Consider the following 44,268-nt stretch of genomic DNA (forward strand, 5'->3'; position numbering starts at 1 on the left):
CGATTTGGGGGCTTTCGCGTCTGTTCGCGGGGTAGGGACGGTGCGCTTAGTCGATGGCGTCGCCGGGCGGTGGAGCACTGGACCTTTCCTCCAGATGCCCTTCGGCGACCGCGTGCCGAATGCTCTTGGCCAGGTTCGGACAGCCGCGATTACGGCTGCTGTCATGGCCGGCATCGCGTTCGGCCGCGAAATACGCGCACTGGTTCAGCGAAGCCGAATTCCACTGCACCGAGGTATACCCGGGACCGAGCTTTTTCACCTCGACCGTGGCCCGACAGTGCCGGCACTCCACCGGCACCAAGCCCGAGTGCAGGTAGCGCTCCGAATCTCGTTCGGTCGCAGCACGTATCGCCTCGTAGCGTGCGGGGTCGACCGGGAACAGCGGTTGCCGCGCGTAGCGGGTGTCGGGTCCGGAATCGGCGGTCGGCTCATCGCCGTGCTCGTCGTGGTCGTCGTGCGGGCCGTACAGCACCAGCATGGACCGAGCCAGAGCTTCAACCTCGGGGACGTCCGGCACCTCCTGGGCCATGGCGGTGTTACTCGGCCTTCACCGATTCGGCGTCGGCGTCGGCCTGCTCGCGCAGGTTCGCTTCGACCTCGGCGTTCCACTTCTCGTTGGCCACCGTCGCGTCGATCTCGATCTCGAAGCGATCGGTCATCTCCGGGGTGACGTCGGCGACGTCGACGTAGAACTGCGAGTACCAGCGGCGCAGCTGGTAGACCGCACCGTCCTCCTCGACCAGCAGCGGGTTCTCGATCCGGCTCTTGTGGGTCCAGATCTCGACGTCCTGCAGGAAGCCCTTGCTGACACCGTCGGTCATCACGTCGGCGAGCTTCTCGGTGGTCGCCTCGTCCAGGCCCTTGGGCTTCTGCACGATGACGCCCCACATCAACCGGAACTGGTCCTGGCTGATCGGGTAGTGGCAGTTGATCAGGATCGACTCGGACTTGAAGCCGCTGTAGCTGTTGTGCAGCCAGTTGATCATGAACGACGGTCCGAAGTAGGAGGCCTCCGAGTCCAGTTCTGCGCCGCCGTAGCTGGTGCCCAGACCCGGGACGTCGGGTCGCCCGATGTTGTGCAGGTACTGGGAGGCGATGTGGCCCTCGAAGACGTTTTTGAACGAGGTGGGCAGGCCGTAGTGGATGTAGAAGAAGTGCGCGAAGTCGGTGACGTTGTCGATGATGTCGCGGCAGTTGGAGTCGATCACCATCGAATTCCAGCGCCAGTCGGTCCACTCCCCGCTGGACCACTCGGGGATCTCCGGGATGCGCACCTCATCCGGCGGCGGGTTGCCCTCGGGGTCGTGCCACATGAACAGCAGCCCGCCGCGCACATCGGTCGGGAAGGAGCGGGTGCGGGCCACCCGTGGCGTCCGCTTGGAGTAGGGGACCAGTTTGCAGCGGCCGTCGCCGCCCCAGCGCCAGTCGTGGAACGGGCAGGCGACCTCGTCGCCCTTGATGGTGCCGCGGCTCAGGTCGCCGCCCATGTGCCGGCAGTAGGCATCGAGTACGTGCAGGTCACCGTGCGAGTCACCGAACACCACCAGCTTGGCGCCGAACGCGTGGATCGCATGCGGCTTGCCGTCCTGGAACTCCTTCACCGGCCCCAGGCAGTGCCAGCCCCGGGCGTAGCGGTCCGGCAGTGTCCCCGTGTCGATCTCGCGGACGCCGACGTCGGCGTTGTCAGTGCTCACCTGTTGCCTCCAACCCGTTGCTTCTAACTAGAACACGTTACAGTTTTTCCACCCGGTTGCGCAATAAAGCCTGCTGGTTCGGGGTCTTTCGGCCCTGGGGTATATCTGGACAATGCAGCTCTTCTCCTTCAACGGACGTTCCCCGCGGATCGACCCCACCGCTTTCGTCGCCCCGACCGCCACGCTGATCGGCGACGTCACCATTGAGGCCGGCGCCTCGGTGTGGTTCGGTGCCGTGCTGCGCGGCGACGATGCCCCCATCGTGGTGCGCGAAGGCGCCAACGTGCAGGACGGTTCGGTGCTGCACGTGCCGCCGGGGGTACCGGTGGACATCGGACCCGGCGCGACGGTGGCGCACATGTGCCTGATCCACGGCGCGCACGTGGGTGCCGAGGCGCTGATCGGCAACCACGCCACCGTGCTCGACGGTGCGGTCATCGGCAGCCGCAGCCTGATCGCGGCCGGTGCCACCGTGCTCGCCGGTACCACGATCCCCGACGGGGTTTTGGTCGCCGGTGCGCCCGCCGTCGTCAAAGGTCCAGTTGCCGGAACCGGCGCCGAGATGTGGATCAACGTGAACCCGAAGTACTACCAGGACCTCGCGCAGCGCTACCGCGACGGGCTTGAGCCGGTCACGCAGGAGTGACCGGCTCCAGCGCCTAGATTTTGCGTGCGGACTTGGCGGCGCGGTCCAACTCCCAGTAGGCGCGCAGCGCGACGAGCTCACCCTTTTCGTTGGCCCGGTAGGTGAACACACCCTCGGTGACGATCTGGTGGCCGCCCATGGTGATCGTGATGTTTCCGGTGTTGGCTTCCTCATCGCCGCACTGGAAGGTGTCGGAGAAGTTGAACTCGATCTTGTCGGTGCTGGCGATCGCCTTGTCCCAGAACGCCGAGATCTCGTCCCGGCCCCGGTGGCCCTTGCCCTCAGGGTCGAAGTGCGACGGCCCGATCGGGTCTTGCACGATCGCGTCGTCGGCGAAGTTGGCCAGCCACGCTTCCTTATCGCGGGCGATTACCGCGTCACGGGAGCGCTTACCTGCTACGTGGGCGGGGTGATCTGCGTTCATGCGGGTAGTCCTCTCACTTGGCGGGCTCGATGCGACGGTCCAGCTTCGGCTCTCCTTCGTCGAGCCTCGCTAACCGTCGGGCTTGTCGGCGCTGACGACCCACATCGAGTAGTACTGCGAACCGCCGCCGTAGGCGTGCCCCAAGGCCTTTCGGGCGTTCGGGACCTGGTGGTCACCGGCCTTGCCCATCACCTGGATCGCCGACTCGGCGAAGCGGATCATTCCCGACGCGCCGATCGGGTTGGAGGACAGCACCCCGCCGGAGGCGTTCACCGGCAGCCTCCCGCCGATCGCGGTCTCGCCGGCCTGGGTGAGCTTCCAGCCCTCGCCGGGTGCCGCAAATCCCAGGTTCTCCAGCCACATCGGCTCGAACCAGGAGAACGGAACGTAGATCTCCGCGGCGTCGATCTCGTCGATCGGGCTGGTGATCCCGGCTTCCTTCCACAACGCGGCCGCAGCGTCGCGGCCCGCCTGCGGATTGACCTGATCGCGGCCGGAGTAGGCCAGCGGTTCGGTGCGCAGCGCGGTGGCGTGAATCCAGGCCACCGGCTGGCCCGCGTCGACTCGGGCTTGTGCGGCGGACTCGTCGCCGATCACGATCGCGCAGGCACCGTCCGACGACGGGCAGGTCTCGTCGAAACGGATGGGGTCCCACAGCATCTGGGACGCCATCACCTTCTCCACGGTGATGTCGGGCTGGTGCAGGTGAGCGAGCGGATTACGGGCGCCGTTGAGCCGGTCCTTGACCGCGACTATGGCACCGATGTCGGTCGGCGCGCCGGAACGGCGGATGTAGGCGCGCACATGCGGGGCGAAGTAACCGCCGGCGCCTGCGCCGACCGGCTTGGTGAACGGCACCGGGATGCTCAGCGCCCACATGGCGTTGGACTCCGACTGCTTCTCCCAAGCCATCGCCAGCACTCGCCGGTATTTGCCGGACTTGACCAGGCTGGCCGCCACGATCGCGGTCGACCCGCCCACCGAACCGGCGGTGTGCACCCGGATCAGCGGCTTGCCGGTGGCGCCCACGGCGTCGGCCATGAACAGCTCGGGCATCATGACGCCTTCGAAGAAGTCCGGCGCCTTGCCGACCACTACCGCGTCGATGTCCTCGAACGTCGAGCCCGAGTCGGCCAGGGCGCGGTCGATGGCTTCGCGCACCAGGCCGTTCATCGACACGTCCTGGCGCTTGGCGACGTACTTGGTCTGCCCGGTGCCCAGCACCGCAGCGAGTGCGCTACCCATTGGCCCCACTCCTCCTCATCGCTCCGCAAGCTCCGCTCTGCATCGTCGTGGCGCGCATCAGTTGCGTCCTTCCATCACCGCGACCAGATTCTGTTGCAGCGCAGGCCCGCTGGTGGCGTGGGCCAGTACCCGGCCGGCCGAACCGTTGAGGATGTGCTGCGCGGCAAAGCCGATGCGCTCCAAACCGGCGACGAACATCGGATTGGCCGCCAGGGCGCCGCCGGACGGGTTCACCTTCGTCCTCGACGGCAGCCGCATCGCCTCGGTCAGGATCAAGTGCTGGTGGGTGAAAGGGGCGTGGATCTCGGCGACGTCCACTGAGGGCATGTCGTCGCCGCTGGCCGCGCGCGCCGAGACGGTGGTCGACGGGGAACGGGTCAGATCCCGGCTGCCCAGCACCGGCGACTCGATGCGGTGCTCGAAACCGGTGATCCAGGCCGGGTTTTCGCACAGCTCGCGGGCCTTGTCGCCGGAGGCCAGCACGATCGCGGCGGCACCGTCGGTGATCGGCGCGATGTCGTGCCGGCGCAGGGGTTCGGCGAAGAACGGACGGTCCAACAGTTCGTCGAGGCTGGTGGATGACTCCACCGAGTCCACCCGGTCGGCGACGGCGAAGGAATCCAGCGCCACCCGGGCCATCTGCTCGGCGGTCCACTGGCCACCGTCGAGGCCGAGGCGGGCTTGCAGCCCGGCGATGGAGACCGAGTCTGGCCACAGCGGAGCGACGGTGTAGGGGTCGGTCTGCAAGGCGAGGATCCGGCGCAGCTGCCCGGCCGAGGACTTGCCGAACCCGTAGGCCAGCGCGGTGTCGACCTCGCCGGTCAACACCTTGATGTAGGCCTCATACAGTGCCCAGGCGCCGTCCATCTCTACATGCGACTCGTTGATCGGCGGAACCGCGCCGATCGAGTCGATCGCCGAGATGAACGAGAAAGCCCGTCCAGCAAGGTAATCCGATGAACCGGAACACCAGAAGCCGATGTCGGTCTGGGTGATGCCCAGCTCGGCGTACAGCTGAGCGAAGCACGGCATCAACATCTCGACGCCGTTGGTCGTGCCGTCGGTGCGGCGAACGTGCGGGGCGTGGGCGAACCCCACCACCGCGACATCGCGTTGCGTCATGCTGCCCCTCACAGGTGGTGCTTGTAGGTGTCGTAGTCGGCGTCCGGTTCGCCGGTCGGCCGGAAGTATTCGATGTTGTCGATGCCCAGACCCCACTCCTCGCGGGGCTTCCACACCGCCTCGACCCGCATCCCCATCCGCACCTCGTGGGCGTCGATCTCGGAAACCAAGTGCAGGAACGCGATGTCGGCACCGTCGAGCAGCACATAGGCCGCCACATACGGGGGCTTGATGCGCTGCCCGGCGAACGGGATGTTGATGATGGCGAACGTCGTCACCGTGCCCTTATCGGGCAGCTCGACGAAGTTGTCCAACGGCAGGCCGGTGGCCGGATCTGCTTCTTTGGGCGGGAAATACAGCTTGCCCTCGGTGCCGGTGCGCGCCCCGAGCAGCTTGCCTTCCTGCAGGGCGCGCAGGTACGCGCTCTCCGGTAGCGAGGCGGTGTGCTGGATCTCCAGGCTGGACGGGATCACCACCATGGTCACCGGGTCCCGGTCGTCGGTGGTCGGGGTTACCGGCTCGGCGTCCTCACCGATCTCGAAGTAGGCGATGTCGGTGATCGCTCCGGTGGTCTCGTCGGCCCAGTGCACGCGCACCCGGGTGCCGGTGCTGATCGCTTTGGGACTGTCCGCCGTTACCGCGTGCAGCAACGGCACGTCGGCGCCGTCGAGCTTGATCAGCGCCCAGGCGAACGGAGTGTCCAGCGGCTGTCCCTCAAGCGGCGTCGGCTGCCAGGTCCACGACACCACGGTGCCGACACTGGCCACCGGTACGATCTCTGTGAGCTGTTCGTAGCTGACCGGGTCGTACTCGGCAGGCGGCACGTACACCCGCCCGTCGGAACCTCGGACGCCGACGATGCGGCGCTCACGCAGAGCGGTGAAGAATGCGCCGAGGGTGGGGCCGACTGAACGTGTGTAGTCGAAGGACAACTTCAGCGGCGCGGAAAGGGGCGGCTCGTGCTCATCGATCTGCGCGCGGTGGCTTTGGCTGGCAGTCACGGCATCGAGTAGAACAGGTTCTAACAATGGTGGCAAGCATGCGAGCAAGGAGCCAAGGATGAAGCTGGGACTGCAGCTGGGCTATTGGGGCGCACAGCCGCCGACCAACCACGCCGAACTCGTCGGCGCCGCCGAGGACGCCGGCTTCGACGCCGTCTTCACCGCCGAAGCCTGGGGCTCGGACGCCTACACGCCGTTGGCGTGGTGGGGTTCGTCGACGTCCCGCGTGCGGCTGGGCACCTCGGTGGTGCAACTGTCGGCGCGCACCCCGACCGCGTGTGCGATGGCCGCGTTGACGCTGGATCACCTCTCCGGCGGCCGGCACATCCTCGGGCTCGGCGTCTCCGGCCCGCAGGTGGTGGAGGGCTGGTACGGCCAGCGCTTCGGGAAACCGCTGGCCCGCACCCGCGAATACATCGACATCCTGCGCCAGGTGTGGACCCGCGAGGCCCCGGTGACCAGCGCCGGCCCGCATTACCCGCTGCCGCTTTCCGGGGAGGGCACCACCGGGCTGGGCAAGGCGTTGAAGCCGATCACCCACCCGCGACGCGCCGACATCCCGGTGATGCTGGGTGCCGAAGGCCCGAAGAACATCGCACTGGCCGCCGAGATCGCCGACGGCTGGCTGCCGATCTTCTACGCCCCGCGGCTGGCCGGCATGTACAACGAGTGGCTCGACGAGGGCTTCGCCCGTCCCGGCGCGCGGCGTACCCGCGAGGACTTCGAGATCTGCGCGACCGCCCAGGTGGTCATCACCGAGGACCGCGCCGCGGCGTTCGCCGGGATCAAGCCGTACCTGGCGCTCTACATGGGCGGGATGGGGTCGGAGGACACCAACTTCCACGCCGAGGTCTACCGCCGGATGGGCTACTCCGAGGTCGTCGACGACGTGACCAAGCTGTTCCGCAGCGACCGTAAAGACGAGGCGGCCAAGGTCATTCCCGACGAACTGGTCGACGACGCCGTGATCGTCGGCGACATCGACTACGTGCGTAAGCAGATCAAGGTGTGGGAGGCCGCGGGCGTGACGATGATGGTGGTCACCGCGCGGGACACCGCACAGGTTCAGCAGCTGGCGTCGCTGATCTGAGGTCGGCGCGGCTCAGCCGAGCAGCCGTTAGTTGGCCGCTGAAACGGTGTGCTGTCACAACCGACGGCGCTGGATCGTCTACCGCAGTGAGGGGTTGACTACCCGACTTGACCGCGGGAGGACGCAACATGGACGACGAACTGCCGTTTATCGACACGCACACGGTGGAGGTCGATGCCCCACGAAGGCCGGTATGGGCCGCGCTGCAGCGGTACACGACGTCCCTGCTCCGCAGCACCGAACGCAATCCGCTGCTGGTACTGCTCGGCCCGCAACCCCGCGCCGGCTTTGCGGTCGCCGAGAGCACCGAGCAACGGCGAATCGTTCTGGTTGGGCGGCATCGGTTCTCGCGCTACCGGCTGGTCTTCGAACTCACCGACGCTCCCGGCGGCGGCACTCTGCTGCACGCCCACAGCTACGCGACCTTCCCCGGACTACATGGTCGTGCGTACCGTGCGCTGGTCATCGGCACCCGGTTGCACGTCGTGGCCACCAACTTGATGCTGCGCGCGATCCGGGCCGGAACATCTGCTTAGCGGCACCTCACCTTGCACCTCGCCTTGCGAGCGGACTAGAACACGTTCTAGATTGGCCGGATGAGCGAAGCCGGCCTGTGGAACATCGCCCGTGACACCCCCGACGCCGCTGCCGTGGTCGACGTCCTGGGCGGTGAGCTGACCTACGGTGAGCTGGCCGCCCGCGCCGACCGCTACGGCCGCGGCCTGCAGGCGCTGGGCCTGGAGCCCGGCGACGTGCTCGTGATGGTGCTGCCCAACATCGTCGACACGCTGGCGGTGTACTTCGCCGCGATGCAGACCGGGCTGTACATCGTCGCCATCAACTGGCACCTGACCGGCCCGGAGATCGGCTACATCCTCTCCGACAGCGGCGCCAAAGCCCTTGTCGCCCACGAACGATTCGCCGAAGCGTCGAAGATCGCCGCCGACGAGGCCGGCCTGGCCGCCGACCGGCGCTTCGCCGTCGGTGACATCGACGGCTTCACCGAGCTGTCGGCGCTGGGCGCGGGCGAAGAGGGCCGGCCCGACGTGCGCACCATGGGTGCGGCGATGCTCTACACCTCGGGCACGACCGGTAAGCCCAAGGGCGTCAAGCGTCCGCTGACCGGGGCCGACCCCGACGCGGTGCCGGTGGCCTCCGCGGGCTTCTTCGCGCTGTATGACCTGGCGCCGTTCGACAACCACGTGCACATCTGCGGCTCCCCGCTGTATCACACTGCGGTGCTGAATTTTTCGGCTATCTCCATTCAGCTGGGCCACAAGGTGGTGCTGATGGACAAGTGGGACCCCGAGGAGATGCTTTCGCTGATCGCCCAGCACCGGGTGACCCACAGTCACATGGTGCCCACCCAGTTCCGTCGGCTGCTGGCGTTGCCGGCCGAGGTGCGGGGCCGCTACGACGTGTCGTCGCTGCGCAATGTCATCCACGGCGCGGCGCCGTGCCCGCCCGAGGTCAAGCGGCAGATGCTGGACTGGTGGGGCCCGGTGATCACCGAGTACTACGCCGCCACCGAGGGCGGCGGCACCAAGATCAGCGGCGAGGAGTGGCTGGCCCACCCCGGCTCGGTCGGCAAGGCCTGGCCGTATTCGGTGGTCAAGGTGCTCGACGACGACGGCAACGAGCTGCCGGCCGGTGAGGTCGGCACCGTTTACATGCAGATGGGCGGATCTAGCTTCGCCTACCACAACGACAAGAAGAAGACCGAGGAGAATCGCGCCGGTGACCTGTTCACCGTCGGCGACGTCGGCTACCTCGACGAGGACGGCTACCTGTTCCTGCAGGACCGCAAGACCAACATGATCATCTCGGGCGGGGTCAACGTCTATCCGGCCGAGATCGAGAACGAGCTGATCATGCACCCCAAGGTGCTCGACGTCGCGGTGTTCGGGGTGCCCGACGAGGACTGGGGCGAGGCGATCAAGGCCGTGGTGCAGCCCGCCGAGGGTGTGGTCGGTGATGACGCGCTGACCGCCGAGCTGATGGAGTACGCGAGCGCGCGGCTGGCGAAGTTCAAGTTGCCCAAGTCCATTGACTACATCGCCGAGATGCCGCGCGACCCCAACGGCAAGCTGTACAAGCGGAAATTGCGGGACCCGTACTGGGAGGGGCGGGGCGCGAAGATTTAGGGGGTGTGTCGGTACTGTGCGAACGAGGCCGCTGCACTGGCAGCAGGGGAGACCGCGTTAATTGGCGCCCTCACTTACCATCTGTTCAATTTCCTCTGCCGATTTCGTTATTAGATGACTGAAAATCGTCGCATTCACCGCGGACGATATGACCCGGTCGCCGTTTGAACAGATTTCATAGCCGCGGTCGACCCGCGTGACCTTGATACCGGGAGCGTAACCCAGTCGATAGAGGTCTGTTCCCAATGGCCCGGCTGCAAGGCTCGGACGCGCTGTTGTTCCCCAGTCCCAGATCAGGTACTTCTCCGCTAGATCGAAATTCGAAAACTTGGCCGCGCCGTTCGTTCGCCGGCCACGATCATCTACTGTGTCCGCTATCCACCAAGAAGACTCTGGGCGCAGATGGACCGAATAATCATCGGACCTGAAGGCGATTTGGCAGTCGTCACAAGTCGTCGAAACCGACACGTTGCCGCCGCTAAACATTGGTGCCCAACGCCGCCAATGCTGGGTTAGGCGCGACATGTCTGTCATTATTGTTGCCTCCTCAGAAATCCGGAACGGATCAGTTCCTCAACACTTCCGGTATCTCCGAATTCATTAATTATTCGGAATTGTGTACCGCCACCGGGTTGGTGGAACCATGGCGCCGTTTGTGACTGCTCGATGTGCCAACCGGGTGGCAGCGCTGCGGGATCGTCGACGACATACCGAAGATACGGCCTTGTCGCGCTTTCCGGCGGCAGCGACAACTGCGCGAAGGGGGTCCCTTCCGGAGCCATGTAACCGCCGTATTCAGAGCCGAAGCGTCCGAGTTCGGTTCCGGCGGCTAAGTCCGCGTCCGGGACGACGGTGCCGGGTATCGCGTATGGCTTGCTGACCAGGCTGTCGTTGGGGTAGATCAGGTGCCCGGCCGAGTCGGTGAATTGCGGTCCGGGTTCGATTGGGTGGTAGCCGTCAAATAGCGGTGACTCCGCGGGTAGCGGATGGACTTCGGCTGCCGGGGCCGGCGCGTGTGGGCCGCTGTGCGGGACATGGTCGTGGGTGATTGCCGGTGGGATGTGGTCGCCACTGGTGGTAACCGGGCTGTGTACTCCCGGATGGTGAATCGCGAGATCGTCGGCGGCGGCCTGAGCGCGGATTTCGGCTTGGGTGATCGCCCGTGGCAGCACATTGTCGGCGCTCAGGCCGGCGGCAGTGCCGCCGCCGGCTTCCAGGGCTTCGCGGGCGAATAACGACCGCATGCCCTGCCAGCCGGCTTCGACGCCGGCCTTGCCGGCGGTGACAGCGGGTCCGGCACCCACCGCGGTGAAGATGACGTTCTGCAGCAGCGCGTCGTCAGGGGTGACCCGGCCGGGGTCGAGGAACCGGGAGGCGACCAGCTTGCCGTCTCGGTAGGTGAAGTAGGCGCTACTACCGCTGGCGGCGCCCTGGTCGTAGATCTCGCCGGTGCCGTTTTTGAGAGTGCCCGTCACCACCATCTTCTGGCCCTCGAGGGTGTAGGCGAACGACACGGCGCCGTCGGGACCCAGGTGTACGGAGGCGGGATCAATGCTCGAGTAGTCGGGGATCTTGCCCAGGTCATCGAGGGCGTCGGCAATGTTCTTCTTCAATGCCGGCAGCCGCTTCATCGACTCTTGAGCATCATCGCTGCCGGCGCCATGGGCATATGCCTTGGCAGCGGCGTCATCGAGTTCCTTTTGGGCGGCCCGCACCCGGGCCATCGCATCGAGTACCGCTTGGTCGTTGGCGCGCAAGAGCTCCTCGAATGCGGACTGGTCGGCCGGAGCGGTCGGGGCGGGGTCCAGGGGCCCGCGCAGCGGTTCTGCGTCATAGCCATGGGACAGCAGCTTGGTCGTCGAAGCTTGAAGTATCCCGGCGTAGTCGTCGCGGAGCTTTTCGATCTGATGCGGGATGCCGGCGGTGTCATCGATCGCTATCTGTTCCAGCTCGGAGGTGTCCAGGTCAGCCTGCTGGTACATCCCGATGCGGTTGTCGATGTCTTGAAGCTGGATCTCGAGGGCGTGGATCTTCGCGGCCGCGGACTTCTGGGCCTCGGCGAGCGCAGCGGCGATGGATTCCAGATCGGTGCCGATCGCGGTGAGTTGGGTTTGTTGCAGATGCAAGCTGCTGGTGGCGCGCTGCACTTCGGCCGAGTCGTTGATGGGGTGTTCGCCGTTCTCGCGGTTCCAGGCGGCCTGGAATCGTTGGCGGGCTTGGGCAAACGCGGCACTGGATTCGGCGGTACATGACCCGGCGTCGTGAAAGGCCTGCGCCAACTCGTCGACGGCGGCCGGATTACCGCTTTGCACGGTGTTGTTGACCTGCCACGGGTCACCGCCGGCGGCTTCGATCAACAGCGCCAGGTTTATGTGCTGGAGTTGCACCGCACCGCACGAAGCTGGGCCGCGTTGTGCTGATCCATACCGGTGAACTCGCGCGCGGCATGGTGGGCCTTGTCGCCGACTTCGGCCAGGGTCCGGCGGTGGACGGTGAGGGTGGTGATGTGCTCGGTGTGCGCTGCGGAGATCGCGTTGCGGAAGACGTCTGCGGCGCCGAGCCCTCCGAAAATGTTTGATGCCACGGCGGTTTGGTTCAGCCGGGCCGCCCCGGCATGGGCGTGTTCGCTGGCGTCGCGCGCATCCACCGCCCCTGACCGCGGCATCGCCGGATCGACGAACATCCCGAACCCCTCTCAGATCGGACATTATCAACCCTGACAGGGCGGCCCTTCGGCGTCAATTCAGTTTGCGATGGTCTACGAGTGCGTTTGTCGCCGGTCTCCTCGACTGCGGGCGGCCAGGGCAGTCGCAGTACGACGGCCCATTGTTTGGACCTGTGGCCGCATTTGGGAAACGATGATGTAAGCGAAGAATCGGCACTCGGAGTTACCATCCGTGAAGTGACCATGACACAGCCCTGGCCCGCACCGCCCGCACCAGTCCGATCCCGCAACTGGCTGACAGTGACGCTGGCCGGCGTGGCCGTAGTCCTAGCTGCAGCGGCGTTGATCGTGGCGCTCACCCGTTCGGGTTCTGGTTCAACTCCGACGTATACGGCCGCGCAGAAGGCTGAGGCGAGAACTGCTATGTGTGACCGATACAGGCTGGCATCTCGCGCTTTGCATGTAGAGACAGGGCCTGAAGGCGATGGCGATATAGCGCTGGCGCGGATCTCCATGACTAATGGCGCCGTAATTCTTGAAGCGGCAGCCGCTAACCCTGCGCTAGACCGTAAGTACGGTGACGCCGCCAACAACCTTGCGAATGCTTATCAAACTACCGCAGCGCTAGCGACAAGAGGCATGTCAACCACTCAGCAATACCAAGATGCAGTAAATGACTCTAACACCAAGAATGGTGTGATGCGGGAGTTGTGCGGTGACTGACCTCCCTGACTCCAGGCCGTTCAGGTGGATGTTGATCGGTTTGTGGTGGCCTGCCCCGCCCACCTGAGGTCCGCGGACAAGAAGCAAGCGTGGACGACCGCCGCTGCCGCGGTCACCCACCTGCGGGCCCGGCTTGCCGAAATCTGCGAAGCTGGCGACCAAGCCTGCAACGCAGCTGCGGTCTCTGCCTTACCGGTTCATGGCAAGCTCACTCAGCTCAACGCTGTTAAGGACCGGGTCAACAACGACGCCGCTGGGGCCAGTCGTGCCGCGGTGGGGAAAATCATCGGCGTCATCCAACAGTTGCTCGACGTTGCGGGCAGCAATGACGACGCTTCCAAATGGCTTGCTGCACACGGATTCGACGTTGCCGGACCACCGCCTCCACCGCCGATCACCGGCGACAGACTCCGCTAGCGGTTGATCACGTCGGGATCGCCGAACGTCATCTCAACCCGCCCGACCGTTGATGACATCATCGGCCGCTTCGGCAGCCCCAACGCGGCCAGCTCACGGGCGTACGGGTGGCTGCCGAGCCGCAGCGTCGTACCGCCCAACGCCCCACGAACTCCGGAAATACGCATCTCCCAAGGAATCTCGCGAGTGACACCGTCGAGGTGACTGTAGGCCCGCAGCGTGCGTGGCCGGGAGGTGAAAAGACTCGGCACCGGCAGCCCGCGCCCGAATTCCATGGTAGCGATGTGTTGGCCGTCGGCGGCGGCGTCGAAACCCAGCTGCTTTCCGTCGCGAACGGTGAAGTCCGCCATGATCTTCGGGAAACCCCAGATGGTCCGTCCGGCTTCTAGGGTGAACGCCTGGTCCACCGGCAGATGGTGGATGAACGCGCCGGCAGAACCCAGCGCACGCCAACCGCTAGCAGACGAGCCCGGCGGGTTGATCATCACCGCGGTCCCGAATTCGTGGTACTTACCGAGATCGCCGTCGATGTAGCGGGCCAGCATCAGGTTGACCACGGCCTGCCCCGGTCGGTGCTGGAAGACCTGCAGGCCGCTGTAGTCGATCATCGCCTGTGCTGCGTTGGCCGGAACCGAGAACATCGCGCTATGCACATCTGCCTGACGGATGCGGACGGGCATGGTAAGCACAGTGCCAGCGATGGTGTGCTGCGAAAGAGCCATGACGCCCACTGTAATCCGGAGGACGCTGATGACCGAGGTAATGGCCGATGTGAAGCCGACGACCAAGCCCGACGTCGATCTGACCGACGGCACCTTCTACTCCGACGGCGGGGCGCGCGCCGCCTACAAGTGGATGCGCGCGCATGAGCCGGTGTTCCGGGACCGTAACGGGCAGGCCGCTGCGGCCAGCTACGCCGCGGTGATCGATGCCGAGCGCAGCCCCGAACTGTTTTCCAGCACCGGCGGCATCCGGCCCGACCAGCCGGGCATGCCCTACATGATCGACATGGACGACCCGGAACACCTGGTGCGCCGCAAATTGGTCAACGCCGGCTTCACCCGCAAGCGGGTGCATGCCCAGCTGCCGTCCATCGGGGAACTCTGTGACAGGTTGATCGACGCGGTCTGCGAGCGGGGGCAGTGCGACTTTGTCCGCGATATCGCAGCGCCGCTGCCGATGGCGGTGATCGGCGACATGCTCGGCGTCCTGCCCGAAGATCGCTCGAAGCTGTTGAAGTGGTCCGACGACTTGGTGGCGGGGCAGAGCTCGCACCTGGATCCGGCATCGGCGACGTTCCAGGCGGTCATGGAAGCGTTCGCCGGCTGGACCGAATTCACCCGCGACATCATCGTCAAACGCCGGGCCGAACCCACCGATGACCTGTTCTCGGTCCTGGTCAACGCCGAGGTGGACGGCGCGGTGATGTCCGATGACGAGATCATCTTCGAGACCCTGCTGATTCTGATCGGCGGCGACGAGACCACCCGGCACACCCTGTCCGGCGGAACCGAGGCAATGCTGCGCCACCGCGATCAGTGGGACATACTGCGCGCCGACGCGAGCCTGCTGCCCGGGGCCATCGAGGAGATGCTGCGCTGGACCGCGCCGGTCAAGAACATGTGCCGCACGCTGACCGCCGACACCGACTTCTACGGCACCGCGCTTCACCAGGGCGAGAAGATCATGCTGCTGTTCGAATCGGCGAACTTCGACGAGGCGGTGTTCGACGAACCGGATCGATTCGACATCCAGCGAAACCCCAACAGTCATCTCGCGTTCGGTTTCGGCACCCACTTCTGCATGGGTAACCAGCTGGCCAGGCTGGAGCTTTCGCTGATGACCGAGCGGGTGCTGCAGCGGCTGCCGGATCTGCGCCTGGCCGAGGGAGCCGAGGTGCCGCTGCGTCCGGCGAACTTCGTGTCCGGTCCGGAGTCCATGCCGGTGGTGTTCACGCCGACCGCGAGGGTACTGGCGTAGCCGAGCGTGTACTCAGCGCGAAAAGCGCGCCCGAAAATCGCTGGGAGTACACGCTCGTCGCCCCCAGGCGTCCGCGACCCGGCCGAGGATGCCGCCGTCGGTGTCTTCGAGGGTGATCCGCAGGTCGATCCAGCCGAGCCTCGTCACCGTCTCGTGGCGTCGGATGTCTTGGTTGAAGCGCCGTGGATCGGTGCGGTGATGTTCGCCTTCATAGTCGAGGCCGACCATGATCTCCTCCCAGCCCATGTCCAGGACCGCGACAAGCTGCTGCCATTCGTCGTAAACCGGGATCTGTGTCTGCGGCGGTGGGTAGCCGGATCGAATGAGAAACAGTCGCAGCCGGGATTCCCGTGGTGAGTCAGAACCGGTGTCGACGAGCGGCAGCGCGATCCGGGCATCACAGATCCCGCGGCGTCCCCGGTATCGTTCGGCCAGCAACTCGACGTCGGTGATCTTGAGGTCGGTGGCCTGCCCGAGGGCATCGATGGCCGCGACGGCCTTGTCCTGGGGATAGCGGCAGGCCAGGTCCAATGCGGTGCGAGCCGGCGATGTCACCGGTATGCCGCCGATCAGCTGCACCTCGTCTTCGCCGACGCGGTCCGACCAGGAGTGGATGTGTTTGGGTGGCCGGCGACAGTCGTAGAGCAGCTCCGCCGGTGCGTGATCATCGACCCATTTCGCCCCGTGCAATGCGGCGGCCGACTGGCCCGCGACGACGCCACGTCGCCGCGACCACAGCCATGCGGCTTGAGCCCGCAATACCGCGGTGGGTCGAGTACCGGCTGGAACATAAACGTCCGGATGGATCGCGACGAATCGGCTCCGCAAGGCGTACGGCGTCAACCGGCCGCTTCGGACGGCCTCGCTGCCCAGGAACGGTGTCGCCATGGCGGAAGCCTGCCAACGAGCACTGACACACGCGCCGAACGTGTACTGGTTGCGAAAATCCCGCCGGATTTTCGCAGTGGTTACACGTTCGACGAGGAGGGGAGGAGAGCTCGCAGCGACTCCACAATTGCGTCCACCGGCGAACGCCACGCCAGGCCCAGATCGGCCAAGGTCGCCGAATCGTCGGTCGGCGTAGCCGAAGTCAGCAGCCAGGCCGCCTCGTAGCTCAGGGACTCGGGCAGCGGCAGCAACCGACTCGCCAGGTCGCTGACCCGGCCGATGCCCTTGAATGCGCTGGGGGCCACTCGAATTCGCCGGACCGGCTTGCCGATGCCATGCTCCACCGCGGCGATCATCTCGTCGAATCCGACCATGATCCCGCCGCACAGGTAGCGGTGCGGGCCGCGGCCCGGCCGCATCAGCGCCTCGTGCACCAGACCGACGTCGCGGACGTCGACCATCGCCATCCCGCCGCGCACCACCGGCGCCACCCGATAGCGCACGATCGGCGCCCAGCCCCGCTCGGTGACACCGGGCGCGGTCCAGTACGCGGGCCCGACCACGCTGGACGGGTAGGTGACCACCACCGGTGCACCCTCGTCTTGCAGCCGGCGGGCCACCCGCTCGCCGTAGGCCTTGGTGCGGGCGTAGGCGCTGCGCCCGGGCACGGTGGGCGAGTCGGGTCCGATGACACCGTTGGGCGGCGGAAACAGCGCGCTGTAGCTGCTGACCGACACCACCGGATCCAGGCCGGCGGCCACCGCTCGGGTCAGGATCGCCTCGGTGGCGTGGGCGTTGATGTCCCACATCAGCTTTTCGAGGCGGTCATTGGTGCCGACCACCCCGGCGGCGTGCAGCACAGAGTCGCAGCCGTCCAACAGCCGCCCGACGACGTCGGCGTCGCGGATGTCGCCGTCGAGCACCTCCAGCGTGCCCAGCTCGCGCAACCGCGGAATGACGGGCTCGGAGCCGCAGCCCGGCGCGACCAGCAGCCGCACCGAATGCCCGGCTTCCAGCAGCGTCTTAACGGTGTGGGCGCCGAGGTAGCCGGTGCCGCCGGTGACCGCGATTTGCATGGGACTCCTTACGCCGAACAGACGTAAAAGCGCCCAATTTCGCCCCGATATGGGGGCTTTCGCGTCTGCTCGCGGGTGTTAGGGGTTAGCAGTGGTTACCGGTTCTTGAACTCGGGTTTGCGCTTCTCGGCGAACGCGCGGGGCCCTTCCTTGGCGTCCTCGCTCAAGAACACCTTGATCCCGATCTGGGTGTCGAGCTTGAAGGCGTCGTTCTCGTGCATGCCCTCGGTCTCGTGAATGGTGCGCAGCATCGCCTGCACCGCCAGCGGACCGTTGTTGTTGATCTGCTCAGCGATCTCCAGTGCCTTGGTCAGCGCCTCCCCGTCCGGCACCACGTGGCCGATCAAGCCCATCTCCAACGCCTCGGCGGCGGTGATGTGCCGGCCGGTGAACAGCAGATCGCACGCCATCGTGTACGGAATCTGGCGGACCAGCCGCACCGCGGAGCCGCCCATCGGATACAGGCTCCACTTGGCCTCGGAGATGCCGAACTTGGCGCTCTGGCCGGCGATGCGGATGTCGGTGCCCTGCAGGATCTCGGTGCCCCCGGCGATCGCCGGGCCCTCCACCGCGGCGATCAGCGGCTTGGTCAGCCGTCGGCCCTTGAGCAGGCCGTCGATACGCGACGGGTCGTAGCTTCCGTCCTTGAAGGAGTCGCCGGGCGCCTTCTTGTTGGCCGCCTTGAGGTCCATACCCGCGCAGAAGTAGCCGCCGGCGCCGGTCAGAATGCACGAGCGGATCTCGTCGTCGTTGTCCACCCGGTCCCAGGCCTCGACCATGATCGCCAGCATTTCGCCGCTCAAGGCGTTGCGGGACTCCGGCCGGTTGAGCGTGACGATCAGCGTGTGTCCGCGCTGTTCAACCAGGGCGTGGGGCTCTTGTGACGACTCGCTCACCGGCGTCCGCCTTTCCGGGTGGGGACCTCGACTTGAAAACGAAATGTAACACGTTCTAGTTTGTGTGTTGTGGCTCTCAACATCGCGGATCTCGCCGAACACGCCATCGACGCCGTTCCGGATCGGGTTGCCCTGATCTGTGGGGACGAGCAGCTGACCTATGGGCAGCTGGAGGAGAAGGCCAACCGGCTGGCCCACTACCTGATCGACCAGGGCGTCAAGAAGGACGACAAGGTCGGCCTGTACTGCCGCAACCGCAACGAGATCGTCGTTGCGATGCTCGGCATCATCAAGGCCGGCGCCATCCTGGTCAACGTCAACTTCCGCTACGTCGAGGGCGAGCTGCGCTACCTGTTCGACAACTCCGACATGGTCGCGCTGGTGCACGAGCGCCAGTACGCCGACCGGGTCGCCAACGTGCTGCCCGACACCCCCAAGGTCAAGACCATCCTCGTGGTCGAGGACGGCAGCGACGGCGACTTCGCCCGCTACGGCGGGGTGGAGTTCGAAAAGGCGCTGGCGCAGGGCTCGCCCGAGCGCGACTTCGGGCCGCGCAGCGCCGACGACATCTACCTGCTCTACACCGGCGGCACCACCGGGTTCCCCAAGGGCGTGATGTGGCGTCACGAGGACATCTACCGGGTGTTGTTCGGCGGCACCGACTTCGCCACCGGTGAGCCGATCGCCGACGAGTACGACCTGGCCAAGCAGGCCTCGGCCAACGCGCCGATGATCCGTCACCCGATACCGCCGATGATCCACGGCGCCACCCAGTCGGCGACCTGGATGTCGCTGTTCAGCGGCCAAACCGTGGTGCTGGCACCGGAATTCGACGCCGATCAGGTGTGGCGCACCATCCACGACCACAAGGTGAACCTGCTGTTCTTCACCGGGGACGCGATGGCGCGTCCGCTGCTGGACGCGCTGCTGGCCGCCCAAAAGGACGGTCACGAATACGATCTGTCCTCGCTGTTCCTGCTGGCCTCCACCGCGGCGCTGTTCAGCCCGAGCATCAAGGAGAAGCTGCTGGAGCTGCTGCCCAACCGGATCATCACCGACTCGATCGGGTCGAGTGAGACCGGTTTCGGCGGCACCAGCATCGTCGCCAAGGGCGAAGCGCACACCGGCGGGCCCCGGGTCACCATCGACAAGACCACCGTGGTGCTCGACGAGGACGGCAACGAGGTCCAGCCCGGCTCCGGCGTGCGGGGCATCATCGCCAAGCGCGGCCACATCCCGGTCGGCTACTACAAGGACGAGAAGAAGACGGCCGAAACGTTCCGCACCATCAACGGGGTGCGCTACGCCATCCCGGGCGACTTCGCGCAGGTCGAGGCCGACGGCTCCGTGACCATGCTCGGCCGCGGTTCGGTGTCGATCAACTCCGGCGGCGAGAAGATCTACCCCGAGGAGGTCGAGGCCGCCCTCAAGACCCACCCGGACGTGTTCGACGCCCTGGTGGTCGGGGTGCCCGACCCCCGCTACGGCCAGCACGTCGCCGCGGTGGTGCAGGCGCGCCCGAATGCCCGGCCGTCGTTGGAGGAGATCAACACCTGCGCGCGCACCGAGATCGCCGGCTACAAGGTGCCACGCAGCCTGTGGTTCGTCGACGAGGTCAAGCGTTCGCCCGCCGGCAAGCCCGACTACCGCTGGGCCAAAGAGCAGACCGAAGCCCGCCCGGCCGACGAGGTGCACGCCAAGCACGTGTGAGGGCCCACAGTGCGATTCCCGGCGATCCGCATCCGGGGACCGGGGTCGCGGGGCTACTCTCGGGCGATGCAGCGACTTTCGGGCGTCGACGCGGCGTTCTGGTCGGCCGAAACGGCCGGCTGGCACATGCACATCGGTGGTCTGGCGATCCTGGATCCCAGCAAGGCGCCGAACTACAGCTTTGAGCTGGTTCGTCAACTACTGATCGAGCGGCTACCGCAACTGCCCCAGCTGCGGTGGCGGGTCAGCGGCGCCCGACTGGGACTGGACCGGCCGTGGTTCATCGAGGACGACGAGCTCGACATCGACTTTCATGTGCGCCGCATCGGCGTGCCCGCCCCGGGCGGGCGCCGCGAAGTCGAAGAGTTGGTGGGCCGGCTGATGTCCTACAAGCTGGACCGCTCCCGGCCGCTGTGGGAAGTGTGGGTGATCGAGGGGGTCGAAGGCGGCCGGGTCGCGACGCTGACGAAAATGCACCACGCGATCGTCGACGGCGTGTCCGGGGCCGGGTTGTCCGAGATCATGCTGGACGTCACCCGGGAACCGCGTCCGCCGCAGCCGGAGGCGGTCGGATCGCTGGCCGGAGTAGGAATGCCCAGCTTCGAGCGCCGGGCGGTCGGTGCGCTGGTCAATGTCGCGGTGATGACGCCGTTTCGGGTCGGGCGGTTGCTGCAACAGACCGTCCGCCAGCAGATCGCCACCATCGGGCTGGGCTTGACGCGCAAGCCGCCACGCTATTTCGACGCTCCGGTAACCCGGTTCAACGCCAGCGTGTCCCCGCATCGGCGAATCACCGGTGCCCGAGTCGAACTCGCTCGCGTCAAGGCCGTCAAGGACGCCTACGGCGTGAAGCTCAACGACGTGGTGCTCGCCATGGTCGCCGGCGCCGCCCGGGACTATCTGATCAAGCGGGGCGAACTGCCCGACAAGCCGCTGGTCGCCCAGATCCCGGTGTCGACCCGCACCGAGGACAGCCAGGGCGAGGTGGGCAACAAGGTCAGTTCGATGACGGTGTCGTTGGCCACCGACATCGAGGGGCCGAACCACCGGCTCAAGATGATTCACGAGAACACCCAGAGCGCCAAGCAGATGGCCAAGGCGCTGTCGGCACATCAGATCATGGGACTCACCGACACCACCCCGCCCGGACTACTGCAGCTCGCCGCGCGCGCCTACACCGCGACCGGGCTCTCGAATCGGTTGGCCCCGATCAACCTCGTCGTCTCCAACGTGCCGGGGCCGCCCTTCCCGCTCTACATGGCCGGAGCGGAACTGGAATCGCTGGTGCCGCTGGGCCCGCCGGTCATGGACGTGGCGCTGAACATCACGTGCTTCTCCTACCGCGACCACCTCGACTTCGGGTTCGTGACCACCACGGAGGTCGCCGATGACATCGACGAGATGGCAGACGCGATCGAGCCGGCGCTGGCCGCACTGGAGGGGGCCGCTAACCGGGGAAAAGCCCGGACAGGTCGGCGCTGAGCGCTACCGGCCAGGTAGCGCCTGCACCGCCCGGATCATCGGGGTCAGCAGCTTCTGCCACAACGGACCCGAAATCCCCAGCGGGGGGTCCAGATTCAGCACCCGGGCGGTTGAGACCGTCTGCGACTCGGTGTACTTCAGAATGCCGTCGGCGCCGTGGCGCCGGCCCACCCCGGAGGCTTTCATTCCGCCCATCGGTGCCGCGGTGCTGCCGAAGGCCAGCGCATAGCCTTCGTCGACGTTGACGGTGCCGGACTTGATGCGGGCGGCGATCGCCTCGCCCTGGGCCTTGCTCGCGGCCCACACGCTGGCGTTGAGCCCATATTCGGTGTCGTTGGCCCGTGCGATCGCCTCATCGATGCTGTCGACCGGGTAGATGGAGACCACCGGGCCGAACGTCTCGTTTCGGCCGCACTCCATCTCGTCGGTGACGTCGGTCAGCACCGTGGGTTCGAAGAACAGCGGCCCGATGTCGGGGCGGGCGTTTCCGCCAGCGATAACCTTGGCGCCCTTGGCCTTTGCGTCGTCGACATGGTTGGAGATGGTTTTGATCTGGTCTTCGGAGATCAGGCTGCCCATGTCGGCGGAGAAGTCGTAGGCGCTCGAGAGCTTCATGGCACGCACCTGTTCGGCGAACTTCGCGGCGAACTCGTCGGCGATCTCCCGCTCGACGTAGATCCGCTCGATGGAGATGCACAGCTGCCCGGCGTTGGAGAAGCAGGCGCGGGTGGCGGCCTTGGCGACCTCGGTCAGATTCGCGCCCTTGGTGACGATCATCGGGTTCTTGCCGCCCAGCTCCGCGGAGAACCCGATCAGCCGGGCGCCGCACTGTTCGGCCAGTGAGCGGCCGGTGGCGCTGGAGCCGGTGAACATCAGGTAGTCGCACTGCTGCACGATCGCCGTGCCGACCACCGACCCCGGACCGGGCACCACCGCGAACAGCTCACGCGGCAACCCGGCCTGATACAGCAGCTCCGCATTGGCCAGCGTGCAGTACGGGGTCTGGCTGTCCGGTTTCACCACCACCGCGTTACCGGCCAGCAAAGCCGGGATGGCATCTGAAATCGACAGCGTCATCGGGTAATTCCACGGCGAGATGACCCCGACGACGCCCTTGGGATGGTGGTTGACCACGGTCTTGACGATGCCGGGCAGCAGCCCCTGCACCCGCTTGGAGGCCAGCAACTTGGCGGCCTGGCGCGCGTAGTAGCGCGCGTTGAGCATGATGTCGACGATCTCCTCCTGGGCCGCCGACCGAGCCTTACCGGTCTCGGCCTGGGCGACGTCCATCAAGAAGTCCCGGTTGGCGATCACCAGGTCGCGGTAGCGCTCGATGATCGCGCAGCGCTCCTTGACGTTGCGGGCGGCCCACTGCTGCTGTGCGGCACGGGCCTTGGCGAAGGCCGCCGTGACGTCATCGGCGGTCCCGATCGGGATGGTGGTCAGGGCTTTGCCGGTGAAGACCTCGTCGATGGTCTTCGACTGCCGGGCGTCGATGTCCTCGATGGCGACCAGGGCGCGCAGCCGGTCGAAGTCTGCGGCGGACGGAGCGGACATGGCAATCTCCTACTCGCGGGTAAGTGCTTAGCCGCCAACCTACCCCGCGCAGCGGCCACCCGGTAGCTGGGCGGCATTGGCTTTGAGCCAGTCGGTCATCTGGTTGAGCGCCGCCACCCCGGAATCGAAGCTGCCGTCTTTCGGTTCGGCGGCCAGCGCCACCGCCAACTGGCCGTGGGGTGTGCCCACCACGCCGAACTGCCGCACCAGATAGCCCCCGCCCGGGCCGGGACCCCAGCCGCCCTTGGTCGGGGCGCCGATGCTGGCCAGTCCCCACCGCTGGTTGGGGATCGTGTTGTTCATCAGGCTGTAGACGGGTGCGGCCACACCCATGCATGGCAGGTGGGCGGCGAACACGGCCTGGCGGGCCAGCGGCCACTGGGTCTGGCCGAACGCACTGAATTCCGGGCGCAGCCGCCGGGATTCGACCGCGGTGCCGACGTCGCCGCCGGCGCGCAGCACGGCCTGCACCTGCTGGGCGGCCTGGGGCGCCGGTCCGAGCTCGGACCACAACTTCTCGGCGGCGTCGTTGTCCGAGGCGGTGACGGCCCGGGCGGCCAGGTCCTGTGCGTTCGGACGGTTGGCGTGAATCGCCGCGATCGCCAGCGGGACCTTGATGGTCGACCAGGCGACGCCGTTCTGCAGGTTGCCGAGCGTGCCGGCACTGTTTTGGCCGACCGGGGCATAGGCGATGCCGACGTTGGCCGGGATGGTGGTGGCCAGCCGGGCGAAGCCGGCCTGCAGTGGTTCGGCCGCGGCGGGGGAAGCGAGGGCCAGGGTTGCGACGACGGTCAGGGCCGCGATGAGTGCTCGGCGGGCTGCGGGCATTGCCTCAGTATTGCGCGCCGGGCGGCCAGATCGGTGGTGGCGCGGCGGGCGGGTCGGCCGGTGCGATCTTGTGACAGCCGGCATCGAAGCTCCCGATATCACCTGCGCTATCCAAATCGACCACAACACACCCTTGTCCGCAGAGGCTGATGGGGCAGGAGAGGTCTCGGACTACCGGGAGATCCGGAACACCGGATCACCGCACTCCACACCCTCGGCCGACAACACCCGCTTGAGCACCTTGAACGTCTCGGTGCGCGGCAGCTCGGCGGCCACGCGGACGTACGACGGCCATTGTTTGGGCCCCAGATCGGGCTGCTCGGCCAAGAACGCCCGAAAGTCCGCAGGATCGAACGACACCCCAGACGCCAGGACCAGTGCAGCCATCACCTGATCGCCCACCGCAGGGTCGGGGATCGGATACACCGCGACCTGGGCGACATCGTTGTGGCGCAACAGGACCCGCTCGATCGGCGCGGTGCCCAGGTTCTCGCCGTCCACCCGCATCCAATCACCCAACCGGCCGGCGAAGTAGGCGTAGCCGGCTTCGTCGCGGTAGGCCAGGTCGCCGGTGTGGTAGATACCGCCGGCCATCCGTGCGGCCTCTGCGTCGGGATCGCGATAATAGCCGCGGAACTGGCCGCGCCCGCTGGTGTTCACCAGCTCGCCCACCACGCCGGGTGGGCATTCCCCTCCGGTCTCGACGTCGATGATCGCGTTCCCGTCGACCAGTGGGCCCAGCGCACCGGCTGGGGTGTCCGGGGTGCGCGCGATCGCCACTCCGCCCTCGGTGGAGCCGAAGGCGTCGACCACCACACAGCCGAACCGGTCCGCGAACCGTTCCAGATCCCGCGGCGCACCTTCGTTGCCGTACAGCAGCCGAAGCGGATTATCGGCGTCGTCGGGTTGCGGCGGAGTGGCCAGCACATAGGACAGCGGCTTGCCCACGTAGTTGGCGTAGGTCGCCCCGAAACGCCGTACGTCGGGGATGAACCCGGATGCAGAAAACTTGCGCCGCAAGGCGATTGACGCGCCCGCGGCCACTGCCACCGACCAACCAGCCATCACGGCGTTGGAGTGGAACAGGGGCATCGACAGGTAGCAGACGTCCGAGGGGCCCAGCCCGAACCGCTGCGAGAGCAGCAGGCCCGGGAAGGCCGCCTTCCACTGGGTGCACCGCACCGCCTTCGGGTCACCGCTGGTGCCGGAGGTGAAGATCAGCATGAACAGGTCGTCGGGGTCGGCGTCGCGGAACGTCACCGGAGCACCGGCGTACGCGGCCAGTTCCGCTTCCCAGGAAGCGGATTCGACGTCGACCGCGCCCGGGACAGACGCGTCGGTGCTGTGGTCTGTCAATACCAGCTGGCAATCGGCGTGGGCCACGTCGCGCTCCAGTGCTGCTCCTCGCCGGGTGGGGTTCAAGCCGACCGGGACCAGGCCGGTCAGCGCAGCCGCCACCAGCACCGTCGAGAAGAACGGGGTGTTGCCCAGCAGCACACCGACGTGCGGCGGCTTGGCCGGGTCGAGGCGGGCCCGAAGCGCAGCACCCAGCGCCGCTCCCGCCGCGATGTGGTGTCGCCAGCTGACGAACGAGTCCTCGAAATACACGCCGCGGTCGTCCACCTCAGCCAGGGGGCCCAGCAGTGCTGTGACGGTGGACTGTTCGTCGATGAGGGCCGGTGCTGACATGGGGGTCAGATTAGTGCTGCAATAGGGCGGTGACTGATATCGACGCCATTGCCGCCATCGACGCCATCAAACAGGTCAAGTACCGCTACCTGCGTGCGCTGGACACCAAACATTGGGACGACTTCGCGACCACGCTGGCCGAGGACGTCACCGCCGACTACGGCAAGTCGATGGGCAGCGACCACAGCTTCACCGACCGCGAATCGCTGGTGGAGTTCATGCGTTCCTCGCTGCCGGCAACGATCATCAGCGAGCACCGGGTCAACCACCCCGAGATCACCTTGACCGGCCCCGACAACGCGACCGGAATCTGGTACCTGCAGGACCGGGTGATCATTCCCGACTACAACCTGATGCTGATCGGTGCCGCGTTCTACCACGACACCTACCGGCGCACCGCCGATGGCTGGAAGATCAGCTCCACCGGCTACCAGCGCACCTACGACGCCACCATGCCGTTGACGGACATCCCCGGATTCAAGGTGACGTTTGGGGAAGCGCTGCACCGCTGAGTCGCCTAGACCGGGGTCTCGGCCAGCTCGCGCCCGATCGTCAACAGCTGCCCGGTGGCGCCGCCGAGTGCGAACTCGGTCTGCTTGGCGGCCAGGAAGTAGCGGTGGATCGGGTGGTCGATGTCGATGCCGACCCCGCCGTGGATGTGGACGATGCTGTGCGCCACCCGATGCCCGGCCTCGGCGGCCCAGAAGGCGGCCGTGGCCACCTGGCTCGCGGCCGGCAGTCCTTCGCCGACCCGCCAGGCCGCCTGGGTCAGGGTGAGGCGCAGCCCCTTGACGTCGATGTAGCCGTCGGCCAGCCGCTGTGACACGGCCTGGAAGCTGCCGATCGGCTTGTCGAACTGTTCGCGCTCGCGGGCGTATTCGGCGGTCAGGATCAGGCCGCGCTCCAGCACCCCCAGCTGGTAGGCGCTGTGGCCCAGCGCCGACAGGCTGGTCAGGTGGTCGAGCACTTCGGCTCCGCCGACGAGGCGGCCCGCCTCCAGCTCGGTCCCGGACAGCTCCAGGTGCCCGACGCTGCCCAGGCCGGTGGTCGCCAACGGCGTCACCGTCACGCCGGGGTCCGTCGCGGCAACCAGGAAAACGCTGGTCCCGGAATCGGTTTCGGCCGGCACCAGGAAGGCGTCGGCCACCGGGGCGAACGCGACCTGGGTGCGGGAGCCGGTGAGCCGGAAGCCCGCGGCGGTCGCGGCAGCCCGCACCGGGCCCTCACCCATGTCGCCGTCGAGTGCGGCGGTGAGGATCTTCTCCCCGGCCACGGCCGGTGCGCCCCAGTCCTGCTGCAACTGCGCGGAGCCGAACTTGGCCAGCGTCTCCGCGCCCAGCACCACCGACTCCAGGTAGGGCACCGCGGCCAGTTGGCGGCCCAGAGCGGTCAGGATCGCCGCCTGCTCCAAGACGCCGAACCCACCGCCGCCCAGCGCCTCGCTCGCGGCACTGGACACGACGTCGGCGTCGATGAGCTTGCGCCACAGCCCGCTGTCGAAGCGCTGCTCCAGCCCGTCCAGCTCACGCTGGTGCTCCGGGGTGCACACCGCATCCACGATGGTGCCGACCAGACCCGAAAGGTCGTCGGCCGCTTCGGTGGTGGTGAAGTCCATGAGTGCTTGCCTCCAAGTCCTGTGAGTGTCAGATCAGCGGTTGCGGGGCAAGCCCAGGGCCACCATGCCGATGATGTCGCGCTGCACCTCGTTGGTGCCGCCGCCGAACGTCAGGATCAAACACGCTCGGTGCATCCGCTCCACCCGGCCGCGCAGCAGTGCGCCGGGGGAGTCCTGGCGCACCGTAGCCGCGGTACCGAGCACCTCCATCAGCAGCCGGTAGGCCTCGGTGGCCAGCTCGGTGCCGAAGACCTTGGCCGCCGAGGCGTCCGCCGGCGAGGGAGCAGCGTCGGTCGCGGATGCCAGCTCCCAGTTGTAGAGCTTGAGCACCTCGGCCTTGGCGAGCACCCGGGCCAGGTTGAGCTGCACCCACTGCGAGTCGATGATCCGGTTGCCGTGGGCGTCTTTGGTGTTCTGCGCCCAGTCGCGGACCTCGTCGAGCGCCAAGAAGATCGGCTGCGCCGACACCAAGGCAACCCGCTCGTGGTTGAGCTGGTTGGTCACCAGCTTCCAGCCCGCGTTCTCCTCACCGACCAGGCTGGTCACCGGCACCCGCACGTCCTGGTAATAGGTGGCGCTGGTGTCCGGGCCGGCCATGGTGTGCACCGGTGTCCAGGAGAAGCCCTCGGCCGTGGTCGGAACAATCAGCATCGAGATCCCGCGGTGTTTTTTGGCCTCCGGGTTGGTCCGAGCAGCCAGCCACACGTAGTCGGCATAGGCGATGAGCGACGTCCACATCTTCTGGCCGTTGATCACGTAGTCGTCGCCGTCGCGGACCGCGGTGGTGCGCAGCGAGGCCAGGTCGGTGCCGGCGCCCGGCTCGGAGTAGCCGATCGCGAAATGCAGGTCACCGGCGGCAATCTTGGGCAGAAAGAACTTCTTCTGCTCCTCGGTGCCGAACGCCATGATCGTCGGCGCGACGCTGTTAATGGTCAAAAACGGCACCGGGGCGCCGGCGATCGCGGCCTCGTCGGTGAAGATCAACTGTTCCATCGACGAGCGCGCCTGGCCGCCGTACTCCGTCGGCCAGCTCAGGGTCAGCCAGCCGTCCTTACCCATTTGGGCGACGGTCTCCCGGTAGACGTTGCCGGTGCCGTACTCGCCCTGCGTCGAACTCAGGGCCTCACGACGCTCCGGGGTCATCAGCCCGGTGAAATAGGACCGCAGTTCGGCCCGCAGCTCTTCTTGGGCGGGCGTGTAGCTGATCTGCATCGGGGGAGTCCTTCGCTGGTGATCGGTGTCACGATAGGATTCTGAGGCGACAGCCCGTTGTAACACGTTCTAGTCTCGGGGTCCAACGGCCCTAGCTCGATGCGTGCGCGAGCTGTTGGATCGTAGGGTGACAGTAGCGGACAATGACGGGCGGAAATGTCCGTCCGGCGCAGGGTTTTTACAGGAGATGTCATGCGAGTTGAGGTGGATCTGGATCGTTGCGAGGGCAACGCGATTTGCGTCGGAATCGACCCCGACCTCTTCGATCTGAACGATGACGAGCAGGCTGTCGTCAAGATGGCACCAGTCCCGGCCGACCGCGAAGCCCATGCCATGCAGGCCATCGCCGAGTGCCCGCGGGCCGCACTGCGCCGGGTCGAGGACTAGCCTCCCAGCCACAGGCAACTAGAGGTATTCATAACCGCAGGCGACGATGCAGCGCGCCGGCGACGAGGAGGAGTGGCGTACATGAGCGCGAACGACAACGCGGCCGATCTGTCCGGAAAGGTCGCCGTGGTGACCGGCGCCGCCGCCGGGTTGGGCCGGGCGGAGGCGATCGGGCTGGCCCGCTCCGGTGCGACCGTGGTCGTCAACGACATCGCGCCGGCGCTGGAATCCTCCGACGTGATCGACCAGATCGCCGCCGCCGGCGGCAAAGGTGTTCCGGTGGCCGGTGACATCAGCCAGCGCTCCACCGCCGATGACCTGGTGAGCACCGCCGACGGCCTGGGCGGGCTGAGCATCGTCGTCAACAACGCCGGGATCACCCGGGACCGGATGCTGTTCAACATGTCCGACGACGACTTCGACGCCGTGATCGCGGTGCACCTGCGCGGACACTTCCTGCTGACCCGTAACGCGGCCGCCTATTGGCGCCAGAAGGCCAAGGAGGCTGAAGGGACCGGCGGGACTGTTTATGGCCGGATCGTCAACACCTCCTCGGAGGCCGGCCTGATGGGTCCGGTCGGACAGGCCAACTACGGCGCGGCCAAGGCGGGGATCACCGCGCTGACGCTGTCGGCGAGCCGGGCGCTGAGCCGCTACGGCGTCACCGCCAACGCGATCTGCCCGCGGGCCCGCACCGCGATGACCGCCGATGTGTTCGGTGAAGCGAAGGTAGCCGAAGGCGAGATCGACCCGCTGTCGCCCGAGCACGTGGTGACCCTGGTCCGGTTCCTGGCGTCCCCGGCGTCGGCGTCGGTCAACGGACAGGTTTTCGTGGTCTACGGACCCGAGGTGACGCTGATGGCCGCGCCGACGGTGGAACGAAAGTTCAGCGCCGCGGGCCAGGCCTGGGACCCGGCGGGGCTGTCGGACACACTGGCGAATTACTTCGCGGGGCGCGACCCCGGCCGGACCTTCTCGGCCTCCGAACTGATGGACGCCGGTTAGAGCGCCGTTAGAACTTGTTTCAGCGAGATCTGGGTCACAACCGCCCCTGAGCAGGGTAAATGGCCTGTCTCGCCCAGTGAAACATGAGCTTTGACACTGAGAACTTGTTCTAGTTAGTATGATCCGGCTCACGCGAGGCGGCGTCTGAATCGGTCGAACAACGCCGGTTACACGCCGTGTCCGGATACAGTTTTGCGACCACCGGCAGCCCCGGGACGCCCCGACTCGAGGGAAGGACGAGCCTTGATCGAACAGCTCACGGTTCCGGCCCGGGCCGTGGGCGGATTCGTCGAGATGTCGATAGACACATTCCGGGCCATGTTCCGCCGGCCGTTCCAGTACCGCGAATTCCTCGACCAGACCTGGATGATCGCCCGCGTTTCGCTGGTGCCGACCCTGCTGGTCGCCATCCCGTTCACCGTGCTGGTGGCGTTCACCCTCAACATCCTGCTGCGCGAGATCGGCGCCGCCGACCTGTCCGGCGCCGGGACCGCGTTCGGCACCATCACCCAGCTGGGCCCCGTGGTCACCGTGCTGGTGGTGGCCGGCGCCGGTGCCACCGCCATCTGCGCCGACCTGGGCGCCCGAACGATCCGCGAAGAGATCGACGCGATGCGGGTGCTGGGCATCGATCCGATCCAGCGGCTGGTGGTGCCCCGCGCGCTGGCATCGACGTTCGTCGCGCTGCTGCTCAACGGGCTCGTCTGCGCGATCGGCCTGATCGGTGGCTACGTCTTCTCTGTCTTCCTGCAGGGCGTCAACCCGGGCGCGTTCATCAACGGGCTCACCGTGCTGACCGGGCTCGGGGAGCTGGTGATGGCCGAGATCAAGGCGCTGCTGTTCGGTACGGCGGCCGGATTGATCGGGTGTTATCGCGGACTGACCGCCAAAGGCGGTCCGCAGGGCGTCGGCAACGCGGTGAACGAGACCGTCGTCTACGCCTTCATCTGCCTGTTCGTCATCAACGTCGTCATGACCGCGATCAGCGTCCGGGTATTGGTCAAATGAGTTACGACGCCACGCTCCGGTTCAAGCGGATGTTCCGCTGGGCACCCAAGGCCGTCGACAACTTCGGCGAGCAGGCACTGTTTTACGCCGAGTCGATCCGCTACGTCCCGAACGCGCTGACCAAGTACCGCAAGGAAACGGTCCGGCTGATCGCCGAGATCACTATGGGCACCGGCGCGCTGGCGATCATCGGCGGCACCGTCGGGGTGGCCACCTTCTTGACCCTGGCCTCCGGCGGCGTGATCGCGGTGCAGGGCTTCTCCTCGCTGGGCAACATCGGCATTGAGGCGTTGACCGGCTTCCTGTCGGCGTTCCTCAACGTGCGGATCGTGGCGCCGGTGGTCGCCGGGATCGCCTTGGCCGCCACCATCGGGGCCGGCACCACCGCGCAGCTCGGCGCCATGCGAGTCGCCGAGGAGATCGACGCCGTCGAATCGATGGCGGTGCATGCGGTGTCATATCTGGTGTCCACCCGGTTGGTGGCCGGCCTGATCGCGATCATCCCGCTGTACTCCCTGTCGGTGCTGGCGGCGTTCTTCGCCGCCCGCTCCACCACGGTGTTCATCAACTCCCAGTCGCCCGGTCTCTACGACCACTACTTCGACACCTTCCTGATTCCGACCGACTTGCTGTGGTCCTTTCTCCAGGCCATCATCATGTCGATCGCGGTGATGCTGGTGCACACCAACTACGGCTTCAACGCGGCCGGCGGCCCGGTCGGCGTGGGCATCGCGGTGGGTCAGGCGGTGCGGACGTCGCTGGTCGTGGTGGTCGTCATCACCTTGTTCGTTTCACTTGCCGTCTACGGCGGGTCCGGTAATTTCAACCTCTCGGGATAGCAAGGGAATCAGGTGAACAGGGGATCGAGTCGTACCCATGTGCGGATTGCTGCGGCAGTCCTGGGTGCCATCCTGCTTGCCGCCACGGTGTTCACCTACCTGTCCTATACCTCGGTGTTCACCCCCACCGACAAGGTCACCGTCACTTCGCCGCGTGCCGGCCTGGTGATGGAGCGGGACGCCAAGGTCAAGTACCGCGGCATCCAGGTCGGCAAGGTCACGGCGATCAAGTACCAGGGCAACCAGGCCAAGCTCATCCTGGCCATGGACAGCTCGGCGATGTCTTACATCCCCTCGAACGCCGCGGTGCACATCGCCAGTAACACCGTCTTCGGGGCCAAGTCGGTGGAGTTCATCCCGCCGCCGGTGCCGTCCGGCAACGCGTTGCGCAGCGGCACGAACGTGCAGGCCTCCGACGTGCAGCTGGAAGTCAACACGCTGTTCGAGAAGCTCACCGACGTGCTCGACAAGATCGACCCGGTACAGCTCAACGGGACGATCAGCGCGCTGGGCGAAGGACTGCGGGGCAACGGCGACAACCTGGGCGGGTTGCTGTCCGGACTGAACGGCTACCTGGAGAAGTTCAATCCCAAACTGCCGCAGCTGCAGACGGGCTTTGCCAAGACCGGGATTGTGGGCAACATCTACGGGGACGCGGCACCGGACCTGGCGGCAACCTTCGACAACGTCCCGACCATCAGCAAGACGCTGGTCGACCAGCGCGACAACCTGAACAAGGCGCTGCTGGCGACCACCGGGCTGGCCAACAACGGCTACGACACCTTCGCGCCGGCCGCCGACGACTTCATCGCCGGCATCCAGCGGTTCCGCGCCATGGCTACCCTGCTGGGCGAGTACTCGCCGGAGTTCGGCTGCCTGTTCAAGGGAATCAAGCAGTCGCTGGAGAGGTTCGGCCCGTCGCTGGGCGGCACCAAGCCGGCGCTGTACGTGCACTCCAACTTCCTGCCGGGCGCGCCGGCCTACACCTATCCGGAGAGCCTGCCGGTGGCCAACGCGAGCGGTGGCCCGAACTGTCGCGGTCTGCCGGACATCCCCAGCAAGCAGTTCGGCGGATCCTGGTTCCGGTCGCCGTTCCTGGTGACCGACAACGCCTACATCCCGTTCCAGCCGAACACCGAAGTACAGTTCGACGCCCCCTCTACCGCGCAGTTCCTCTTCAACGGCGCCTACGCGGAACGGGATGAGTACTGATGAGTCATCGAAGCACGCTGATCAGGGTTGCCATCTTCACCGCGGCGATGCTGCTGGTCTCGGCCGGGCTGGTAGTGGTGTTCGGCGAATTCCGGTTCGCGTCCAACCACACCTATCACGCCGATTTCGCCAGCGCGTCCCGGCTCAAAGGCGGCGAGGACGTGCGGATCGCCGGCATCCCGGTGGGCACGGTGAAACGCGTCGAGCTGACCCGGGACAACAGCGTCAGCGTCACCTTCGACGTCGATAAGCGCTACCAGATCTACGACTCGACCCGCGCACTGATCCGGTACGAGAACCTGGTCGGCGACCGGTATCTGGAGATCGCCTCGGGCGCGGGCGACCTGCGCAAGCTGCCGCCCGGGAGCACCATCAACCGGGATCACACCCAACCGGCACTGGATCTGGATGCGCTGCTGGGCGGGCTGCGCCCGGTGTTCAAAGGCCTGGACGGCAACAAAATCAACGAGATCAGCAACGCAATCATCGAGTTGCTGCAGGGCCAGGGTGGCGCGCTGACACAGATGCTGGCCAGCACCAGCTCGTTCACCACCACGCTGGCTTCCCGTGATCAGCTGATCGGCGACGTCATCAACAACCTCAACACGGTGCTGACGACCGTCGACGACAAGAGCGAGCAGTTCGACGCCACGGTCGACCGGCTGCAGCAGCTCATCAGTGGTCTGGCCGAGGGCAAGGACGCGATCGCCGGCGCGATCGGCCCGCTGGCCTCGGTCGAGAACGACCTCACCGACACCCTGCGCCGCACTCGTCGGCCGCTGCAAGGGGTGATCGAGAACGTCCGACCGTTTGCCACCGTGCTGGACAGACGCAAGGACGAGCTCAACGCGGTGATCGACCCGCTGGAGGAGAACTACCTGCGGCTCAACGCGCTCGGCGCCTACGGCTCGTTCTTCAACATCAACTACTGCACAGTCTCCATGAAGTTCAACGGGCCGGCCGGCAGCGACATCATCCTGCCGATGGGTGGCCAGGCCGACACCACCAAGGGGAGGTGCTCTCCTGTCAAGAATTGACGGCGTAAACCCGGTTCGCACGGGCACATTGGGCATCGCGCTGATCGCATGCCTGGTCTTGGTGTCGTTCGGCTACTCCAGCCTGCCGTTCTATCCGCAGGGCAAGACCTACCAGGGCTACTTCGCCGATGCCGGGGGGATCATTCCCGGCAACGACGTGACGGTGTCCGGGATCCGGGTCGGCAAGGTGTCCAAGGTGGCGCTGGACGGGGCCAGCGCCAAGGTGAGTTTCACCGTCGACCGCAAGGTTCGGGTAGGCGACCAATCGCTGGCCGCGATCCGCACCGACACCGTGCTGGGCGAGAAGGCACTGTCGATCACACCCGGGGGCGCCGGCTCGGTCACGACGATCCCGTTGGAACGGACCCGGGCGCCGTACACGCTCAACAACGCGCTGCAAGATCTCGGGGGCAATGTCCGCGACCTGGACAAGCCGCGATTCGAAGAGGCGCTCGGTGTGCTCACCGACTCGATGCGCGAGGCGACCCCGCATTTGCGCGGGGCGCTGGACGGGGTGGCCGCGCTGTCCCGCAGCATCAACCGCCGTGACGAAGCGCTGGGCCAGTTGCTGACCCACGCCAAGTCGGTCACCGGGGTGCTCAACCAGCGCGCCGGCCAGGTCAACCGCCTGGTGCTCGACGGGAACCAGCTCTTCGCCGCGCTGGACGAGCGCCGGCAGGCCCTCGGCGCCTTGATCGGCGGCATCGACGATGTGTCGCAACAGCTTTCCGGTGTCGTCGCCGACAATCAGCAACAGATCGGTCCGACCCTCGAGAAGCTCAACCTGGTGCTGGACAACCTGATCGAGCGCAAGGACCGGATCGCCGGAGCGCTGGACCGGTTGCCCGGATACGCCACCACGCTCGGCGAGGTGGTGTCCTCGGGCCCGGGCTTCCAGATCAACCTGTATGGGTTGCCGCCGCCCACCTTGTCAGAGGTGCTGCTCGACATCTACTTCCAGCCCGGCAAAATCCCGGACAGCCTGGCCGACTACCTGCGTGGAATGATCACCGACCGCACCTGGATTAAGCCAAAATCGCCATGACGCAACGACTCTCACGCATTGTTCTCGCCGGGGTGCTCGTCGCACTTCTGGTCGCCGGCGTGTACGTGGTGCTGCCCGCACAGCGCGGCTACCGGATCACCGGCTATTTCGCCTCGGCGGTGGGCCTGTACCCGGGTGACGACGTCCGGGTGGTCGGGGTGCCGGTGGGGCGGGTCGAGTCCATCGAACCTCGCGCCGAGAACGTCAAGATCACCATGACGGTGAACAATGACGTGCCGCTGCCGGCCGACGCGCACGCGGTGCTGATGGCGCCGAACATCGTGTCGGCGCGGGTCATTCAGCTGGCGCCGGCCTACACCGGCGGCGAGAAGTTGGCCGACGGCGCGGTGCTCGACGAGAACCGCACCGCGGTACCGGTCGAGTGGGATGAGGTCAAGCGGGAGCTGACGCAGCTCAGTGCGCAACTGGGCCCCGAGCAGGGCAAGCTCAACGGGCCGCTGAGCGCGTTCGTCAACCAGGCCGCCGACACCTTCGACGGCAACGGAGACTCATTCCGCAGCGCACTGCGCGAGCTCTCGGCGACCGCCGGCCGGCTTGGCGACTCGCGCACCGATCTGTTCGGCACCGTCAAGAACCTGCAGGTATTGGTCGACGCGCTGTCGGGCAGCAATGAACAGCTCGTGCAGTTCACCGATCATGTGGCGGCGGTGTCGGCGGTGCTGGCCGACAGCTCGGCCGACCTGGACGTCACGCTGGGCACCCTGAACCAGGCGCTGCGCGACGTGCGCGGCTTCCTCCACGACAACAACGACGCGTTGATCACCCAGGTCAACAAGCTGTCGGACTTCAGCAAGGTGCTCTCGGATTCGAGCGAGAACTTCGAGCAGGTGCTGCACATCACGCCGCACGGTCTGACCAACTTCTACAACATCTACAACCCGGCGCAGGGCACCTTGAGCGGTCTGCTGTCGCTGCCGGACTTCGCCAACCCGGTGCAGTTCATCTGCGGCGGTGTCTTCGACATCGGTTCGGTGCCGGACAACTTCAAGAGGGCCGAGATCTGCAAGGAGCGGATGGGCCCGGTCATGCGCCGCTGGTCGATGAACTTCGTGCCGTTCCTGTTCCACCCGATCAACTCGATCACCGCCTACAAGGGCCAGATCATCTACGACACCCCGGCCACCGAGGCCAAGGCGCAGACTCCGGTGCCCTACCTGAAATGGATGCCGGCGCCGGGCGTCACGCCGCCGAGCAACGAGGATGTCGCCGCGCTGTTCCTGCCGCCGCCGGCGCCGGGACAGCTGGGCACGGCGCCCGGCCCGACCGGCCCGCAGCAGCCTGGGGCCGGCGCACCACGGGAGGGCGGATGAGCGTGAAGTCTCTTGCCGGCGCCGTTCGGCGGGCCGGTCGACGCGGCGCTGCCCTGGGCGCCGGGGCGCTGGTGCTGTCCGGATGTCAGTTCGGCGGGCTGAACTCGCTGAACATGCCGGGCACCGCCGGCCACGGCCGGGGGTCCTACAGCATCACGGTGCAACTGCCGGATGTGACCACGTTGCCGCAGAACTCGCCGGTGATGGTCGACGACGTCACCGTGGGCAGCGTCTCCGGGCTGCGGGCCGTGCAGGAACCCGACGGCAGCTTCTACGCGGCGGTCAAGCTGTCGTTGGACGGCAACGTCGTGCTGCCGGCCAACGCCGTCGCGAAGGTAGCCCAGACCTCGCTGCTGGGCTCCCAGCACATCGACCTGTCCGAACCTCGCAACGAGCCACCGGTCGGCCGGCTTAACCCCGGCGACCAGATCCCGCTCAGCCGGACCGGGCGCTACCCCAGCACCGAAGAGGTGCTGTCGTCACTGGGTGTGGTGGTCAACCAGGGCAATCTCGGTGCGCTGCAAGACATCACCGAGGAGGCGTACGCGGCGGTCGCCGGCCGGGCCGGCACGTTCGCGGGGCTGCTGCCCCGGCTGGCCGAGCTCACCGCGTCGCTGGACCGCCAGGCCCACGACATCATCGCCGCCGCTGACGGCCTTAACCGGGTCGGGGCGACCCTGGCCCGCAGCGCCCCCAGCCTGGCGCACGCGCTGGACACCATGCCGGAGGCGTTGGCGGTGCTCAATGACAACCGCGCCAACATCGTCGACGCATTCGGGGCGTTGCAGCGGCTGGCGACGGTCGGCTCACGGATCCTGTCCGAGACCAAAGAAGACTTCGCCGCCGACATCAAGGGCCTCTACCCCGTCGTCAAGTCGTTCGCCGACAACGCCAACGAGCTGGTGACGGCGTTCCCATTCATCCCGACGTTCCCGTTCCCGTCGATGTACCTGCGCAATGCGGTGCGCGGCGACTTCCTCAACGTCTACGTCACCTTCGACTTGACGCTGCGGCGGTTCGGCGAGTCGGTGTTCACCACCGGCGCCTTCGATCCGAACATGCCGCACATGCATGACGTCCTGAACCCGCCCGACTTCTTGATCGGTCAGATGGCCAACCTATCCGGACAGGCCGCCGACCCGTTCAAGATCCCGCCCGGCACCGCTGCCAACTACGGGGATTGAGCTGAGATGCTGACTCGTCTGGTTCGTATTCAACTCGGGATCTTCGCCGTGGTCACCGTGCTCGCGGTCGGCGCGATCTCGATCCTGTACCTGCACGCGCCCAGCCGGCTGGGTATCGGCACCTACAAGGTGACCGCCGACTTCATCGGTGGGGGCGGAATCTACAAGAGCGCCAACGTCACCTACCGCGGGGTCACGGTGGGCCGGGTGGAAGACGTCCGTCTCACCGACCACGGGATCGACGCTCTGATGCGGCTCAACAGCAGCACCAAGGTCCCCGGCAACGTCACCGCCACCGTCAAGAGCATGTCCGCGATCGGTGAGCAGTACATCGATTTGGTTCCCCCCGCAGATGCTGCGGCCGTCGGGTCGCTGCACAACGGCGCCCGGATTGATCAGCACCGCACCGCGATCGGCCAGGACATCGCCGGAATGCTCGATCAGGCCCAGACGCTGGTCAACAGCGTCGCCAACAGCCGGCTGCGTGACCTGCTGCGGAATGCGTTCGAGGGGTTCAACGGATCGGGGCAGGAACTGGCCCGGATGATCGCGTCGTCGCGTCAGCTGGTCGACGAGGCCAACGCCAACTTCGACGCGACGGCGGGGCTGATCGACCAGTTCGAGCCGTTCCTGAACGCCCAGATCCGCAGCGGCGACGACATCAAGAAGTTGGCCCGGTCGCTGGCGGCGGTCACCACCGAAGTGCGCGAGGCCGACCCGCAGCTGCGGGAGGTGCTGCAGGTCCTGCCTTCGGTCGCCGACGAGGCCAACACCACGTTCGGCGGGATCCGCGCATCGTTCCCCACCCTGGCGGCCAGCATGGCCAACTTCGGACGAGTCGGGGTGATCTACCGCAACTCCATCGAACATGCGCTGGTGGTGTTCCCGGCACTGATGGCGGCACTGCTCACGGTGGCCGGTGGCGTGCCGATGGAGGAGGGCGTCAAGCTCGACTTCAAGATCGACCTGCACGACCCGCCGCCGTGCACGGTCGGGTTTCTGCCGTTCACCGAGATGCGTTCGCCCGCCGATGAGACGGTGCGTGAGCTGCCCAAGGGGCTGTACTGCAAAGCGGCCCAGAATGATGCGGTCGCGGTCCGCGGGGCGCGTAACTACCCGTGCATGGAGTACCCGGGTAAGCGGGCGCCGACCATTCAGCTCTGCCGCGACCCGAAGGGCTTCGTCCCGATCGGCAGCAACGCGTGGCGCGGACCGCCGGTGCCGTACGACACCCCGATCACCGATCCGCGGATGCTCAACCCGATGAACAAGTTCCCCTACATCCCGCCGAGTGCCGACTACGACCCCGGCCCGCCGGTGGCCGCACTGCCTCCGGGTGTGCCCGCCGGGCCCGGGCCGGCGCCCAATCCGCCGTACCCGCTGCCGTTCCCGCCGAACGAGCTCGGGCCCGCCCCGGCACCGTGGCCCTACTACGCCCCGCCGGAGGAGAACCTGCCGACCAACCCGGGCGGCAACGGCGGCCTGCCGCCCTACAACCGGGACCCGGCTCCGGGGCCGGCCCCCGGACCATTGCCGGCCGAGGCGCAGGCCAACGGGGTCGCCTACAGCAGCTACGACCAGCGCACCGGAAAGTTCGTCGACCCGGCGGGTGGCACCGGAGTGTTCGTCTCGGGGGCCGACAAGTGGTTGCCCGCCGAGAACTGGGCTGACCTGATGCTCGAGCCGAGGCAGACGTGACCGGTCCGGAGGAGGCGAAGGGCCGCCGCCGGGCATCGCGGGCAGCCGGCCCGGCCGGGGACGCCGCCGAACCGGTCGCGGTGCAGGTGCCGGTTTCCGGCCGAGCCGCCGTGCCCAGGGTCCGGCCGGCGGGACCACCGCCGCGGCGCCGGCCCAATGCACGCAAGGCCGCCCAGGTAGCCGGCGCCGCCGTGCTGGCGGCCAGCATTGTGCTGGGCGGGCTGGTCGCCGTGCTGCTGGTGCAGCACGGGAATGCCACCGCGTCCGACAGCCGTGACCAGCGGTTCGTCGACACCGCGGTCCAGACCGTGCTGAACATGTACACCTACACACCGGACACCATCAACGACCAGGTGAACCGCTTCGTGGAGGGCACCAGTGGCCCACTGCGCGACACCATGGCCGCCAACGCCGAGAACCTCAAGGCGCTGCTGCGCGAGACCAAGCACAGCTCCGAGGCCGTCGTGAACGCCGCGGCGCTGGAGAACGTCGACGAGGTCGCCGGCAACGCCTCGGTGCTGGTGGCCATGCGGGCGACGGCCACCGACGTCGAGGGCGTCAACAAGCCGTCGCAGCCGTACGCGCTGCGGATCATCGTGCACGAGGATGACGACGGCAATATGACCGCCTACGACCTCAAGTGGCCGGACGGCAGCCGATGACCCGTCGTTGGTTGGGGCTCACCGCTTTGGCCGTGATCCTCGGGATCTTCGTGGGCCTGGGCGCCACCGTGGGATCGCTGTACTGGAGCCGGGTCGAGTCGCGGGGCGAACAGGTGGCCCGCGCCGAGTTGACCAAGCTGACGACCGACGAGATCCCCAAGGTGCTCGGCTACGAGTACACCACCGTCGAACGCAGCCTGACCGAGACCTACCCGATGTTCACCAGCGACTACCGGCGGGAGTTCGAGGCCCGGGCCATCAACGACATCATTCCGCAAGCCCGGGAGAAGCAGCTGGTGAACCAGGTTGACGTCGTGGGCGTCGGCGCTCTGGACGCCAAGCGGACCACCGGTTCGGTGCTGGTCTTCGTGAACCGCACGGTCTCGGGTAAGTCCAAGGAGAAGTATTACGAGGGCAGTCGACTGCGCGTCGAGTTCCGCAAGATCGACCGCAAGTGGCTGATCAGCAACATCGTGCCGATCTAGCTGAGAGGATGTGCGCTGTGAAGAAGCTCGTTCGCGCCGTGGTGGCCTTCGGCGTCGCGATGACGGCGGCCACCGGACTGGCGGTCGAGGCCGGGGCGGACGACGACGCGGCACCGGAAGGCACCCTCGAGGGCATCTACACCTACAACGGCAACGGCATCACCGCGAGGTGGAAGATCTACCCGCTGTGCGTGCCGACCGTGGGTGACGGCCGGGTGCCGCTGCACGATGCGGTCGGTTGCCGGCTGCAGGTGGAAAGCGACGGTCCGCCCGGGCAAGCCGGCTCCTACCGGCTGTCCAACGGTCGATGGAGCTACCACACGCCGCTGCTGGCCGGTACCAAGTGCCCGGACGGCAGCACCGCCGCCAGCGAAGAGATGTACCAGTTCGACACCGCGCTCAACGGCACCTACACCCAGTCGCACAACGCCGTCTGCGGCTGGCAGCCCGGACTGGAGAAGCACCCGTTCACCCTGACCTACGTCTCGCCACTGCCCAACCCGGTCATCCACTACCCGCTGACCTGCCAGGACAATCCGATTCACCTGTGTAGCTGAGCTATCCCGATTCGGCGAGCGCGTCGAGGAAGGATCGCGCCCAGCGGTCCACATCGTGGGCCAGCACCTGGCGGCGCAGTGTCCGCATCCGCCGGCGGCCCTCCTCGGGGGTCTGGTTGACCGCCGCCTCGATGGCGTCTTTGACACCCTCCAGATCGTGCGGGTTGACCAGGTAGGCCTGCCGCAATTCCGCTGCGGCACCGGTGAATTCACTCAGCACCAGGGCGCCACCCAAGTCGCTGCGGCAGGCCACGTACTCCTTGGCGACCAGGTTCATCCCGTCGCGCAGCGGCGTGACCAGCATGACGTCGCTGGCCACGAAGAACGCGATCAGCTCGTCGCGGGGGACCGGCCGGTGCAGATAGTGCACCACCGGGTGGCCGACCTCGCTGTACTCGCCGTTGATGTGGCCGACCTGGCGCTCGATGTCGTCGCGCAGGATCTGATAACTCTCCACCCGTTCCCGGCTGGGTGTCGCCAGCTGCACCAGGACGGTGTCGTCCCGCTTGGCGCGGCCTTCGGCGAGCAGTTCGTTGAACGCCTTGAGCCGGACGTCGATGCCCTTGGTGTAGTCCAGGCGGTCCACCCCGAGCAGGATCTTGCGGGGGTGGCCCAATTCGGCCCGGATCTCCTTGGCCCGCCGCCGGATTCCCCGCTCGCGCGCCTTGTGGTCGAGCTCGCCGGAGTCGATCGAGATCGGGAAGGCGCCGACCCGCACGGTGCGCTCCGCCAGGCTCACCTCGCCGAACCGGCTGCGCACCCCGACCGCGCCCCGCGAGGTGGCCGCGCCGGTCAGGTTGCGCGCCAAGTACAGGAAGTTCTGGGCCCCGCCGGCCAGATGGAAGCCGACCAGGTCGGCGCCGAGCAGGCCGTCGACGATCTCCTTGCGCCACGGCAGCTGCATGAACAGCTCCACCGGCGGGAACGGGATGTGCAGGAAGAAACCGATCGTCAGGTCGGGGCGCAGGGTCCGCAACATCTTGGGCACCAGCTGCAGCTGATAGTCCTGGACCCACACCGTGGCCCCTTGGGCGGCCGCCCGCGAGGTCGCCTCGGCGAAGCGGCGGTTGACGTCGACGTAGCGGTCCCACCACTGCCGGTGGTAGATCGGTTTGACGATCACGTCGTGATACAGCGGCCACAGGGTGGCGTTGGAGAAGCCTTCGTAGTAGTCGGCGATGTCGGTGGCACTCAGGGCGACCGGGTGCAGCCGCAGATCTTCGACGTCGATCGGCCCATCAGGTACGTCCAGACTGCCCGGCCAGCCCACCCAGGCGCCATGACGCTTACGCAGCAGCGGCTCCAGCGCCGTGACCAGCCCGCCCGGGCTGCGTTTCCATTCGGTCGTGCCGTCGGGCAGTTTCTCGATGTCGATGGGCAGCCGGTTGGCCACCACGACGAAATCGGCACCCGACTCCGGCATCTAGGCCCCGTGCTTCTCGGTATTCGCCGGACCGATCCCCAGCATGGACAGGAACACCCGGCACTCGTCGGCGTCCTCGGCGTAGGCGGCCACCACTCGTCGCGCTTGGCGTGCGGTGCTGTCGGCCAGCGGTTCGACCTCGTCGATGTCGTGTTCGGTTTTAGCAGGCATAAGTCGACTCTAGCGAAGTGCGCCGTAGCCTGTGGGGCGGACGACAACCAGGGTGGAGGCTGCATGAGCGATCTCGTCGACTATGAAACCCTCGACGACGGGCGCATCGCCCGGATCTGGCTGAACCGGCCCGAGACCCACAACGCGCAGAATCGCACCCTGCTGGTGCAGCTCGACGAAGCGTTCGGGCGTGCCGAGGCAGACGACACCGTGCGGGTGGTGATCCTGGCGGCGCGCGGTGCGAACTTCTCGGCCGGTCACGACCTCGGCTCGGAGGCGGCCGTGGCCGAGCGCCGGCCCGGCCCGGGGCAGCACCCCTCATTTCGTGCACATGGCGGCACCCGGGAACCGGTCGTGGAGAAGACCTACCTGCAGGAGTGGCACTACTACTTCTCCAACACCTGCCGCTGGCGCGAACTGCGCAAGATCACCATCGCGCAGGTGCAGGGCAACGCCATCTCCGCGGGGTTGATGCTGATCTGGGCGTGCGACCTGATCGTCGCGGCCGACAACGCCCGGTTCTCCGACGTGGTCGGGGTGCGCCTGGGCATGCCGGGCGTCGAATACTATGCCCATCCCTGGGAATTCGGCCCCCGCAAGGCCAAGGAACTGCTGCTGACCGGGGATTCGCTGGACGCCGACGAGGCCTACCGGCTGGGGATGGTCTCCAAGGTGTTCCCGCTTGACGACCTGGCGGAGCGCACGCTGGAGTTCGCCCGCCGGATCGCGCAGCTGCCGACGATGGCCGCGCTGCTGATCAAGGACTCGGTAAACGCCGCCGCGGACGCCATGGGTTTCACCGAGGCGCTGAAGCACGGCTTTCATATTCACCAGCTCGGCCACGCGCATTGGTCGGCGCACAACGACAACAAGTTCCCGATCGCGCTGCCGCCGGAGGTGCCGGACTGGCGCACCGCCGAGGCCACCGATCTGGCTCGCCGCGATCAGCCGTAGCGGCCGCGTGGGCCGCGTGCTTGGATAGCTAGAACACGTTCCAGTTTTGATGTGAGGGGTCGGTGTGCAGCTTTCCTTCGAAGACCGCAGCTACCTGGTCACCGGCGGCGGTAGTGGCATCGGCAAGGCGGTGGCCGCAGGGTTGGCTGCCGCCGGAGCCGATGTTCTGATCATCGGCCGAGGCGCCGAGCGGCTGGCGGCGGTGGCCGCCGAGATCGGGGTCCGTCACTTCGCAGCCGACATCACCGACGAAGACAGCGTGATCGCCGCCGTCGAGGCCGCCGCCGGCCGGCACGGCCGACTGCACGGGGTGGTGCACTGCGCCGGGGGTTCGGAGACCATCGGGCCGATCACCCAGATCGACTCGGAGGCGTGGCGGCGCACCGTCGACCTCAACATCAACGGGTCAATGTACGTGCTCAAGCACGCCGGCCGGGAGCTGGTGCGCGGTGGCGGCGGCTCGTTCGTCGGGATCTCCTCGATCGCGGCCAGCAACACCCACCGCTGGTTCGGTGCCTACGGCCCGACCAAGTCGGCGCTGGATCACCTGATGCAGCTGGCCGCCGACGAACTGGGTGCGTCGTGGGTGCGGGTCAACAGCATCCGACCGGGCCTGACCCGCACCGAGCTGGTCGCCCCCATTCTGGACTCGCCGGAACTCTCCGAGGACTACCGCGTCTCGACGCCGCTGCCCCGGCCCGGCGAGGTCGAAGACGTCGCCAACCTGGCGCTGTTTTTGCTCAGCGACGCGGCCGGCTACATCACCGGCCAGGTCATCAACGTCGACGGCGGGCAGATGCTGCGTCGCGGCCCGGACTTCTCGGCGATGCTGGAGCCGGCGTTCGGCGCAGACGGACTGCGGGGAGTCGTCAGCGACTGATGGGCGTGTACGCGGTGACCGGATCGGCATCCGGCATGGGAAAGCAGGCGGCGGACAAGCTGCGGGCCGCCGGTCACACCGTGATCGGGGTCGACCTGCGCGACGCCGACGTCGTCGCTGATCTCTCGACGTCAGACGGCCGCGCCGCGGGCGCCGAAGCGGTGCTGGCGGCGTGCGGGGGCCGCTTGGACGGCGCGGTGCTGGCCGCCGGTATCGGACCCACGCCTGCAGCAGCTCCACGACCCCGAAGTAGTTGACTTGCAGGATCAGCGGCGCTGCCCGCGGA

The 44,268-nt window shown here is 66.9% G+C and carries 44 protein-coding genes and 1 pseudogene; 25 read left to right on the top strand and 20 right to left on the bottom strand.

Annotated elements, in window-relative coordinates; all coding sequences use genetic code 11:
• Positions 1-46: 46 nt before the first annotated feature.
• Together A5648_RS09220 and A5648_RS09225 are read right to left on the bottom strand one after the other, a co-directional pair.
• Positions 47-529 (bottom strand): hypothetical protein, encoded by a 483-nt coding sequence (locus A5648_RS09220; protein ID WP_065024240.1) that lies wholly within the window; start codon positions 527-529, stop codon positions 47-49.
• 7 nt (positions 530-536) lie between these two features.
• Entirely contained in the window at positions 537-1,694 is a 1,158-nt protein-coding gene (locus tag A5648_RS09225) for a Rieske 2Fe-2S domain-containing protein (RefSeq protein ID WP_065024241.1), read from the bottom strand.
• A 112-nt stretch (positions 1,695-1,806) separates the two neighbouring features.
• Here A5648_RS09225 and A5648_RS09230 point away from each other — a divergent pair, with 112 nt between their 5' ends.
• Positions 1,807-2,340: a gamma carbonic anhydrase family protein gene (locus A5648_RS09230; protein ID WP_065024242.1), complete on the top strand. Its 534-nt coding sequence runs from the start codon at positions 1,807-1,809 to the stop codon at positions 2,338-2,340.
• A gap of 13 nt (positions 2,341-2,353) precedes the next feature.
• Here A5648_RS09230 and A5648_RS09235 read toward each other — a convergent pair whose 3' ends face one another.
• From A5648_RS09235 to A5648_RS09250, 4 genes are all read right to left on the bottom strand, one after another.
• A complete protein-coding gene (locus tag A5648_RS09235; protein WP_065024243.1) occupies positions 2,354-2,764 on the bottom strand; it encodes a nuclear transport factor 2 family protein in 411 nt (136 codons plus the stop codon).
• Positions 2,765-2,833: 69 nt separating this feature from the next.
• On the bottom strand, positions 2,834-4,009 hold the full coding sequence (locus tag A5648_RS09240) for a thiolase domain-containing protein (RefSeq protein ID WP_065024244.1): 1,176 nt from the start codon (positions 4,007-4,009) through the stop codon (positions 2,834-2,836).
• 57 nt (positions 4,010-4,066) lie between these two features.
• Positions 4,067-5,131: a thiolase domain-containing protein gene (locus A5648_RS09245; protein WP_065024245.1), complete on the bottom strand. Its 1,065-nt coding sequence runs from the start codon at positions 5,129-5,131 to the stop codon at positions 4,067-4,069.
• Between the two features lie 8 nt (positions 5,132-5,139).
• Positions 5,140-6,132 carry a Zn-ribbon domain-containing OB-fold protein gene (locus A5648_RS09250; RefSeq protein WP_065024246.1) on the bottom strand — a complete coding sequence of 331 codons (993 nt, stop codon included), beginning with the start codon at positions 6,130-6,132 and terminating at the stop codon, positions 5,140-5,142.
• A gap of 58 nt (positions 6,133-6,190) precedes the next feature.
• Between A5648_RS09250 and A5648_RS09255 the strand changes: the two genes are divergently transcribed.
• The 3 genes from A5648_RS09255 to A5648_RS09265 all read left to right on the top strand — a co-directional run bounded on the left by A5648_RS09255 (position 6,191) and on the right by A5648_RS09265 (position 9,366).
• Positions 6,191-7,222: an LLM class F420-dependent oxidoreductase gene (locus A5648_RS09255; RefSeq protein ID WP_065024247.1), complete on the top strand. Its 1,032-nt coding sequence runs from the start codon at positions 6,191-6,193 to the stop codon at positions 7,220-7,222.
• A 128-nt stretch (positions 7,223-7,350) separates the two neighbouring features.
• The gene (locus tag A5648_RS09260) at positions 7,351-7,758 is read left to right on the top strand and encodes a hypothetical protein (protein WP_065024248.1); all 408 of its coding nucleotides are present in this window, start codon (positions 7,351-7,353) and stop codon (positions 7,756-7,758) included.
• 60 nt (positions 7,759-7,818) lie between these two features.
• Positions 7,819-9,366, top strand: coding sequence for an acyl-CoA synthetase (locus A5648_RS09265; protein WP_065024249.1), 1,548 nt, complete (start codon positions 7,819-7,821; stop codon positions 9,364-9,366).
• Between the two features lie 57 nt (positions 9,367-9,423).
• Here A5648_RS09265 and A5648_RS24575 read toward each other — a convergent pair whose 3' ends face one another.
• The 3 genes from A5648_RS24575 to A5648_RS09275 are packed head-to-tail and all read right to left on the bottom strand — an operon-like array spanning position 9,424 to position 12,049.
• A complete protein-coding gene (locus A5648_RS24575; protein ID WP_234787375.1) occupies positions 9,424-9,900 on the bottom strand; it encodes a hypothetical protein in 477 nt (158 codons plus the stop codon).
• Positions 9,900-11,753 carry a TNT domain-containing protein gene (locus A5648_RS09270; protein WP_065024250.1) on the bottom strand — a complete coding sequence of 618 codons (1,854 nt, stop codon included), beginning with the start codon at positions 11,751-11,753 and terminating at the stop codon, positions 9,900-9,902. Before A5648_RS09270 ends, A5648_RS24575 begins: the two co-directional genes overlap by 1 nt.
• Complete coding sequence (locus A5648_RS09275; protein ID WP_065024251.1) at positions 11,735-12,049, bottom strand: DUF2563 family protein; 315 nt, start codon at positions 12,047-12,049, stop codon at positions 11,735-11,737. Before A5648_RS09275 ends, A5648_RS09270 begins: the two co-directional genes overlap by 19 nt.
• Positions 12,050-12,778: 729 nt before the next feature.
• On the opposite strand from A5648_RS09275, the gene A5648_RS23750 reads away from it, so the two are divergent.
• Positions 12,779-13,171, top strand: a complete 393-nt coding sequence (locus A5648_RS23750) for a hypothetical protein (protein WP_131810543.1) — start codon at positions 12,779-12,781, stop codon at positions 13,169-13,171.
• Here A5648_RS23750 and A5648_RS09280 read toward each other — a convergent pair.
• Entirely contained in the window at positions 13,168-13,893 is a 726-nt protein-coding gene (locus A5648_RS09280) for an acetoacetate decarboxylase family protein (protein WP_109470737.1), read from the bottom strand. The genes A5648_RS23750 and A5648_RS09280 overlap by 4 nt on opposite strands.
• 40 nt (positions 13,894-13,933) lie before the next feature.
• Here A5648_RS09280 and A5648_RS09285 point away from each other — a divergent pair, with 40 nt between their 5' ends.
• Positions 13,934-15,151, top strand: coding sequence for a cytochrome P450 (locus tag A5648_RS09285; RefSeq protein ID WP_065024290.1), 1,218 nt, complete (start codon positions 13,934-13,936; stop codon positions 15,149-15,151).
• Between the two features lie 12 nt (positions 15,152-15,163).
• Here A5648_RS09285 and A5648_RS09290 read toward each other — a convergent pair whose 3' ends face one another.
• The 3 genes from A5648_RS09290 to A5648_RS09300 form a co-directional block, all read right to left on the bottom strand.
• On the bottom strand, positions 15,164-16,039 hold the full coding sequence (locus A5648_RS09290) for a hypothetical protein (protein WP_065024253.1): 876 nt from the start codon (positions 16,037-16,039) through the stop codon (positions 15,164-15,166).
• Positions 16,040-16,119: 80 nt separating this feature from the next.
• Positions 16,120-17,115 (bottom strand): NAD-dependent epimerase/dehydratase family protein, encoded by a 996-nt coding sequence (locus tag A5648_RS09295; protein WP_065024254.1) that lies wholly within the window; start codon positions 17,113-17,115, stop codon positions 16,120-16,122.
• Between the two features lie 95 nt (positions 17,116-17,210).
• Positions 17,211-18,011: a crotonase/enoyl-CoA hydratase family protein gene (locus A5648_RS09300; RefSeq protein WP_065024255.1), complete on the bottom strand. Its 801-nt coding sequence runs from the start codon at positions 18,009-18,011 to the stop codon at positions 17,211-17,213.
• Between the two features lie 60 nt (positions 18,012-18,071).
• Between A5648_RS09300 and A5648_RS09305 the strand changes: the two genes are divergently transcribed.
• Positions 18,072-19,721, top strand: a complete 1,650-nt coding sequence (locus A5648_RS09305) for an acyl-CoA synthetase (RefSeq protein WP_207511630.1) — start codon at positions 18,072-18,074, stop codon at positions 19,719-19,721.
• A gap of 66 nt (positions 19,722-19,787) precedes the next feature.
• Positions 19,788-21,203, top strand: coding sequence for a WS/DGAT/MGAT family O-acyltransferase (locus tag A5648_RS09310; RefSeq protein WP_065024257.1), 1,416 nt, complete (start codon positions 19,788-19,790; stop codon positions 21,201-21,203).
• 3 nt (positions 21,204-21,206) lie between these two features.
• Here A5648_RS09310 and A5648_RS09315 read toward each other — a convergent pair whose 3' ends face one another.
• From A5648_RS09315 to fadD17, 3 genes are all read right to left on the bottom strand, one after another.
• Complete coding sequence (locus A5648_RS09315; protein ID WP_065024258.1) at positions 21,207-22,760, bottom strand: succinic semialdehyde dehydrogenase; 1,554 nt, start codon at positions 22,758-22,760, stop codon at positions 21,207-21,209.
• 39 nt (positions 22,761-22,799) lie between these two features.
• A complete protein-coding gene (locus tag A5648_RS09320; protein WP_234787376.1) occupies positions 22,800-23,588 on the bottom strand; it encodes a hypothetical protein in 789 nt (262 codons plus the stop codon).
• Positions 23,589-23,759: 171 nt separating this feature from the next.
• Positions 23,760-25,277 carry a long-chain-fatty-acid--CoA ligase FadD17 gene (gene fadD17 / locus A5648_RS09325; protein WP_065024259.1) on the bottom strand — a complete coding sequence of 506 codons (1,518 nt, stop codon included), beginning with the start codon at positions 25,275-25,277 and terminating at the stop codon, positions 23,760-23,762.
• A gap of 29 nt (positions 25,278-25,306) precedes the next feature.
• On the opposite strand from fadD17, the gene A5648_RS09330 reads away from it, so the two are divergent.
• A complete protein-coding gene (locus A5648_RS09330) occupies positions 25,307-25,789 on the top strand; it encodes a nuclear transport factor 2 family protein (protein ID WP_082947074.1) in 483 nt (160 codons plus the stop codon).
• Positions 25,790-25,794: 5 nt separating this feature from the next.
• Here the strand turns inward: A5648_RS09330 and A5648_RS09335 are convergent, their stop codons facing one another.
• Positions 25,795-26,892: an acyl-CoA dehydrogenase family protein gene (locus tag A5648_RS09335; RefSeq protein WP_065024260.1), complete on the bottom strand. Its 1,098-nt coding sequence runs from the start codon at positions 26,890-26,892 to the stop codon at positions 25,795-25,797.
• Between the two features lie 33 nt (positions 26,893-26,925).
• Positions 26,926-28,104: an acyl-CoA dehydrogenase family protein gene (locus A5648_RS09340; RefSeq protein ID WP_065024261.1), complete on the bottom strand. Its 1,179-nt coding sequence runs from the start codon at positions 28,102-28,104 to the stop codon at positions 26,926-26,928.
• Between the two features lie 192 nt (positions 28,105-28,296).
• Between A5648_RS09340 and A5648_RS09345 the strand changes: the two genes are divergently transcribed.
• The 13 genes from A5648_RS09345 to A5648_RS09405 all read left to right on the top strand — a co-directional run bounded on the left by A5648_RS09345 (position 28,297) and on the right by A5648_RS09405 (position 40,554).
• A complete protein-coding gene (locus A5648_RS09345; RefSeq protein WP_064854212.1) occupies positions 28,297-28,491 on the top strand; it encodes a ferredoxin in 195 nt (64 codons plus the stop codon).
• Between the two features lie 81 nt (positions 28,492-28,572).
• Positions 28,573-29,496, top strand: a complete 924-nt coding sequence (locus tag A5648_RS09350; RefSeq protein WP_065024262.1) for a 3-oxoacyl-ACP reductase — start codon at positions 28,573-28,575, stop codon at positions 29,494-29,496.
• Between the two features lie 243 nt (positions 29,497-29,739).
• Positions 29,740-30,504: an MlaE family ABC transporter permease gene (locus tag A5648_RS09355; RefSeq protein WP_065024263.1), complete on the top strand. Its 765-nt coding sequence runs from the start codon at positions 29,740-29,742 to the stop codon at positions 30,502-30,504.
• Entirely contained in the window at positions 30,501-31,343 is an 843-nt protein-coding gene (locus tag A5648_RS09360; RefSeq protein ID WP_065024264.1) for an MlaE family ABC transporter permease, read from the top strand. The genes A5648_RS09355 and A5648_RS09360 overlap by 4 nt, the downstream gene beginning before the upstream one ends.
• Before the next feature lie 39 nt (positions 31,344-31,382).
• On the top strand, positions 31,383-32,555 hold the full coding sequence (locus tag A5648_RS09365) for an MCE family protein (RefSeq protein WP_065024265.1): 1,173 nt from the start codon (positions 31,383-31,385) through the stop codon (positions 32,553-32,555).
• The gene (locus A5648_RS09370; RefSeq protein ID WP_065024266.1) at positions 32,555-33,592 is read left to right on the top strand and encodes an MCE family protein; all 1,038 of its coding nucleotides are present in this window, start codon (positions 32,555-32,557) and stop codon (positions 33,590-33,592) included. The genes A5648_RS09365 and A5648_RS09370 overlap by 1 nt, the downstream gene beginning before the upstream one ends.
• Positions 33,579-34,637, top strand: a complete 1,059-nt coding sequence (locus tag A5648_RS09375; protein WP_065024292.1) for an MCE family protein — start codon at positions 33,579-33,581, stop codon at positions 34,635-34,637. Before A5648_RS09370 ends, A5648_RS09375 begins: the two co-directional genes overlap by 14 nt.
• A complete protein-coding gene (locus A5648_RS09380; protein ID WP_065024267.1) occupies positions 34,634-35,968 on the top strand; it encodes an MCE family protein in 1,335 nt (444 codons plus the stop codon). The genes A5648_RS09375 and A5648_RS09380 overlap by 4 nt, the downstream gene beginning before the upstream one ends.
• On the top strand, positions 35,965-37,152 hold the full coding sequence (locus A5648_RS09385; protein WP_065024268.1) for an MCE family protein: 1,188 nt from the start codon (positions 35,965-35,967) through the stop codon (positions 37,150-37,152). The genes A5648_RS09380 and A5648_RS09385 overlap by 4 nt, the downstream gene beginning before the upstream one ends.
• A 6-nt stretch (positions 37,153-37,158) precedes the next feature.
• On the top strand, positions 37,159-38,850 hold the full coding sequence (locus A5648_RS09390; RefSeq protein WP_065024269.1) for an MCE family protein: 1,692 nt from the start codon (positions 37,159-37,161) through the stop codon (positions 38,848-38,850).
• Positions 38,847-39,512: a mammalian cell entry protein gene (locus A5648_RS09395; protein WP_065024270.1), complete on the top strand. Its 666-nt coding sequence runs from the start codon at positions 38,847-38,849 to the stop codon at positions 39,510-39,512. The genes A5648_RS09390 and A5648_RS09395 overlap by 4 nt, the downstream gene beginning before the upstream one ends.
• Positions 39,509-39,997 carry a mammalian cell entry protein gene (locus A5648_RS09400; protein ID WP_065024293.1) on the top strand — a complete coding sequence of 163 codons (489 nt, stop codon included), beginning with the start codon at positions 39,509-39,511 and terminating at the stop codon, positions 39,995-39,997. Before A5648_RS09395 ends, A5648_RS09400 begins: the two co-directional genes overlap by 4 nt.
• A 17-nt stretch (positions 39,998-40,014) precedes the next feature.
• Positions 40,015-40,554: a hypothetical protein gene (locus tag A5648_RS09405; protein ID WP_082966400.1), complete on the top strand. Its 540-nt coding sequence runs from the start codon at positions 40,015-40,017 to the stop codon at positions 40,552-40,554.
• 1 nt (position 40,555) lies between these two features.
• Here the strand turns inward: A5648_RS09405 and A5648_RS09410 are convergent, their stop codons facing one another.
• Both A5648_RS09410 and A5648_RS23330 read right to left on the bottom strand, forming a co-directional pair.
• On the bottom strand, positions 40,556-41,977 hold the full coding sequence (locus tag A5648_RS09410) for an alpha,alpha-trehalose-phosphate synthase (UDP-forming) (protein ID WP_065024272.1): 1,422 nt from the start codon (positions 41,975-41,977) through the stop codon (positions 40,556-40,558).
• Positions 41,978-42,148, bottom strand: coding sequence for a hypothetical protein (locus A5648_RS23330; RefSeq protein WP_109470736.1), 171 nt, complete (start codon positions 42,146-42,148; stop codon positions 41,978-41,980).
• 63 nt (positions 42,149-42,211) lie between these two features.
• Here A5648_RS23330 and A5648_RS09415 point away from each other — a divergent pair, with 63 nt between their 5' ends.
• The 3 genes and pseudogenes from A5648_RS09415 to A5648_RS09425 form a co-directional block, all read left to right on the top strand.
• Entirely contained in the window at positions 42,212-43,102 is an 891-nt protein-coding gene (locus A5648_RS09415) for an enoyl-CoA hydratase (protein ID WP_065024273.1), read from the top strand.
• A gap of 64 nt (positions 43,103-43,166) precedes the next feature.
• Positions 43,167-43,982 (top strand): SDR family oxidoreductase, encoded by an 816-nt coding sequence (locus A5648_RS09420; RefSeq protein ID WP_065024274.1) that lies wholly within the window; start codon positions 43,167-43,169, stop codon positions 43,980-43,982.
• Positions 43,982-44,209 (top strand): annotated as a pseudogene (locus A5648_RS09425) (SDR family oxidoreductase); the annotation flags it as partial. The gene A5648_RS09420 and the pseudogene A5648_RS09425, both read left to right, overlap by 1 nt.
• Between the last annotated feature and the right edge of the window lie 59 nt (positions 44,210-44,268).

This window comes from Mycolicibacter sinensis (assembly GCF_001673565.1).
Classification (GTDB): Bacteria; Actinomycetota; Actinomycetes; order Mycobacteriales; family Mycobacteriaceae; genus Mycobacterium; species Mycobacterium sinense_C.

Bases quoted from the DNA above. Each gene is read 5' to 3' on its own strand.
- A5648_RS09220 (WP_065024240.1), bottom strand. From the start codon at position 529: ATGGCCCAGGAGGTGCCGGACGTCCCCGAGGTTGAAGCTCTGGCTCGG.
- A5648_RS09230 (WP_065024242.1), top strand. From the start codon at position 1,807: ATGCAGCTCTTCTCCTTCAACGGACGTTCCCCGCGGATCGACCCCACC.
- A5648_RS09235 (WP_065024243.1), bottom strand. From the start codon at position 2,764: ATGAACGCAGATCACCCCGCCCACGTAGCAGGTAAGCGCTCCCGTGAC.
- A5648_RS09240 (WP_065024244.1), bottom strand. From the start codon at position 4,009: ATGGGTAGCGCACTCGCTGCGGTGCTGGGCACCGGGCAGACCAAGTAC.
- A5648_RS09245 (WP_065024245.1), bottom strand. From the start codon at position 5,131: ATGACGCAACGCGATGTCGCGGTGGTGGGGTTCGCCCACGCCCCGCAC.
- A5648_RS09255 (WP_065024247.1), top strand. From the start codon at position 6,191: ATGAAGCTGGGACTGCAGCTGGGCTATTGGGGCGCACAGCCGCCGACC.
- A5648_RS09260 (WP_065024248.1), top strand. From the start codon at position 7,351: ATGGACGACGAACTGCCGTTTATCGACACGCACACGGTGGAGGTCGAT.
- A5648_RS09265 (WP_065024249.1), top strand. From the start codon at position 7,819: ATGAGCGAAGCCGGCCTGTGGAACATCGCCCGTGACACCCCCGACGCC.
- A5648_RS24575 (WP_234787375.1), bottom strand. From the start codon at position 9,900: ATGACAGACATGTCGCGCCTAACCCAGCATTGGCGGCGTTGGGCACCA.
- A5648_RS09275 (WP_065024251.1), bottom strand. From the start codon at position 12,049: ATGTTCGTCGATCCGGCGATGCCGCGGTCAGGGGCGGTGGATGCGCGC.
- A5648_RS09280 (WP_109470737.1), bottom strand. From the start codon at position 13,893: ATGGCTCTTTCGCAGCACACCATCGCTGGCACTGTGCTTACCATGCCC.
- A5648_RS09285 (WP_065024290.1), top strand. From the start codon at position 13,934: ATGGCCGATGTGAAGCCGACGACCAAGCCCGACGTCGATCTGACCGAC.
- A5648_RS09290 (WP_065024253.1), bottom strand. From the start codon at position 16,039: ATGGCGACACCGTTCCTGGGCAGCGAGGCCGTCCGAAGCGGCCGGTTG.
- A5648_RS09295 (WP_065024254.1), bottom strand. From the start codon at position 17,115: ATGCAAATCGCGGTCACCGGCGGCACCGGCTACCTCGGCGCCCACACC.
- A5648_RS09310 (WP_065024257.1), top strand. From the start codon at position 19,788: ATGCAGCGACTTTCGGGCGTCGACGCGGCGTTCTGGTCGGCCGAAACG.
- A5648_RS09315 (WP_065024258.1), bottom strand. From the start codon at position 22,760: ATGTCCGCTCCGTCCGCCGCAGACTTCGACCGGCTGCGCGCCCTGGTC.
- A5648_RS09320 (WP_234787376.1), bottom strand. From the start codon at position 23,588: ATGCCCGCAGCCCGCCGAGCACTCATCGCGGCCCTGACCGTCGTCGCA.
- fadD17 (WP_065024259.1), bottom strand. From the start codon at position 25,277: ATGTCAGCACCGGCCCTCATCGACGAACAGTCCACCGTCACAGCACTG.
- A5648_RS09335 (WP_065024260.1), bottom strand. From the start codon at position 26,892: ATGGACTTCACCACCACCGAAGCGGCCGACGACCTTTCGGGTCTGGTC.
- A5648_RS09340 (WP_065024261.1), bottom strand. From the start codon at position 28,104: ATGCAGATCAGCTACACGCCCGCCCAAGAAGAGCTGCGGGCCGAACTG.
- A5648_RS09345 (WP_064854212.1), top strand. From the start codon at position 28,297: ATGCGAGTTGAGGTGGATCTGGATCGTTGCGAGGGCAACGCGATTTGC.
- A5648_RS09350 (WP_065024262.1), top strand. From the start codon at position 28,573: ATGAGCGCGAACGACAACGCGGCCGATCTGTCCGGAAAGGTCGCCGTG.
- A5648_RS09360 (WP_065024264.1), top strand. From the start codon at position 30,501: ATGAGTTACGACGCCACGCTCCGGTTCAAGCGGATGTTCCGCTGGGCA.
- A5648_RS09370 (WP_065024266.1), top strand. From the start codon at position 32,555: ATGAGTCATCGAAGCACGCTGATCAGGGTTGCCATCTTCACCGCGGCG.
- A5648_RS09380 (WP_065024267.1), top strand. From the start codon at position 34,634: ATGACGCAACGACTCTCACGCATTGTTCTCGCCGGGGTGCTCGTCGCA.
- A5648_RS09385 (WP_065024268.1), top strand. From the start codon at position 35,965: ATGAGCGTGAAGTCTCTTGCCGGCGCCGTTCGGCGGGCCGGTCGACGC.
- A5648_RS09390 (WP_065024269.1), top strand. From the start codon at position 37,159: ATGCTGACTCGTCTGGTTCGTATTCAACTCGGGATCTTCGCCGTGGTC.
- A5648_RS09400 (WP_065024293.1), top strand. From the start codon at position 39,509: ATGACCCGTCGTTGGTTGGGGCTCACCGCTTTGGCCGTGATCCTCGGG.
- A5648_RS09410 (WP_065024272.1), bottom strand. From the start codon at position 41,977: ATGCCGGAGTCGGGTGCCGATTTCGTCGTGGTGGCCAACCGGCTGCCC.
- A5648_RS23330 (WP_109470736.1), bottom strand. From the start codon at position 42,148: ATGCCTGCTAAAACCGAACACGACATCGACGAGGTCGAACCGCTGGCC.
- A5648_RS09415 (WP_065024273.1), top strand. From the start codon at position 42,212: ATGAGCGATCTCGTCGACTATGAAACCCTCGACGACGGGCGCATCGCC.